A 54,884-nucleotide genomic window follows, 5' to 3' on the forward strand; every position below is an offset into this window, starting at 1 on the left:
ACCGCCTGGTTTACGGTGTCGAAGCCGACGCCAACGCCACCGCTCTGGAGCTGGAAGGCCATGACGTCGAAAGCCTGAGCCACATCAAGGCGAAACTGGGCTATGATCTCGGCCGTTCGATGATCTACGCAACCGGCGGCGCCGCCAACACCGAGATCAAGGACCTCGGCAATTCCTGGGGCTGGACCGGCGGTGTCGGCTACGACTACATGCTGACCGACGACCTCTCGGTCGGTGCCGAAATCCAGTACCAGTCCTTCGATGACTTCGATGACGGCGACACCGATGTCGACGGCACCAGCGCGGTCGTCAAAGTGTCCTACCACTTCTGATCCCACGCTCCCTGTTGGAGAGAAGGGGCATCGCGCAAGCGGTGCCCCTTTTTCTTTGCGCCCGCATTCCGGGCAGCCGCGCCGCTGATTTTCGCAAAGTCATGCTGCAGCGCCGCAAAGTTTCGCGGGATTTAACGCTCCGCACCGGACCGGAACCCGGCAATGATAGGATGCATGGCAGGGAGGATGGCCAAGACAGGAGCCATGCCATGCGGATCTGCATGATCCTTTCCCTTCCCCTGGCGCTTGCCGCCGCCCCCGCGGCCGCCGCCTGCAGCCAAGGCAGCGCGGGACAGGCCTACGAACTGGGCGAGACGCTGGCGCGCCAGGGCGTGCCCACCAGCGCGCGCCAGGAGGTTGCCCCGCCCTTCGCCACCCGGTCAGTTCGGCGGCAAGCCGCTCCGCCTTGGCCGGATCGCGCGCCCAGATCACGGCTTCGGTGACGGGCCGCACGAGGCAGAGCGCTTGCAGCTGCATCCGCGCCTGCAGTCCGGCCCCGAAGATCGCGGCCTTCGAGGCGTCCCGACGGGCGAGATACCGCGCCGCCACGCCGCCGGCAGCAGCCGTGCGCACATCGGTGAGATAGCCGTTGTCGAGAAGCACCGCCCGCACCCGGCCGGTCTCGGTGGAGAGCACCACCATCAGCCCCGAGGTCGAGGGCAGCCCCCTGGCGGGATTGTCGAAGAACCCCGGGGAAATCTTTACCGCGAAGCCCGGCAGGCCCGGCACATAGGCGGTCTTCACGTCCACCTCGCCGTTCACGTCGGGCATGTGCATCGACATCACCGGCGGCATCTCGACCCCGCCCTCGGCCAGCCGGGCGAAGGCCTGCTCCACCACGTCCACGGCCTCGCCGTCCAGTCTGATCCGGGCGCGCAGGTCGGCCTCGTGCAGGATGCGGATATCGCTCATCTATCTCCCTCCATGACGGCGCGGTGCAATTCCGGGTCGATGTTCTTCCCCGAAAGCAGCAGCACCAGCGGCCCAAGTTCAGCGCGCAGCTTGCCCGCCAGCACCGCCGCCGGGCCGACCGCGGCGGCGCCCTCCACGGTCTCGCCCTCCTCCGCCGCGAGGAAGCGGATGCCTTCCGCGATCTCCTCCTCGGTCAGCAGGATCAGCTCGTCCATCAGGTCGCGGCAGACGGCAAAGGTGAGGCGGTTCTCCAGCCCGATGCCGCCGCCGAGACTGTCGGCCAAGGTCTCCAGTTCCTCGACCTCCACGGGATGCCCGGCGGCCAGGCTCGCCGCCATCGCCGCGCCGCGCTCCATCGAGATGCCTATGATGCGGATCTCCGGCTTCAGTGCCTTGGCTGCCAGCGCGACCCCCGCCAGCAGCCCGCCGCCCGAGAGCGGAATGGCGATGGCCGCCGCACCGGGCAGCTGCCCGAGGATTTCCAGTCCCAGCGTCCCTTGGCCTGCCACCACCTCCGGATGGTCGAAGGGCGGGATCAGCGCGAAGCCCTCCTCGCGTTCGAGCCGCCGCGCCTCCTCGAAGGCCTCGTCCTGGCTGGCCCCGATCACCCGCGCCTCCGCCCCCAGCGCCTCGATCGCCGCGATCTTGTTTTTCGGCACCAGCCGCGACACGCAGATGACCGCCGGGATGCCCAGTTCCCGCGCCGCATGCGCCAGCGCGCGGCCATGGTTGCCGGTCGAGGCCGTGGTCACGCCTGCCGCCTGGCCGAGCTGCGCCGCCGCGTTCGAAGCGCCGCGCAGCTTGAAGGCGCCGGTTTCCTGCTCATGCTCGCATTTCAGCCAGACCGGCCCGCCCGCGATCTCCGACAGGCCCGGCGAGCCCCGCATCGGCGTCTCGCGGACCATGCCGCGGATGCGCGACTGCGCCGCGCGGATGTCGTCAAGCGTCACCATGACCGCCACTCCTCCCTCAGGCGATAGAGCGATCCCGGGCCCGTGGCCGGAATGCCCGCAATGTCGAGCGCCGCCCAGAAGGCGGCCTGGTTGGAGCTGACCACCGGCTTGCCCAGCCTTTCCTCGATCTCGCCGATCGCCTGCAGCGCGGGCAAGGCAGTGCAGGACAGGAAGACCGCCCCCGCCTCGGGATGGTCGGCGCGCATCGCGGCCGAGACCAGCTCCTCCTGCGGCAAGAGCGCCATCTCCCGGTCGTCGTCATGGCCCAGCGACAGCTCCGAGACGACCTCGATCCCCTGCCCGGCAAACCAGCCCGCGACCAGATCGGCGGTCTGCGGCAGATAGGGCGTCATCAGCGCGATCCGCCCGATCCCCAACCCCGCGAAGGCCCGCAGCGCGCCCGAGAGCGGCGTCACCACCGGCGCCCGCCCGCCGATTGCCGCCGCGACCCCGTCCCCCCAGCCGGTGGCGACGAAGGCCAGCACCGCGCCCGCGAAAGTGTCGGGGCGCAGCTCGGGATGGTGGACCGCGCGGCCGCTGGCCGCCAGCCCCGCCAGTTCGGGGTCGAGATCGCGGCCGAGGATCACGATCTCGGCCTCGGTCTTGAGGACCAGCCGTGCCTTGCGGGCTGCTTCGGCGCCGGAGCCGCAGATCACCACGCGGCGCCCGTCCATGCGCAGGAACATCGGGAAGTTCTTCATGTCGCATCCTTGAAAACGAAAAAAGCCGCCGACTGCCGCGGAAACGCAGCATGTCAGGCAGCTTTGCCATTGGGGCCCGGTCATCGGGGGGGGAGTCGCGGCGCCGTTGCCACTGTTTCCCTTTTTTCTCCGGATCGCGCATCCGTTCAAGGAAAACTGCGCGCGGAGCGCCGCTTTTCCGCATTGCGGCGACGGCAGGGGCGGCGGCTGCGCAGATAGCGGGCAGGACGGGTCTCCATGTCGCGCCCCGGAGGCCAAGGGCCGCGTTGAAACCTCCGGACATTCGATGTTTGATGGCCGGCGCGATGATTGCTTCGACCAGAATACTGATTGCGTGAAGACCATAATGAACGACTCCCGACTGATCCGCTGGGTCGAGAAATCCATGTTCGACCGGCGGGCCGATGCTGTCATCTCCGGTCTTCCGGGGGCGCTTGGCCGGGATGACAACAACGTCTTCTCGCTGCACGAGCTCGAGGGCTTCGCCGATGTCGATGTGGTCAGCTTCGATTTCTTCGACACGCTGGTCTTCCGCGAGCATCTCTGCATGGAGCAGGTCTTCGCCAAGACCGCGCAGCTCGGCGCCGCGCTGGTCGATGCGCCGCAGGACGACGTGTTCCGCGCGCTCTTCGCCGCCCGCGGCTACGGCTCCTTCCAGCTGAAGCGGACCATGGTGGCGCAGGGCAAGGGCGACGAGCCGAAGCTCGGGGACATCTTCGAGCGTGCGCTGCGGCCGTTCTGCGGCGATCCGGCCGAGCGGGCGCGGATGGCGGAGCGGCTGGTCGAGCTGGAGACCGGCATCGAGCTGCGCAACCTGGTGCCGAACCACGAGGCCCGCGCCGTGCTGCGCAACCTCAAGCTGCTCGGCCGCAAGGTGATCGTGGTCTCCGACATGTACCTGCCGGCGGCCTCGCTGCAGAAGGTGCTGGACGCGCACGGGTTGGGCGAGTTCGTCGACGACCTGATCGTGTCCTCGGAATTCGGCATCACCAAGAATTCGGGCGAGCTGTTCGAGGTCGTGGCCAAGCGCTGCGGCGTGCCGCGCCAGCGCGTGCTGCATGTCGGCGACAACTGGAACAACGACTGCGTGCGCCCGCGCCAGCGCGGCTTCCGCTCGGTGCACTACTATAACCACAACCAGGAGAACGAGGTTCGCCGCGCCCAGCGGATGCACGCCCTGCCGCGTCCCGGCACGGTGCGCGCCGACGAGCTGCGCCGCGATTTCGGCCTGGCCGCGCCGCGGCCGCTGGCCTCGCTAGATGCCGTGGTCGGGCAGGTGATCGCGCCCGCCGCCGCGCTTTTCGTGCATGACGTGCTGAGCCGCGCGCTGAAGAAGCGGAGCTCGCACATCTTTTTCCTGACCCGCGACGGCACGATTTTCCGCGAGATCGCCGAGGCGATGGTCGCTGCCGCGCCGGAACTCTATCCGGTCGAGGCGCAGTTCCGCACGCTGGCCACCAGCCGGGCGACCGGCGCGCTTCTGGGCTTCGCGCCCGAGGATGCCGACTATCTCTATGTCACCACCGAATACCTGTCGGAGGTGAGCTTCAGCTTCGCCCGGTTCCGCCGGATCTTCGGCATCTCCGACGAGGCGTTCCACGCGCTCGACGCGGGCACGCGTGCCCATGTCGACCGGCTCGGCGACGGCATGGCGATCGAGAGCTTCCGCAGCCTCTACTGGGACTGGGACGATTTCCGCCGCCTGGTGCAGTCCTCTGTCCACCGCAAGACTGCGCTGGTGACGGACTACCTGGAGCAGGAGGGCCTGTTTTCGGCGCGCAACCCGCTGCTCGTCGACATCGGCTATTCCGGCACCTGGGGCAAGCAGCTCTCGCCCGCGCTGGAAAAGCGCGAGCGGCTGGGCCTGCCGGTGCCCGACGATATCGGCTTCGAGTTCTTCGCGACCAACCGCTTCTATGTCGGCAACGTGCAGCGGATGCATCCGGCGATCACCATGGGGCCGGGGCGCATCCTCGACCACCGCCGCACCGACCTGGCGCTGACCTGCCTGAACTACGCCTGGCTGGAGCCGTTCTTCCTCGACCCGGCCCTGGGCAAGCTCGACGGCTTCGTCCGCGAGGGCGGCCGGGTCCGCGCCGAGTTCCGCGATCCGGCCTTCTCGGTGGCCGAACGCGCCCGGATCGAAGGGCTGCGCCACGCGATGGTCGGGCGCTGCGCGCAATTCGCCGCCGATCTCCTGCGCAAGGAAGGCACGGTCGAGGAGCTGCGCCGCCTGGTGCAGGACCGCCTGGTCGGGCTGGTCGCGCACCCGCGGCGCTCCGAAGTCGCGGCAATCAACAGCCTGGCGCATGAGCGCGGCATGGAGACGGTCAAGGCGCAGGAGATCGCGCCGCATTTCTGGCCGAACAAGTTCCGCGCCAAGATCGATTACCTGATGATGAACGACCACTGGATCCAGGGCAGCCTGTCGCGCAGCCGGATGGGGCCGCTGAACCATGCGCTGGCATGGTATTTCGCGCGCACGCGGTCGCAGTTCGAGGACTGGAAACCATGAGCGGCGCACGGCGCATCCTGCATTACAATTGGGCGCAGTTCGACGACCCCGAATTCCGCGGCGGCGGCGTCTCGGTCTATCTGCGCAACCTGCTGCACAAACTGGCGGGCAATCCGGGCTACGAGTTCACCGTGCTCAGCGCAGGGCACCACTATACCTACACCAACCGCAAGACCCGCTACGAGCCGATCTCGAACATCCTCGAGGGGCAGGGGGTCCGGAGCTTCCGCATCCTCAATTCGCCGGTCAAGGCGCCGGCGCATGACATGTTCTACGATATCGGCATCTGGCGGTCGGATCCGGAGATCGCCGAGGTCTTCGCCGAGGTTCTGACCGCGCAGGGGCCGTTCGACGACGTGGTGCTGCATTCGATGGAGGGCATCTCCTCGGAGGTTCTGGCGCTGAAGGAGCGGTTCCCGCAGACCCGGTTCCACTACATGTGGCACAACTACATGCCGCTCTGCCCGCAGATCGAGCTCTTGCACCAAAACCGCACCGACTGCACCGATTACGAGGGCGGGCGGAAATGCCAGGGCTGCATCGCGGGCTTCCATTCGCGCGACCAGCTGATCGTGCCGCAGCGCTTCGGTTCGTCGCTGGAATTCGCGCGGCTCTCGGGCCGTCCGCTCGGGAATTTCCTGTTCGGTGCCGGGCTCGGCAGCTGGAAGGTGGGGCAGGCCTGCCGCTTCTTCCTCAAGGACCTGCGCCGCTCGCTGCGCGGCGCCTTCTCGAAGAATGACGGCGCGGCTCCGCGCGGCCGCGGCTTCCAGCCGGTCGACACCGCAGCCAAGGGGCCGGGGCCCGCGGGCCGCTCGCTGGAGGTCGCCCGCGGCCACCTCGTCGAGCGGCACGTCCTCCTCGCCCGAATCCGTCACGCGGCGCGCGGTCTTCGGCGCCAGATCGAGGAGCGCGCGGATCGCGTCGCCGGTGCGCTCGCGCGCCGCCAGCTCCATCACCTGGCCGACCAGCACGAGGACGAGGATCACGGCCGCGGCCTCGAAATAGACCGGGGCCATGCCCATGCCGTCGCGCATCGCCGCCGGGAACAGGCCCGGCGCGATCAGCGAGACCACCGAGAAGAGATACGCCGCGCCGGTGCCGAGCGCGATCAGCGTCCACATGTTGGGCGAGCGGTTGACGACCGAGGCCCAGCCCCGCTTGAAGAACGGCCGGCAGATCCAGACGACCGGCGTGGCCAGCAGGAACTGCACCCAGCCGAAGGCGCTGTGGCCGATCCAATCGGCGAAGGGAATGCCCAGATGGGCGCCCATCTCGAGCACGAAGACCGCTGCCGCGAGCGGCGCGGTGATCGCCAGCCGACGCCGGAAATCGACATATTCGGGGTTGGGGCCGCTCTCGGCCGTAGGCGTCTCGGGCTCCAGCGCCATGCCGCATTTCGGGCAGTCGCCGGGATGGTCCTGGCGGATCTCGGGATGCATCGGGCAGGTGTATACCGTGCCTGCCGGCATCGGCTCGGGCGCGGGTCGGCCGCCCAGATATGCCTCCGGATCGGCCTCGAATTTCGAGCGGCAGTTTTCCGAGCAGAAATAGTGCCGCTGGCCCCCGTGCTTCAGCATGTGCTGCGCCGCCGAGCGGTCGACCTCCATGCCGCAGACCGGGTCTGCCGCCGTCAGGTAGTCCTGCGGGGCCGCCATGAATTTCTCCCGGCAGCCCGCGGAGCAGAAGTGGTAGCGATGCCCGCCATGCTCCGCCGAGGGCTTGCCCGCGGAGGGATCGACGGTCATCCCGCAAACGGGATCGCGGATGACCGCGGGCGCATCGGAGTGATCATGTGGCATGGCAGCCTCCTGCGGACCTGAACTTGAGTCCCGACAGAGATGGGAGTTCCAGCCGCTGGAAGGTCAAGCCGGTTCCGGATTATTCCCGGTAGATGCTGTGGCAGGACTTGCAGGCGCCGCCGAGATCGCGCAGCGCCGGACCCAGCCCGGCCTCGTCGGCGATCTCGAGCGCGGCCGCGGTCTGCCGCAGGGCTTCGGCCTTTGCGGAGAAATCCTCCCAGTGCTCCCAGATGGCGGGACGCGCTTCCGACTGGGGGACGGAGACGTTGGCCTGGAACTGTCCGGGGATGCGGCCGGCCTCGTCCGCGACCATCGCCAGCGCCTGCCGCGCGGCTTCGGCATCGAAAGGCTGTTCGCCCTTGGCCATCGCGCCCAGCGTCTTCAGCTGCACGCCCAGCGTCATCATGCCGTGCATCCGCGCCATTACGACGGGATCGGTCACGCCGTTATGGGCCGCCGCCGCCGCCGCCGCTGCCGTGATCCCGGCAGCGAGTCCAAAAGCCTTCATATGTCATCCTTCCGTTTGCGTCCGGCCGTTCAGGCCACTTCGACCCAGTTGGTCATGCCTGATGCCGCATGGCCCAGCATGTGGCAATGCAGAAGCCACTTGCCGGGATTGTCCGCAACGAAGGCGATCTCGGTGCTCTCGCCCGGCAGGACCAGCACCGTGTCGCGCATCGGCCCCTGCCGGCCCTCTGCCGCGACCTCGCGGAAATGCATCCCGTGCAGGTGCATCGCATGCGGGAAGACCGTGTCGTTGCCGAAGCGCAGCCGCACCGTTTCGCCAAGGGAGAGCCGCGCGAAGGGCGCCGCATCCCGGCCTGCCTGGCCGGCCAGCGCCCAGAACTGGCCGCGCTCGGCGAGCGCCCGGAAACCCAACTCCTCGCCTTCGAACCGCGCCGCCTCCATGCCGCGCACGGGACCGGCGGCGGCGCTCGCGGCGTCTCCGACGACAACGGCATCGAGCGCTACCTGGCCGGCGAGGTCTCGCTGCGCGACGCGCTCCTGCAGCAGGCCGCGATGGCCTTCCGCGCCCCCGCCGACATCGCCATTGCCACCGACATCATCGACTCGCTCGACGAGGCGGGCTACCTGACCCGCAAGACCAAGATGATCGCCCGCCGCCTGGCCTGCACGCCCGAGCGCGTCGAGGACGTGCTGGCGGTGATCCAGGGCTTCGAGCCCGCCGGGATCGGCGCCCGCAGCCTTTCGGAATGCCTGGCGATCCAGCTGCGCGAGCGCAACCGCTACGACCCGGCGATGGCCTGCCTGCTCGACAACCTGCCGCTGCTGGCGAAATACGACCTGAAGAAGCTGGCGAAGCTCTGCGGCGTCGACATGGAGGACATCACCGCGATGGCCGCCGAAATCCGCGAGCTCGACCCGCGTCCGGGCCGCCGCTTCGACACCGCGCCGGTGCCGCCGGCGCTGCCCGACGTGCTGGTGCGCCGCGGCCGCGACGGCAGCTGGCGGGTGGAGCTGAATTCCGAGCTGCTGCCGCGGGTGCTGGTCAACCGCCAGTACTATTCCGAGATCACCGCGGGCAAGCTCGGCGCCGAGGACAAGCTCTTCGTCGTCGACTGCATGCGCGACGCGACCTGGCTGGCGCGCAATGTCGACCAGCGCGCCCAGACCATCCTGAAGGTCTCCACCGAGATCGTCGCCCAGCAGCAGGCCTTCCTCGACCGCGGGGTGGAGCATCTGCGCCCGCTGAACCTCGCCGACGTGGCCGAGAAGGTCGGCGTGCATGTCTCGACCGTCTGCCGCGCGATTTCCGGCAAGTACCTGATGACCGACCGCGGGCTTTTCGAGCTGAAGTTCTTCTTCTCGAATTCCGTCGGCGCGACCGAGGGCGAGGAGGAAAGCTCCTCGGAGACCGTGCGCCACCGCATCCAGGCGATGGTCGCTGCCGAGACCGCCGCGACGGTGCTGTCGGACGAGGCCATCGTGCAGGAGCTGCGCAAGGGCGGCATCGACATCGCGCGGCGCACCGTCGCCAAGTATCGCGACATCCTCTCCATTCCGTCCTCGCTGCAGCGGCGGCGGATGAAGAAGGCCGAAGCCTACGCCTGAGCGCCCCGGCGTGGCATGCGGTTTGCTTCTTGACCGGGGCAGGCCGCCACGCAGAGGAGGAGCGACAGCATGACCGAGATGACCCAGGTGAACAGCTACGCCAACGGCGACAGCGCCCCCTATTGGGCCGGGATCGCCGAGGGACGGCTCCTTTTCCAGAAATGCGGCGCCTGCGGCTCGGTCCAGTTCCCGCCGCGCCACCACTGCGCCTCGTGCTGGGCGGCCGATCCGGACTGGACCGAGAGCGCAGGCACCGGCGAGGTGGAAAGCTTCACCATCGTGCGGCGCGCGCCGCTGCCCGCCTTCCGGGACAAGGTGCCCTATGTGGTCGTCTCGGTGACGATGGCAGAAGGGCCTCGGATGATCGCCGCGCTCGAGGGCGAGGACGCGCTGTCTGTCGCGATCGGCGATGCGGTCCGGGTGGCCTATGCGAAGGATGCCGAGGGCAACATGCTGCCGGTCTTCCGCCGGGCCTGAGCGCCAGAAGGAGGACGGCCATGCTGAGCCGGCTGCCCCGCAGCGAGGCGGGGATCGCGACTTATGCCGGCACGGTCCGGCCTTGGGAATGCGACCGCAACAACCACTGGAACGTGCAGTTCTACCTGCGCGCCTTCCAGATGGCCTCGGAAATCCTCGCGGCTGCCGGGCTGGGGCGCAATCCCGGCGCGGCCAGCACCGCCTTCCGGCATTTCCGCTTCCACGGCGAGCTGTTCGCAACCGAGACCATGAAGGTCGTCTCGGGCCGCATCGCCGAGGGCCCCATGGAGGGCCATGTGCTGCACCGCATGGTGACCGGCCCCGACGACCGCCTGTCGGCCACCGCGATCGAGGCGCCGGCCTATGCGGTCGGCGGCCTGCCCGTGATCGGCGGCGAGCTGCTGCGCAAGGCGCTGCCAGGCGCCGAGTGCCACGAAGAGCGGCGAGGCGAAGCCGATCGCCGTCACGGTCGCCAGAGGCGCGCGCTGCAGCGCCGCGAAGAGCAGCACCAGCGACAGAAGCTTCAGCCCCGCGCGCAGCACATGGCTCCAGCGCGCGCTGGTGCGCAGGATCGCCGGGCGCCGCAGGATCAGCGGCAGCAGCGCCAGCACCCCGAAGAGCGCCCGGGTGAAGCCGATCTGCATCGCCGGGATCTCGCCCGCCAGCAGCCGGACGATGACCGAATCCGCCGCGCCGCCGATGGTGACCAGCACCATGATCAGAAGGCCGGTCCGCGCCGGGGACTGCAGCATTCATGTCTCCTCCCCGGACCATGGCCGCCTCACGCCGGTTCCGCCGCGCGCGCCGCAGCAAGGCGGCCGGCATAGCCGAGCGCGGCCAGCATGTTGACATGGTTGGCCTGTCCGGTCCCGGCGATGTCGAAGGCGGTGCCGTGATCGACCGAGCAGCGGTCGATCGGCAGGCCGAGCGAGACATTCACCGCCGTGTCGAAGGCGATCAGCTTGATCGGGATATGCCCCTGGTCGTGATACTGCGCGATCACCAGGTCGAAGGCGCCCTTGTGCGCGCGGTAATAGACGGTGTCGGCCGGCACGGGCCCGGCCACGTCGATGCCCTCGGCCTTCGCCTGCGCCACGGCGGGCGCGATCCGGGTGTCGTCCTCGTCGCCGAACAGACCGTTCTCGCCGCAATGCGGGTTGATCCCGGCCACCGCGATCCGAGGATGCTCGACACCCATGCGCCGGAAGTGCCGGTGGCCCATGCGGATCGTCTCCAGCACGCGCTCGGTCGTCGCCCGCTCGATCGCCTCGCGCAGGCTGACATGGGTGGAGACATGCAGCACGTTCAGCGTCGGCGAGGCCAGCAGCATCCACGACGATTTCCGGCCGGTCAGATGCGCCAGCATCCCGGTATGGCCGTCGTAATGGTGCCCGGCCGCGTTCAGCGCCGCCTTGTTGATCGGCGCCGTCACGATCATCGCCGCATCGCCCGCCATCGTCAGCTCGACCGCGCGCTCGATATAGCGGAAGGACGCCTCGCCGCAGGCCGGGCTGAGCACGCCGAATTTCCCCGGCAGCCCCTCGACCGGCACGTCGATCACGCCGAGCGACCCGGGCGCGGCAGCGGCGCCATGGTCATGCAGGCCGATCGCGGCGCCGGTCGAGGCCAGGGCGCGCTCCAGCGTGGCGCGGTCGCCGATCACCGCATATCCGGCACGCTGGGACGGGGGCAGCTCGGCCATCGCCTTGACCGTCACCTCGGCGCCGACGCCGGAGGGATCGCCCATGGTGATCACGATCGGGGATTGGGTCATCGGCTCAGGCCTCCGCCATCAGGTCGTATTTGCGCAGCACCGCCTCGATGGCACGGTCCTGCGCCGGATCGGGCAGCAGCGCGGGCTGGCGCGAGGCGCCGACCGAGCGGTCCATCACCCAGAGCGCGCGCTTGACCAGCGCGGGCGGATAGCCGAGCCCGTAGAGGTCGCGCCGGAACGCGCCGTAGATCTCCTGGGCTGCCGCCGCGCCTGCCGCATCGCCCGCATTGAAGCAGCCGACGATCCGCGCCAGAACGTCCGGCATCACGTTGCCGAGTCCCGAGATGCAGCCTGCCGCGCCGTTTTCCAGCGCCCAGTGCACCAGGTGGTCCGGTCCGGACCAGACCCCGAAATCCTCCGCCTCGCGCGACACCTGCAGATAGGCCTCCAGCGTTTCCTGCGCCCCGCCCGAGTCCTTGATCCCCTTGATGTTGCCATGCGCCGCCAGGCGGCGGGCGGTTTGCGGCTCGACATGGTTCTGGGTCCGCGCCGGGATGTCGTAGAGATAGACCGGCCGGTCGACCGCATCGGCCACCGAAGCGAAATGGCGGTAGAGCCCGTCCTGCGTGCAGTCGATGAAGAAGGGCGTGATCACCGCGATGCCGTCGACCCCGGTCCGCGCGAATTCGCGCGCCAGGAGCTTGGTCTCGAACGTCGCGGGCATGCCCGCATTGACGAAGACCTTGGCCCGGCCGGCGACCTCCTCGACCACCTCGGCGGTCAGGCGGACCTTTTCGTCGTAGGTCAGCGCGGTGAAGTCGCCATTGGTGCCGGCGCACATGATGTTGTTGCCCGCCTCGACCTGGCGGCGCACCTGCGCGCGGGTCGCCGCATAGTTCAGGCTTTCATCCTCGTGAAAGCACGTCACCACCGCGACGAAGGCCTCTTTCTGGGTCATGCGATCCTCCCGCTCCGTTCCCTCTGAGCATCGGAAATAGTTGCAAACCTGTCAACATGCATTATTCGGGAAATCAACTTTGACGTGATTTTCAGTTTTACCGTTTTATTTCGGATCGTTAAACAAAAACCGTCGGCCATTCATCCGGAATGACGGCCGAAATATGCGCGAGTCGCCGCATGACCAGTTGACAACTTTTCGGTACCACCTCTACCTTGGACGCAAAACAGCCCAAGCCGCGACAGACCGGGAGGACCGCCATGCTCACCCTGACCGACCCCATCGAGATGCAGCGCCCGCCGGTGCTGCGCTTCGGCGACGGCACGCTTGAGGGACTCGCGGCCTGGGCGGAGGCGCAGGGCTGCCGCCGCCCCTTCGTGGTCGCCGATCCGGTCAATGCCGCGCGGCTCGGCGCGCTCGGTGCAGCAGCGCCGTGCCCAGCCGGTCCTCGAGCTCCGCCACCCGGCGGCTGACCGTCGCCAGCGGCAGGCCCATCTGCCGCGCCCCGGCCGACAGCTGCCGGCATCGACGCAGGCCACCAGCATCGCCATCGAATCCAGACGGTCCGCCATGCTTCCATTCTCCGGGAGGTTGCTTCCCGATTTTAGCCTCTGCCGCCAATTTCCGGAAGGTCTATTTCACGGACACCGGAACACGGAAATCGAAACGCAGAAAAGGAGACCGACATGTCCCGCATCGCCATTCCCGCCTCTGCCGAGGCCGCGCCCGAAGCCTCCCGCCCGCTGCTGGCCCAAGTGAAATCGCTGCTCGGCAGCGTGCCGAACCTGTTCCGCCTGGTGGCGCACAGCCCCGCCGCGCTCGAAGGCTATCTGGGCCTCTTCGGCGCGCTCGGAAAGGGCCGCCTGCCCGCCGCCACCCGCGAGCGCATCGCGCTCGCGATCGCCGAATTCAACGGCTGCGGCTACTGCCTGTCGGCACATAGCTATCTGGCGGCCAACCTCGCCAAGCTGCCGCCCGAAGAGATCGCCGCGAACCGCCGCGGCCGGTCCGCCGACCCGAAGGCCAACGCCGCCGTGGTCTTCGCCCTGAAGGTCGCCGAGGCGCGCGGCCATGTCTCGGATGCCGATCTGCACGCCGTCCGCGACGCGGGCTTCGGCGATGCCGAGGTGATCGAGATCGTCCAGAACGTCGCGCTGAACATCTGGACCAACTACGTCAACGAGGTCGCCCGCACCGAGATCGACTTCCCCGTGGCCGACGGCGCCGCCGCCTGAGCCCCCCGGCGGCAGGCCCCGTGCCTGCCGCCCGCCAGACCGAGAAAGGACCGGCCATGACCCGCCCCCCGCTTCCGCCCTTCACCGCCGAGACCGCCCGGCAGAAAGTCCGCCTGGCCGAGGACGCCTGGAACAGCCGCGACCCCGAAGCCGTGTCGCGCGCCTACACGCCGGACAGCCGCTGGCGCAACCGCAGCACCTTCCTTGCCGGCCGGGCCGAGATCGTCCGCTTCCTTGCCGCGAAATGGCGGACCGAACGGGAATACCGCCTGATCAAGGAGCTCTGGGCCTTCGAGGCCAACCGCATCGCCGTGCGCTTCGCCTATGAATGGCAGGACGCGGAGGGCCGCTGGACTCGCTCCTACGGCAACGAGAACTGGGAATTCGACGCCGGGGGGCTGATGGCGCTGCGCCATGCCAGCATCAACGACCTGCCCATCGCCGACGCGGACCGCCTGTTCCGCTGGCCGCAGGGACGCCGCCCGGACGGCCATCCCTCGCTGAGCGATCTGGGGCTCTAGCCATGCCGCTTCCGTCCGACATCGCCTTCACCCGCGCCGTCAAGGCGGAGCAGGCGGCCCGCGGTTCGCGCGGGCTCTACGAGCGCGCCGAGACCGCCCGTCCCTGGCCCGAGGAGGTCACGCCCGAACTCGAGCACTTCGTCGCGGCGCAGACCAGCGTGTTCCTCGGCACGGCCAGCGCCGCCGGACAGCCCTATGTCCAGCATCGAGGCGGCCCGCCGGGCTTCCTGAAAGTGCTGGGCCCGCGCTGTCTCGGCTTCGCCGATCTCGAGGGCAACCGGCAGTATGTCACGCTCGGCAACCTGTCGGAGAACCCGCGCGCCTTCCTATTCCTGATCGACTTCGCGCGGCGGCGGCGGATCAAGCTCTGGGGGCGCGCGCGGGTGGCCGAGGCCGATGCGGAGCTGTCCGCGGCGCTCGGCGACGCGCGCAACCTCGGCCGTGAAGGCCGCGTCGAAGAAGGCGCGCTCGAGCGCCACCGCCTCGCGGAACATCGCCGCGGCCGCCTCCTGCTCTGCTGCGCCGAGCCCCGGCCAGGCGGCGTCGAGCTGGCCCTTCAGCCAGGCGACCACGCCTTCGAAGCCCGGGCCGCTATGAAGGTCGATCCATTCCGCGAACCAGAAGGGCAGCGCCGGATCGTAGCCGACATAGCGCTCGCCCCAGCTCAGATAGCTCCATTCCGCGACCAGAAGCACCGCGATCATCTGCTCGTAGCGCCCCGAATTCCGCGCCCGCGCCATCAGCGCGCGGAAGGACGCGGCAGGCGCGGAAGGCTCCGGCGCGCGCTCGGCCGGGGTCATGTCCAGCGCCTCGAAGCTGCGCTGGAAATAGTCATTCTCGGGGCCCGCGATCAGCCCGAGGAAGCGCGCGCCGGGCAGCCCGTCGGCGAGGCTCGGCGCATGGGACACCGCGGCGGCCAGCAGCCGGACGAATTCCTCGACGAAGAGGTAATCCTGCCCGAGATACCAGGCCATCTTGTCCCGCGGCAGGCTTCCATCGGCCAGCGCACGGCAGAAATCGTGATCCGTGGCCGCATCCCAATCGGCGCGGCAGCTTTCGGCGAGCATCTCGCAGGGGCGCATCGCACCCTCCCTTTTCCGTATCGTTTTCCGTTGGCGCGCCGCAGCGGCGCGCCGCTTCACCAGGAGACCGAGGCCGCGATCACGTCGCCGAGCCAGGGCAGCTCTCTCGAGACCCGGTCCCACTGCACCGTGGACCCGACCGCCGCCGCGATGAACAGCAGCGCCCAGAGCCCCTGCACCCAGGCCTGCCTCCGTTCCAGCGCCCGCACCGCGAGCCCGAGGAAGCATAGCAGCGCCACCCCTTCGATCAGCGTCAGCCGGTCCCGCATCCAGACATTGTGCAGCACCAGCGCCGGTCCGACGACCACCGCCAGCACAAGTTCCAGCGCTTCCCAGAAGGAGGAGCGGAAGAATTGGCTCATTCGGACATCTCCTTTGCGGGCTTTCCATCGCCGCCGAGAAGGGCAAATCCCTGTGTCGCTCCGATCCCGAAGCCGAGAAGCAGCAGGAGGTCGAACAGGAGGATCACGGCCATCATCCGGGCAACGAAGAACCATTTCGCCCATGCGCCGCCCGAGACCCGCCGGTCGGCGAACCGGCTGCAGGTGCAGATGCCGATCCAGAACAGCGCGGCGAGGATGGCGAAGCAGGCGGCAATGGCCAGCGCCAGGAGCCGCCATTGGCCCCCTCCCCCTTCGGGCAGGAGGCCCCAGAACACCGCCAGCATGGCGCTGAACGGAATCGCCAGCGCACAGATCTCGATCAGCTTCAGCAGGAACTCGTCCCAGGCCATGCCCGGCTGCGCCGCCTTCACGGCCCCTGCCAGCACGTCCTGCGAGGCGACGAACCGGCCGCGGACGACGCCGATCTCGACCTCGTCCTGCATCACCGGACCTTGAGCGTCGCCAGACCGATCAACGCCAGGATCAGCGAGATGATCCAGAAACGGATGACGATCTGCGGCTCCTGCCAGCCCTTCTTCTCGAAATGGTGGTGGATCGGCGCCATCAGGAAGACCCGCTTGCCGGTGCGCTTGAAATAGCCGACCTGGATGATCACCGACAGCGCCTCGACCACGAAGAGCCCGCCGACGATGCCCAGCACGATCTCGTGCTTCGTGGCCACCGCGATCGCGCCGAGCGCGCCGCCCAAGGCCAGCGAGCCGGTATCGCCCATGAAGACCGCCGCAGGCGGCGCGTTGTACCACAGGAAGCCCAGGCCGCCGCCGATCAGCGCGGCGCAGAAGATCAGCAGCTCGCCGGTGCCCTCGACGTAATGCACGTCGAGATAGGCGGAAAAGTCCGCGCGGCCAACCACATAGGCGATGATGCCGAGCGTCGCGGCGGCGATCATCACCGGCATCACGGCCAGGCCGTCAAGCCCGTCGGTCAGGTTCACGGCATTCGCCGCGCCGACGATCACCAGCATCGAGAACGGGACGTAGAACCAGCCGAGATGCATCAGGAAAGTCTTGAAGATCGGGAAGGCCAGGTTGCCGGTCAGCTCCGGCGGATGGACATACATCATCCAGACCGAAGCCACCGCCGCGATCGCGAAGCCGATCCCCAGCCGCACTTTGCCGGACACGCCCGAGACGTTCTGCTTGGACACCTTGGCATAGTCGTCGGCAAAACCGATCAGGCCGAAGCCCGCTGTCACCATCAGGCACATCCAGACGAAGGGATTGTCGAGCCGCGCCCAGAGCAGCGTCGAGACCACCAGCGCGCCGAGGATCAGCACGCCCCCCATGGTCGGCGTGCCGGCCTTGGAGAAATGCGTCTCGGGCCCGTCGGTGCGGATCGGCTGGCCCTTGCCCTGGGTGCGGCGCAGCAGGTTGATCAGCGGGCGCCCGAACAGGAAGCCGAAGATCAGCGCCGTGGCAAAGGCCATGCCCGCCCGGAAGGTGATGTAGCGGAAGAGGTTGAAGACATCGCCGCCATCCGAGAGCGCCGTCAGCCAGTAGAGCATTTCCGTCAGGTTCCTTGCTTGGCCGCGTCGCGCAGCGCGGAGACGGCCTGAGAGACTTTCGATCCGAGCGACCCCTTGACCATCACGACGTCGCCGGCCCTGAGCAGCCCGGGCAGCGCGGCGGCCGCCTCGGCGGCGCCGGCAAAGGCGGCAAGGCGCTTCGCTCCGGGAAGGGCTGCATCGAGCGCCGCGGCGCGGGCGTCGACGCGCTGGCGCGGCGGCAAGGCGGTGGCGGGGGCAGTCTGGTCGAGCATGGGGGTCCTTCGCGGTTCGCGGCCACACTAGCGGCTGATCCGGGACAGGCAACAGTCGCGCATCTCGCCGCAGGCCCCGGCGGCGCCCCGCGCCCGATTAATGTGCAGCCCCTTCCCTAAGCCCGCGCGCCCGGCTAAGAGCAGCCCATGACCGACACGCTCACGCTCCGCCGCCCCGACGACTGGCACCTGCATCTGCGCGATGGCGCCATGCTCAAGGCCGTCCTTCCCGAGACCACGCGCCATTTCGGCCGTGCGATCATCATGCCAAACCTCGTGCCGCCGGTGGTCACCCCGGCGGATGCCGCGGAATACCGCGACCGCATTCTCGCGGCGAAGCCCGACGGCTCGAAGTTCCAGCCGCTGATGACGCTCTACCTGACCGAGACGACCGAGCCGCGCGACATCCGCGCCGCCGCCGAGATCGGGCTGATCACCGCGGTGAAGCTCTATCCCGCCGGCGCCACCACCAACTCGGCCTCGGGCGTGCGCGACCTCTCGAAGGTCCGCCGCGTGCTGGAGACCATGGCGCAGGTCGGCATTCCGCTGTGCTGCCACGGCGAAGTCACCGATCCCTCGATCGACATCTTCGACCGCGAGGCGGTGTTCATCGACACCGTGCTCGATCCGCTGCGCCGCGACATCCCCGAGCTGCGCGTCGTGATGGAGCACATCACCACCTCGGACGCGGTGCAGTATGTCAGCGAGTCGACCGGCAATCTCGGCGCGACGATCACCACGCATCACCTGATCATCGACCGCAACCACATCCTCGTGGGCGGGATCAAGCCGCATTACTACTGCCTGCCGGTGGCCAAGCGCGCGACCCATCGCGACGCGCTGATCGAGGCGGCCACCTCGGGCGATCCGCGCTTCTTCCTGGGCACGGACTCTGCGCCGCACCTGACCAAGGACAAGGAAAGCGCATGCGGCTGCGCGGGCGTGTTCTCCTCGACCAACACCATGTCCTGCCTGGCGCAGGTCTTCGAGAATGCGGGCGCGCTCGACAAGCTCGAAGGCTTCGCCTCGGTGAACGGCCCGAAATTCTACCGCCTGCCGCCGAACGAAGATACGATCACCCTGAAGAAGGGCGCCCCGGTCGCGTACCCGGCGGCGATCGAGACCGAGAATGGCCCGGTGACGGTCTTCGACCCGGGGTTCCCGCTCTACTGGCACGTCGAGGCCTGAGCCCCGCGGCGCCTCCTGTCTCCGCCTGCCGCCCGCGCAGGCGGAGAAAATTGAAGACCGGTTGAAAATATACGTTTTTCGAACCGTCAAGCTTTGTTAACCGTTCTTGTGACCTGCCGTTTCCGGGAGTTTTCCGGACGGCGGAAGATTTTATTGTGCGGAGCAAACGATGACGACCTACACCTATTCGGCAAGCTATCTGGAGTTCTCGGGCAGCTCGGAAGAAATCGGTGCCATCTCCTACGAGCTCGAGGTGGTCATCACCGCCTTCGACAGCTTCTTCACCTATATCCCCGATCCCGACTCCGAAGAGCTGATCGTCACTGAAATCCTGGCCACCTACCTGCCGCTCTACGGCTTTGAGGTCGGCAGCTACAATGTGTTCGACTCGGTCTCCGCCAATATCGCCGAAGTGGACTGGGGCGAGGGCTACACCTCGACCGTGCTGCGGCTGCATTCCGATGCGGCCGAGGGCGATCCGGACCATTTCGCCGGCGAAGTCATCCTGCTTCTGGAAGGCGACGCCCTGCCTGACTTCACCGACCTGAACGCGGCGCTGAACTTCTATGTCCAAAGCTTCGGTGCCACCCTGCCGGAAGGCGCGTGGGGGCCGGGCGAGGAAATCGCATTCGCCGATTTCGCCGCGCTGAGCGACGTGACCGAGAATGACGTGATCGAAGGCACCGACGCGGCCGAGACCCTGAGCGGCGGCCTCGGCGAAGACGCGATCAACGGCAAGGGCGGCGACGACCTGATCCAGGGCGGCGCCGGCTACGACTTTCTCGAGGGCGGCCAGGGCGCCGACACCCTCGATGGCGGCGCGGATGACGACCAGGTCAGCTTCCGCCATGATCCGGCAGGCGTGGTGATCGACCTGCGCGAAGGCTATGCCATCGACGGGTGGGGCGATACCGACGAGCTGTCCAGCATCGAGATGGCCCGCGGGTCGATGTTCGACGACACGATCTACGGCAATGGCGGGCACAACATGCTGCGCGGCCTCGCAGGCGACGACCTGATCGACGGCCGCATGGGCAAGGACACCGTGCTCTATGACCGCGATGCCGAGTTCGGCGGCACCGGCGGCGTTTTCGTGGACCTGCTGGCCGGAACCGCGACGGACGGGTTCGGCGACACCGACACGCTGGTCAACATCCTGAATGTCGTCGGCGGCGATGCCGATGACACGATCTACGGCGATACCGGCTTCAACGAGCTGACGGGCAATGTCGGCAGCGACCGCATCTACGGCAATGACGGCTGGGACACGATCGACGGCGGCAACGGCCATGACCGGCTGTTCGGCGGCAAGGGGCGCGACCTGATCTTCGGCGGCAACGGCCATGACAAGCTGCGCGGTTCGCTGGGCTTCGACACGCTGGATGGCGGCAACGGCCATGACACGCTGATCGGTGCCAAGGGCGACGACCTGATGACCGGCGGCGCGGGCAACGACACCTTCATCTTCAAGTACAACTTCGACAATGACACGATCACCGATTTCGGCGACGGCGACGATATTCTGGATTTCTCGGAAATCGGCCCGATCGCCGATTTCGCGGATCTGGTGGCGAACCACCTTGCCGACGGCGCGACCGGGGCGGTGATCGCCGACGGCAACGGCAACAGCGTGACGCTGACCGGCGTCTGGTCCGCCGATCTGGGCGAGGCGGACTTCCTGTTCTGAGCCAGCCTGCCCTGTCCGGACCCTCTCCGGGCGGGGCTTTTCCGCGGTCGAGGAATGGTCTAGAGCAGCCCGAGTTTTTCAGCGACGGAGCCGCCCCCGATTTCCGGGAAGATGCCGTAGGAGAAGATCACCGAGGTATGCGTGCAGGTGGCGCCGGTGTCGCGGATCGCGTCGACGAAGCTCAGCTTCGAACCGCCATCGGTGGTCAGATCCTCGACCAGCAGGACGCGCTGGCCTTCGGTCATCGCGCCTTCGATCCGGGCGTTGCGGCCGTACCCCTTGGGCTTCTTGCGTACATAGGTCATCGGCAGCGCCAGGCGTTCGGCGATGAAGGCCGCGAAGGGAATGCCCGCGGTCTCGCCGCCTGCGACGTTGTCGAAGGCCTCGAACCCCGCCTCGCGCATCGTCTTGCAGGCCAGGAAATCCATCAGCGCCGAACGGATCCGCGGGTAGCTGATCAGCTTGCGGCAGTCGATATAGGTCGGGGAGGGCAGGCCGGAGGCGAGGGTGAAGGGCTCCTCGGGGCGGAAATCCACCGCGCCGATCTCCAGCAGCGCGCGCGCGGTCAGGCGCGCCATCTCTTCGTTGGAGGGGAAGGAGGTGGGGATCATCCGTCGCAGGCCCGATCGCCAGCGGCGCCGAAATGGCGATCTCGGAAGTCTCGGAGAGCGGCCTGCTGCTGGGCGGCGAAACCGCCACCCCGGTGCGCGGCGACAGCACCTGCGTCGATGCCTCCGCCGCGACCGCCGCGGGCGAACGGCTGGTGACCGCCCGCCTCCGGGCGCGTCCCGCCTCCGGCCTCCGGCAGCTTGCCGCTGCGCATCGCCTCCAGCGCTCTGCGCAGCCCGGCGGCGATCTTCCATAGAGTGGCGGCGATGTTCAGCAGCAGGAAGGCCGCGACGGCCAGCAGGATCGCGCGTTCGGCGAAGACGGTGTCTTCCAGCATCGCCAGCGCGCCGCGCAGCCCCATGCTGTTGGCGACGAGCGTGCGCAGCAGCTCCTGCAGGGACCAGGCAAGCGCGCCGAAGAACAGCAGCGCGGGCAGGCCGGCCGCCTCCAGGCGCGCGGCGAAGGCGCTGTTGCGCAGGAGCCCATTCCCGCCCAGCAGCGCATGGGTTGCCAGGATCACCGCAAGGCAGAGGGTTAGGACCGTGCCCGCGACCTCGGAGCCGAACTCGCCCTCCAGCAGATAGCCATAGCCTGCGAGGATGACCGCCAGCGAGAACGCGGCCCACCCGGCCTGCAGCCGCGGCGCCGCTTCGCCGGAGGAGTGGCAGCGCCACAGCCGCCCGCAATGGCCGATGAGGAAGGGCAGGACCAGCGCCGCGGCGTCGATGCTGACATGGTGTTCCAGTTCGAACAGGATGGCGAGCACCGCCGCCAGCGCCAGGACTGCCGCGCCCCAGAGGCCCATCAGGAAGCCCGCCAGGAATGCGGTCGCGGCGAAGGCGGGCCAAGGCAGGTAAAGGTCGAAGACCGGGACCGGCGGCCAAGGATGCCCGAGCGGCGCCAGGCTGCCGCCTGCGGCGAGGCCGAGAAGCAGGATCAGACCCAGCGCGGGCCAGGTGCCGGGCAGCCGGCCGGGTCAGCCGCGCCAGCTCCGCCTCGTCGCAGGGCGGCGGCGGGGTGCCTTCCTTCAGCGTGCCGGTGACGGCCATGCGGCCGCGCGGCAGGCCGAGATTGCGCAGATGCGCCGCGGTGGCATCGTCCTGCACCTGCACGGCGGCGAAGCGCTCCATCAGGCATTTCGCGGATTTGCCGATCGCGTACCAGCGCCGCGCGCTGCGTTCCGAGATGCGCGCGTTCAGCAGCAGGATCGGCGTGCCGCGGGCATCGGTCTCGGTGATCAGCGCGGGCCAGAATTCGCTTTCGGTCCAGACCGCGAGGTCGGGCTGCCAATGCGCCAGGAAGCGGCGCACGAAGGGCACGACATCGAGCGGGATGAACTGGTGCACCGTGCGCGGCGGCATCCGCGCGGCGAGAAGCTCGGCCGAGGTGACGGTGCCGGTGGTGACGAGGAAATTCAGCGCCGGGTCATGCATCCCGAGCCGCTTGATCACCTCGAGGATCGACAGGCTCTCGCCGACCGAGGCGGCGTGGAACCAGATCAGCGGGCCGTCGGGGCGCGGCAGCGAGGCATGGCCTTCGCGTTCGGCAAGGCGGGCAGGGTCCTCCTTGCCGCGGGCCAGCCGCTTCTGCAGCTGGCGGCGGCCCCAGCCCTCGGCATTGCGCGAAAACGCAAGATAGGCGGAGAGGGCGAGGGGCTTCATCCGGGAAGGGGAGCTCAGCCGAGCTCTTCGGTCGCGGAGGCGGCGGTTTCCTCGTCGCGCAGGCGGTGGATATGGGCGATGAAATAGCGCATGTGGGCATTGTCCACGGTGCGCTGCGCGGCATCTTTCCACGCGGAATGGGCGGAGTCGTAGTCGGGGAACATGCCGACGATGTCGATTGCCTCGACATCCTTGAACTCGTTCTTGGAAGGATCGACGAGCTCGCCGCCGAAGACAAGGTGCAGTCGCTTGGCCATTCTGGGAACCTCCATGGCACTGTCCGGTCGCCCGCCTTGTGCTGCAATCGCAGCAAAGGGTCAAGATCGGGTAAAGCCGCGGGGGCGCGCCCGGATGCGGGAACCGGGGCCGCGGCGGAAGATAATTCCGCGCCTTCACCGGGGCTTGCGCCGCGGCGGCCCGCGATGCCGCCTATTCTGCTCGCAATTCGCTGCCGGAACGCTTATGTCCTCCTTGCAGATCCTTGTCTCGGACCCTGTTCCTTCCGGCTCAGCTTCGAACTCCAGCTTTGCCCTGCCGCCGCATTCTGCGGGCGGCACCGTCGGAAAGGACCTGACATCTGCGGAAATCATCCCGAGAAGCCCGCAACCGGGCAACGGCCAGGACAGCGCCCCGCCCGGCATCCGCAGGGCGACCGGCCCCGCGCTTGCGCGGAGGGGGCCATCCGCGCAAGCGCGGCGCCGGGCGTCGAGCTGCGCCTGCACCTCGAGCACCAGCCGCCCGCCGCCCGGGCGCGCCGCTTCCAGCGCGTCATTGACCGCCGGCAGGCAGCCCTCGGGAAAGCCGACATCGACCACCGCGCCGCGGATGGCGGCGATCCTGCCGTCGGGGATCGGATCCTGGGTCATGCTCGCAGCTCCGGTTGAGCCAGATGCCCCTTCCTAGCAAGCCCGCCGCCCGCCGGAATAGATCCAAGTCAAGTTTCCGAATGTTTTCGCTCACGGCAGCCCCTTTCCCTTGCCCCGCGGGAGCGGCGGAGGGGCATGGCAGCCTCGGCCGGGAGATGCAGCGCCGATGCCCGGCGCTGCCCGCGGCCGCCGACTTGGCCCTCGCGCCGCTGCCGGGCTGGGCTGGGCTGGGCTGGGAGGCGCGCCATGGCTTGCGGTCAGGACATCAACCATCGATCATCTCCATGCCGGCAGCTTCGGCTTCGGCGCGCATCAGCTGCCGGAGCTCGGCCCGGCGCGCTGCGAGTTGAGCGGAGGCAAGGTGCCTCTCCTGCAGCGGGGCAGTGATCTCGACCACCTTGCAGATGCGCGGGGACCGCGCCGCCGCCCGGCGGATTTGCCAACCGCCCCGCACTCCGCCGATACCTCCGGCCGGCGGTCCGCCCCGGCATCGGCGCGGACTGCCAAGTGTCCGGCCAGTCTCCGATGCAGGTCCGGACGTCCGCCCGGTCCCGATCCGGAGAGGCCCGGCGCGGACCGTGCCGCGCCGGGAGGCCGTACCAGGCGTTCAGGCGAGGTGGCTGCCGAAGAACGCCTGCAGCTTGTCGAAGGGAATGATGTCCTTCTGGTCGTAGAGGTCGACGTGATCGGCGCCGTCGATGATCACTCCACGCCGCCGAGGCTGTGGATGCGCGTCCAGGCGGTGTTGCGGGTGTCCTGCCGGTCGCCGAGGCTCTCGCGGACGGTCTCGACCGCGGATTTCTCCGGCGTCACGAAGGAAAACCCGTCGCCGCCGATCGCCGCGCCCGGCTGCAGGATCACCCGGTCGCCCAGGCGCACCCGGCGGCCGACGCGGACCCCGGCGCAAAGCAGCACGTCATCGCCGATCACCGTGTCCTCGGCGACCGACACATGCGGGCAGATCACCGCGCGGGCGCCGATGCGGACCCGGGCGCCGAGCCCGCTCACGGCGCAAGATCCACCTTGGAATTGATGAGAAACGCTGGAAATCCGGGCCGTCGAGCTCACCTCCGGCAATGTCGGCGATGCCGAGCCGGTGAGCGCCACCGGTCCGGGCGAACCGGCGAGGGATGCTGCAGGACCTGCTCGCCCAGTTCCCGGCGGACGAGGAGATCGCCACCGTCACGGCCGGGTTGCCAGCGGATGCGCCGTCGCCCATCGGGCTCGAACCGGTGGCGCCACGATGGGCAACTTCGAGCACCGCTGGCGACGCCTATGACACGCGCGGCTGCCATGATGCCGTTGCGGCCCGTGGCGCGGCCGCGGTTCGCCGGGCAAAAGGCCACCGGTCCGGGCGAAGCGGCGAGGGATGCTGCCCGATCTGCTTGCGCAGATCCCAGCGGAAGAGAAGATCGCCACGGTGACGGCCGAGTTGCCAGCGGATGCGCCGTCGCCCATCGGGCTCGAACCGGTGGCGCCACGATGGGCAACTTCGAGCACCGCTGGCGACGCCTGCGACACGCGCGGCTGCCATGATGCCATCGCGGGCCGCGGAGCAGCTGCGGTTCGCCGGGCAAAAGGTCCCCCGGAGCTTTTGCTGAACCTCCTCACTTCCGCCGCGCCGAAACGCCAGGCCTTGGAAGCCGGACACCGCAGGGGCCCGCGCACGCAACGAGATCCTGAGGGCATCGAAGCACCTGGGCCGGGCGCTCTGGCGGAACTGGAGCGGGCACCACCGCCGCAGCACGGTGGAGATATGACGTGGACCGGGCAAAGGTCCGGGGGACCTTTTCCCCGGCGATTGAATGAGGACCCCAGGAACAGGAGGACCGCGTCGCACGAGGCCAGTTCCCGGCCCAGGTCCTCGATCCAATAGGCGCCGACGGCGTTGCGTGACGGGGCGAAATAGAGCTCCCAGGAAGGCTGGAGCTGGGCGATCCGCTCGACCACGGGCCGGACGCGCGGCAGGTCTCGTGAATTGTAGCTGACAAACGTACGCAAGGGACCGCCTCGCTTGGAATGTTCCCAATGTGTAACCAATTCCGATCTATTGCAACCGTCCCGGAAGTCGGCTTTCCCCGGTTTCTGCCGCTCAGAAATTGCAATCCAACGAGCGCTTTGTGCGCACCTCCGTCGGCCAGCACGCCGAGAATGCTGCAGGCCGGGCCGAGCGGCCGCTCCAGGGGAAGCTGCAGCGCGGCGGCGCTGGACTTTGAATGACCGGACAGGGGAGCGGCCGCTCGTACCTTAGCCTCGCAGCGCCTGCGCGCCACCGGCTGCAAACTGCGCTCCTCGGTCGTCCATTGCTCTCGGGGTGAAGGTCCGCTCCACCAGACTTGCAACTCGGGGCGAAGGGCTCGTTTGGGCTGGCTCAGGGCGCCGCCGCACCAGAGAACGAACGGCCGCCAAAGACTGTCTCTGATCGGCCCTCCGCCCGGTACGGATCTCAAAATTGGGCTGCGCGGAACCCACCACTTGGCAAGGTCGCGCAGCAGGTTCCTTTTCATCCAAGATCACCTCCACTTCCGCGAAACGGTCTTAACTACACTTAACGCATTGATATAAGGTCATTCATGGACGAAAGAGCGGAGCGCGGCGCAGAACTTCCTGCGCCACGTTGACGGAATTCCCGCACCCGCAGATCGCTGATGCCCTGCTATTGCATCGCCTCCTCCCGCGCCCGGATGGTCACGACGACGAGGAACGCGGCCAGACGGATCGTCGACATATGCCCCACGCCCGCACGCAGTCCCGTCCGCAGACCGCGCTTCCGCCCCGGGTCGCCGATAACCGTCAACTTCAGCGGAGGCTTGCGCGCCTGCAAGTCCCGTTCGGCCCCCGGGAGCTCATCCGCGGGCACCTGCACCGCGAAGAGCCCCGCGAGCTGCGGCACCAGCTCCAGCCAGCCCGCCACCGCCCGCCAGCTGCGGAACGCCAGATCCGGGCGGTCCGGCCGTGACAAGTCGAGGAGCCTCAGGCTCCAGTCCCCGGCCCGGTCCGGCGGGTTCTGCGGCATCCTCGGCCGCGCCGATGGCGGCGCCTCCTGGGTGAACGCCATGCGGCCGGGGCTGGAGCGCGGCTACGCCACCGCGACCTCGGACAGCGGCCATCTCGGCCTCTCGGTGACGGATGCGAGCTGGGCCGAGGCCAATCCCGGCGCCGAGCGCGACTGGGGCTGGCGCTCGATCGACGAGACCAACCGCGTCGCCAACATCCTGGTCGAGGCCTTCTACGGCGCGCCGGAAACCCGCGCGATCTTCCAGGGCTGCTCGACCGGCGGGCGGATGGCCCATGTCGCCGCCGAGCGCTATCCCGGGATGTTCGACGGCATCATCTCCGGCGCGCCCGCGATGGACTATCCGGGCCTCGTCGGCACCGCGATGTCCTGGCTGCTGCAGGCCAACACCGCGCCCGACGGCAGCCGCATCCTCGGCCCGGAGGAGGCCAGGCTGATCGGCGACGCGGTGATCGAACAATGCGATGCCGCCGACGGCACCGAGGACGGACGGATCGAAGACCCGCGCGCCTGCGAGGTCGACTATTCCGGCCTAGGGCTCAGCGAGGCGCAGCTCGCCACGCTCTCCAAGTGGCGGCAGGGACCCAGGAATGCGGCCGGAGAGCAGCTCTATCCCGGCGGCATCCCCGAAGGGTCGGAGCCGTTCTGGTGGCTCTGGCTCACCGGCAAGGACGGCGCGGCCAGCCTGGCCGAGGGCTTCGCCACCGGCTTCACCCGGCACATGGCCTTCGATCCGGACCCGGGCGCGGGCTATTCGCCGCTCGATTTCGACTTCGAGACCGACCCGGCGCGGATGGCGGCGGCGGCCGCGACCTATAACGGCGACAGCGCGGACCTCGCGGCCTTCCGCGCGGCGGGCGGCAAGATGATCGTCTATCACGGCTGGGCCGATGCGATCGTGACGCCCTACAAGACGGTCGACTGGTACCGGAAGGCGGCCGGGAAGGCGGGGACCGAGGCGGCGCTGAACGAAAACGTGAAGCTCTTCATGATCCCGGGGCTCGACCATTGCGGCATCCTGCCGGGGCCCGATGGCGTGAACTGGTCCTCCCTCGACCCGATGACCCCGCTGGAGGCCTGGCTCGACGGCGGCCCTGCGCCAGAGACCATCATGGCCGAGTAACGCCGCGTCCTGCCCGCCGGCATCGACCCGCCGGCGGGCCTTCCTTGCCCATGATCCTGGCAAGGGTCCATGGTCCGCTTCTGCGCCGAAGCGTTGCCGCTGCCGGGCGTGCAAGCCAGGCGGCCGCGAGATCGGCAGCTGTTTCGGATGGGCGCCCGGCTAGGGCGGTGCTCCAGCGCGGACGGCCTTGACCTCGGGCGCCACGCCGCATCCGCGGCAGCTCCGGCAGCGGCCAAGCCACTCGGCCGCGGAACGGTCCCTGCGCGTCGCGAGCCGGTCCGCGGCCAACGGCAACATGAGCCAGACGTCATGGCAGAAGCCCGGCGGCCGCTTGATCCGGCCCGGGCAAAGGGCAAACCTGCTTTCCCGGGTCTGCGCAGAAGAGGACGGCTTCCCTCTCCGTCCGCCCCGCCCGGTCCTTTCCGGGTCACCTTGGCACAAGTGCCCTCAGCCCCGGCTTCCTGTCCCATCATCAATGCCTCGCCGCATTTTGCCTGGCCGCCGCTGCGACCGGAAAAATTCGCGCGGTCCGGACTGCAGCGGCCGACGCGCAGCATGGCCGCATGTGCAAAGAGCATAAAGTTTGCACATTTCAATCAAGAACAGAGTATTTTCCGGGCATCACGACGGCCGGCATCGCGAAACTTGCCGACGGAAGCCATTCGGTGTTGAGAACGACGTTCTCTCCGCAGAATGATGATCCCTATCAAGAACAGGGATCTTACAGAATGCACCCGCTGAACATGAACCGCCGCACCATGCTCCGCAGTCTCGCCGCCGCAGGCGCCGCGACGGCCTTCCCGGCCCTCGGCCACGCAAAGGACGGGCCGCTCGAGGTCCGGTCGGTCGAAGTCATCAGTGTCCGGGACCCCCAGCATTCCGGGCAGCTCGCGCTGGCGCTGGAGAACGGCTTCTTTGCGGACGAGGGGCTCGACGTGACGCCGAACTACACGGTCAACGGGCCGGACCTGCCGAGCCTCGCCGCGAGCGGCCGCATCCAGGTCCTGTTTTCCGCCATGGAGCAGGTCGCGTCGCTGCGCCTGCGCGGCCTCGATTTCCGCTGGATCATGAAGCTGTCCGACATCTCGAATACCCAGGGCGTGGTCATCGGGAACAAGTCCGGCATCGCAAGCCCGTCCGACCTGGCCGGCAAGCGGGTGGGCATGTACGCGGGCGCCTCCGTGGAGCTGGCCATCGAAAACATGTGCAAGGCGCATGGCGTGGATTTCGCCTCTCTCGACTTCATCAACATGGAGCCGCCGGAACAGGCGATTGCCCTGATGCAGGGCGACATCGACGTCATGGCCTGCTGGGAGCCCTATGTCTCCAACGCGGCGCGCAGCGGCGGGCGCCTCTACTTCACCGGCAGCAAGTCCTACATCGAGGACGCCGGGACGGCCCGGGACGTGAACTGGCTGTACCTGGCGACCGGCCTGACGACCTCCGGCGCGTTCCTCGACGAGGCGCCCAACACGCTCAAGGCGATCATGCGGGCGATGATGCGCGCCAACGAGATCATCATCAACGACCCGGCCGCTGCCGTGGACCCGATTGCTCGGGGCCTCGGAATTCCGTCAGACGGGCTCGAAGCCATCCTGAAGGCCAACGATTACCGTCCCGATCTCGACCAGCGGCTCGCCGCAGGCTACCCGGATTACATCAACTGGGCGGTCGATCGCGGTTTCCTCGGCGATTTCGTGCCGCTCAACGACATCGTCGACACGGCCCTCCTGTCCGAGATCGCACCCGGCGCGGTGAAGATCTGAGGCGGTCATGACGGCACAGATCTGCATCGAGGACGTGACCAAGGCCTTTCCGGGGCGGAACGGGAGCGCGGCCTTCACCGCGCTCTCGGGCATTTCCCTCGACATCCCCGCAAACGAGTTCGTCTGCCTGCTGGGGCCGAGCGGCTGCGGCAAGTCCACCCTGCTCGGGCTGGTCGCCGGCCACGAAAAGGCGACGTCGGGCGGCATCGCCGTCGGCGGCCGCCCGGTCAACGGCCCCGCAGCCGAGCGCGGCATGGTGTTCCAGCAATACGCGCTCTTTCCCTGGTATACCGTGGAGCAGAACGTCCGGCTCGGGCTGAAGGTCAAGGGGCTGTCCAGAGCCGAACAGGCCGGGCAGGCCGAGCGGATGCTGCGCGCGGTGAACCTGTGGGAGCATCGCGGCAAGTTCCCGCGCGAGCTGTCGGGCGGCATGAAGCAGAGGGCCGCCATCGCGCGCACGCTGGCCATCGATCCGGACGTGCTGCTGATGGACGAACCCTTCGGCGCGCTCGACGAACAGACGCGCAACCGGCTCCAGGACGAGCTGCTGTCGATCTGGCAGCGCAGCCGCAGGACGGTCGTCTTCGTGACCCACAGCGTGCAGGAGGCCGTCACCCTGGCTGACCGCGTCGTGGTCATGGGCCGCGACAAAGGCAGGATCGTGGCCGATCTGCGCATTGCGCTGGACCGCCCACGCGACCGGATGGGCGCGGAGTTCGTCGAGGCCGAGCGCGAGGTCAGCGCCGCCCTCGAACGGGCGGAAGCCTCTGTTCCGGCCGGCAGGGCCGCATGACCAGGAGGGCTGACATGGCATCGCATACCGACATTCCCGGCACCGGGCGCCCGCTCGTGCCGCTTGCCCGCCTGCGCGGCCTGCGCATCCCGCCCAAGGCCGCGACGCTGATCGCGGTGATCGCCGCCTGGCAGGCACTGGCCATCCTCAACGGGCACTGGCAGTTCTACAACGCGACCCTGGTGCCATCGCCCGGCGGCATCGTCGCGGCCACCATCGAGCTGTGGCGCGAAGGCACGCTCTGGACCCACCTCTCGGCCTCCTGCCTCCGGGTTCTGCGCGGCATGGCGCTGGCGGTTCCGATGGCCGTGATCATGGCCTATCTCGTGGCGACGCTGAAATGGGCCGAGATCGTGTTCGACCCGATCATCGAGTTCATCCGACCGGTGCCCAGCCTTGCCCTGCTGCCGATCTTCATCGTGTGGTTCGGCATCGGCGAGCTGACCAAGACGATCTTCATCACCTACAGCGCCTTCTTCATCATCTTCGTCGCCACGCTCGAGGCGATACGCGACGTCGATCCCGTGCTCAGGCGCGCGGCCGGCAGCATGGGCATGTCGTCCCGGCAGATGGCCTATCACGTGACCTTCAAGTCGGTGCTGCCGCAGATCATGGTCTCGATCCGGCTGGCACTGGCGACCTCGTGGTTCGTGATCGTCGGGGCGGAGTTCCTCGCCGCCAACGAGGGGCTCGGATATCTCATCAACTTCTCCCGGGTCTGGTTCAAGATCGACACGATGATGGCCGCCGCGGCGATGATCGGGCTTCTGGGCCTGGCCAGCAACTACCTGCTTCTCGCACTCGAACGCCGCCTCTTCGCATGGCGCGAACGCTGACACCTTTCAGGACAAACTTCATGACTTTCGACTACACGCCCTACATCCCCCCCGAGCATGTCGGACCGGGTCCGCGCCGCAACTACACGGGCTATGGCCGCAAGGGCCTCAAGGTCAGCTGGCCCGGCGGCAAGAAGGTCGCTCTGGCGCTGGTGGTGAACTACGAGACCGGGGCCGAGCGCTCCTGGGCCAACGGCGACCGCCGCAACGACCGGATCTTCGAATTCCCCTACGATCTGGATCCGCAGTACCGCGACCTGGCAACCGAGGCGGTGTCGGAATACGGCGGCCGCGCGGGCATCTGGCGCATCCAGCGGATGCTCGACAGCCTCGGCGTGAAATGCACGTTCTCGGCCTGTGCCCTCGCGCTCTACCGCAACCCCGAGGTCGGCGCCTATATCCGGGAGGCCGGCCATGAAGGATCGTCCCACGGCTTCCGCTGGGAAGAAGTCTGGACCATGTCCCGCACCGAGGAAATGGCGCGCATCCGCGCCGCGGTCGAGATCATCCGCGAGACCTGCGGCGAACGCCCCATCGGCTGGCAGACGCGGCACAGCGGCTCGCTCGCGACGCGGGAACTTCTGGTCGAGGAGGGCGGCTTTCTCTACGACTGCGACTCCACCGCGGACGACCTGCCCTTCTATGTCGACGTGAACGGCAGCAATCACCTCGTGCTGCCCTATTCCAGCACCTACAACGACCACCGGTTCATCATCAGCCAGGGCTATTCCAAGCCGCAGGATTTCTTCGATTACTGCAGGGACGGGATCGACTACCTCCGGATGGAAGGCGAGACCCGCCCCAAGATGATGACCATCGGCATTCACGCGCATTGGATGGGCCAGGCGGCGCGGACGGCGGCGCTGCACCGTTTCCTGGAATACTGCCTCGGCTGCGGGGATGTCTGGATCGCCCGGCGGCGCGACATCGCGGAATGGTTCGACAGCCATCATGACGACTTCGTGGCCGCCACCCGGGACGAGCAGGCCGCATGACGGGACGGACGGAACGCCGCCCGGTCGCGCTTGTCACCGGGCATGACGGCTTCATCGGCGCGGCGCTGATGGCGGCGCTGCCCGGGCTCGGCTGGCAGCCGCAGGGTCTGACGGAGCCGGACGGCGCGCCGGTGGACCTGCGCGACGCGCAGGCCGTGACCGGCGCGGTCCTGCGCATCGATCCCGAGATGATCTTCCACATGGGCGGAGTCTCCGGGCCGATGCAGTTCGTGCAGGACGCGCGCACCGTCCTGCGCGTGAACATCGAAGGGACGCAGACCCTGCTCGAAGCGGCCCGCCGCACGCGGGTGCGGCGGATCGTTCTGGCAGGATCGGTTGCGGGCTATGCCACGCCGGGGCCGTCGGGCCCGGAGCCGGACAACGTCTACGGCATCACCAAGCGCGTGGCGGAGCTGCAGGCGCATCTCTGGGCGCGGCAGACCGGGCGCGAGGCAACCGTCCTGCGGATCGGCTCCGTCTACGGCCCCGGACGGCTCTCGGCCAATCCGATGCACGAGATGGTATCGCAGGCGCAGCGCTCCGGGCGGATCCGGGTCGCGCCGCATCTCATGGAGCCCTGCATCGACATCCGCAGCTGCGCCGCGCTGATCGCCCGCCTGGCCAATGTGCCGGTTCTGCGGCCGCGCTATGACGTGGTGGCGGACCGTCCAGCGGCCGAACAGGTGGCCTCCATCATTGCGGAGCTGACCGGCGCGCAGGTCGAGATTTGCCCTGGCCCCGGCCCCGGGGCTCCCGCCTTCCCCGAGGCTTTCGATGCGGCTCCGCTGGTGCAAGATACGGAAATGTCCGCCGTGCTGTCGCTGCGGGACGGGCTGAAGGCGCTGACAGATGCGGCCGAGCTGGCCGGCTAGAAGGAATTGCATCCATGCAGATCGAAGGAAAGCGTGCCGTCATCACCGGCGCGGCAGGCGGCATCGGCCGCGCCATTGCCGCGCTCTACCTGCGCGAGGGCGCGCAGGTGTTCCTTGTGGACCGCGACGCGGCACGGCTCGAGGCGGCCGTCTCGGAACTCGGCGGCGGCCGGAGCGGCAAGGTGCAGGGCCTCGCGATCGACGTCACCCAGGAGCAGGCCGTCGCCGACATGGCGGCGGCGGCGGAGACGGCGTTCGGCGGCATCGACATATTGGTGACCTGTTCCGGCGCGATCTCCGAAACCGAGATCGAAAAGATGTCCCTCGCGGAATGGCGGGACATCATGAGCGCCAATCTGGACTCGGTGTTCCTCGCCTGCCGGGCGGTCCTGCCGGTGATGAAGCGGCAGGGCGCAGGCCGCATCGTCACGGTTTCGAGCCAGATCGGCCAGCGCGGCGCCCCGCGCTTCACCCATTACGCCGCTTCGAAGGCCGGCGTCATCGGCTTCACCAAGGCGCTCGCGCGCGAGGCCGCGCCACATGGCATCCTGGTGAACTCGGTCGCGCCGGGACCGGTCCTGACCGCCTTCAACAGGGACCTGCGCCCGGAGACGCTCGACGGAACGGAGGCGGCGCTTCCGCTCGGCCGAGCCGCGCAGCCCGAAGAGATCGCCGGCGCGGCGCTTCTGCTGGCGTCGTCACCTCATGGCGATGTCTTTGTCGGCCAGACGCTCGGCCCCAACTGCGGCGACGTCATGCCGTAGCGCTTTCGGCAAGGCTTGCCCTCGGAAAGTCCGGGGGCAGGATGCTGCCGAACAGGTCGTGGATCCGCGTGACGCAGTCCACGAGCGCCCGTGCGATCTGCTCCTCCCGCGGCGCGACGGTCTCCGTCCGGCCAACGCAGTCGAAGATGAAGCGCACGCGTCCGTCCGTCCCGAAGATCGGCAGCGCCATGGCCATGATCCCGTCGGTGAACTCGCCGACGCTCCGGGCGTAGCCGCGCTCGCGGGTGGCCCGTATTGCCATGCGCGCGTCGTTGGCGCCGGTTGCCGTGCTCGCGGTATAGGACTTCAGCGTCGCAATGCTGAACCAGGAGTCGATCTCGTACTCCCGCTGCCACCCGAGATAGGCGCGCATGTGCGCGGTCGCGTCCGGCGGCAGGCGGTAGCCCGAGGGATAGGAAATCCTGAGGTCATCGGCGGCGCTGATCTGGTCGAGAACCAGAAAGGAGTGATCGGCCAGAGGCTCCGACAGCACGCAGGAAACGCCTGCGCGCAGGGTGAACTCCTCCATGAACGGGCGGATCGCCGAATGATCCAGGCGCTGCTGCATCATCGACGACAGGTCGCGGCCGATGCCGTGATGCAGCTCGTAGGTATGCGAAGTCTGGTCGAAGCGCAGCCAGTCGAAATGGGTCAGCGTCTTGAGAAGGCCGTGGCAGTGGCTCTTGCTGATGTCCAGCCGCTGCGCCAGCTCCGCGAGGGTCAGCGGGGACTGGGCGGCATTCAGGCACCGCAGCAGGCGGATGCCTTTCTGCAATGCGGGCACCAGAGATTTCTCCGCGCTGGAGACAGGCTCCTGCAGGTGCCCCTGCAAGCGGTGCTGTCCGGTTGCTTCCCTTTCGAGACTCTCGAATTTTTCTCCGCTCGGAGCGCGGTTCGTCATGCAGGAAACCTAAACCATACTTGGGACACCGCGTTCACTCTAGAGAACTCCGGTCTTCATGGAAAGCGGCAACGGCTCCCGGCCAAGGCGGGTGAGAACGGCGGTGCAAAAATTAGTCCACGGTGGCGCCGGGACAGTCCTGCTGCGGGCGGCGCAAAAACCGGCCACTTTGCTCTTCTTGCGGCGGTAGGGAGGGCGTGGAGATCTATACCGTGGAGTTATATCGAAACGTCCGTCTGGCCTGCGCCGACGGCGTGAGCAAGCGGGCGGCAGCAGCCCCTTTCAACATCTCTCATGATACGGTGGAGAAGGCCTTGGCCTTCTCGGTGCCGCCTGGCTATCGGCGAACGGCGCCGATCAAGCGGCCGAAGCTGGATGGGTATCGATGCGTGGCGAGATGGCGACAAGACGGTGCATCGCAAGCAGCGGCAGGTGCTGTTGCACAAATCAGCTAAGGGCCAGCGTTCCCCGTTCCCCCGACACACTTGTCCCAGGGCCACAGTGACCGGGATGCCGAGGGCCGTGAAGCGGTTGAGTACGGCCGCACGGATCTGAACTTCGGCAGCCTGGCGATCGAAGTCCCGCTACGTCAGCCGCTGGCCAAGCAGCTTCACGCAGGTCATTCAATCGCCGGGGAAAAGGTCCCCCGGACCTTTTCCGGTTCCGGCTCATATCTCCACCCTGCTGCGGCGGTGGTAGCCGCTCCAGTTCCGCCAGAGTGCCCGGCCCAGGTGCTTCGATGCCCGCAGGATCTCGTTGCGCGCCCGGGCGCCTGCGGTGTCCGGCTTCCAAGGCCTGGCGTTTCGGCGGGGCGGAAGTGAGGAGGCTCAGCAAAAGGTCCGGGGGACCTTTTGCCCGACGAACCGCAGCCGCTCCTCGGCCCGCGATGGCGTCATGGCAGGCGCGCGTGTCGCAGGCGCCGCCGGCGGTGCTCGAACCGGTGGCGCAGCCGCTGGCAACCCGGCCGTGACCGCGGCGATCTCCTGATCCGGGCCGATCTGCTTCAGGAGTTCCGGCAGCAGCATCCCTCGCCCGAACCGGGCGCGGTCGAGGAGGCCTATGACGCTGCGCTGAAGGAGATGCTCGCGGCGCGGCTGGAGGGCTGCGTGCCCGACGCCTCCGCGATCGCGCGGCTCTGGGCGGAGAACCTGGCCTACCGGATCGGCGTGACCTGCGGGCGCGGGGACCGGCTGTCGCAGCTCCAGATCACCTTCGCCCGGATCTGGCATGCCTGCGGCTGGAGCGAAGAGAAGATAGCGGCGAAGCTCGACGGCGTCGACCGCCGCCGCGCCAGCCCGAAGCAGGTCCGCCGCCTCCTCGCGGGAAAGACCTATGCCGATGTCCCGACCCTGATGCCCGGCAGTGCGGGACATGCCGGCCGCTGATCCGGGCAGCCAAATCCAGTCACATCGGCCTTGCCGATGCCGCGGACAGCGAGCGCGGCGCAGAAGATCCGGCACCGCCCTGGACGCGTGCCGCGCCGATCAAGGTGAAGGGGCCTGCGTGTCCGGGAGCGCGCCATCCGGCATCATGTCCCTGATTTTCTGCAGCTCCCGGCCATCCAGGACAGGCGCGGCGCAGAACCTTCGCCGCCGCCATGACGGAATTCCCGCAGCATCGGCTCGGACAGATCATGATCCGGATCCAGCCATGGAAGACTGCCCCCGAGGAAGCCGGAGAAGGCATCTGCGTAGCCGGAACCGCTCCGAAGCACCGCAACCCTTTGAAAAGCATCGATTGACCGCGCGGCCAAACGAGCGCGGCGCAGAACTTCCTGCGCCGCGGCGACGGGACTCCGGCAGCCGGAACCGCGGGCCACACCGCCGAACGCGGCTCCGCCCTCCAATTCCGGCCGGCATGTGCCGCCGATCCGTCGGGGATCCCGTGACGCAGAGAGGGAGCGGCACGGCCCGAGGGCCGGAACGGATCACCGACGAGGCAAAAAGGCGGCTGCATGCCCAAGCGCGCGGAGCAGCTGAAATCCAGCAGCATCCGTCACGGCCCCCTCGCCCGTGACGGGAACGGGGCAGCATGGCATCGCGACAATGACGGATGGCAGGCGGCAGCCATCTTCTCCGGAACCTTCAGGCTGGCGGCATCGGCACGGTTCCCTGTATCGCCGTCTCGAGACGGACCTCCACCTTCCTTCCAGCGCAGCCGGCCCCCCAGGACGTGCCGTTCCCGATCCGCTCGCGGCGGTCCGGGAACCGGGGCTGCTGCCGATCCTCGAGCACGGCGAGATCTTCCGCCAGGAGCCCGACCCCGGCCGCAGCCGCATCGCGCTGCCGGACATCACGGATGCGCGCAGATCGTCCGCCGCATCCAGCGCCATCCCGGCGGAAACGGGTGCCCCGGGAGAAGGAAACTTGCCACCTTCGGCGTCAGGCTCTCTGTCTGGCGTCCCGCTTGCGCGCATCGAAGCGCGCGCAGCCAGGGACCGGGCGGGAAACGGCGTCAACCCGATCGCCATCCACAGTCCTCTCCGCAATTGCGGGCCACCAGCGAGAGGGGCAAGAAGGCGTCCGCATGGCCGGAACCGCTCGGAAAAGCCGTAACACTTTGACAAACATTGATAGCCTGCACGAGCAGACGGGCGCGGCGCAGAACTTCCTGCGCCGCGGTGACGGCCAAGGACGATGCATGATATACCAAGCAAGATGAAGACTCCGGAAACGCGCCGCCAAGCCTGCGGGCTTTCCTGGAGCAGCCGCTCGACCCTCGTCGCAGCATTTTCAGTCCGGTGGCCGGCAGGTGGCGCACGGAAGAGACCTTCCGCCAAGTGCCGGCCAACCGGCAACATCGGCGTTTGCCAGCCGGCCTGCCATGCTCAATGCTGCCGCGCGGCGGGCGTCAGAAGTCCCGCTGTCCTTGGTGCGGCTTCGGACCGTTCGGTCGGGCGTGGCAGCAGCGATGGAATTCCTGACTCCTTGTGCTTGCTTTGCCGGACCGGCCCGGGGACGGGATGTCAGCGGAGGACCATCAAACGTTTCGGGCCAAAGGGGAATAGTTACGATTCTCCGCAACCCAGCCGACAGAAATCGGCGATTAATCCTTCGGGCATAGCCAATGGCCGAGACATGCAGCTCTTCAGACATGTCTGTCCAGGAGGCTTCTTGATGTCCACACTCAAATCTTTACGGAACAAAGCCATTTTACCATTTGCTTTTGGCTTGGCCGGACTCCCTGCGTTCACCGGAGCGGCTTCGCCCGATGCCGAGCGGGTCGAAATCCAGATCGCCTCGACATTTCCGACCGCCATGCCGATCCTCGGGAAGGCAGCCACGCGGCTTTCGGAACTCGTGGAAACCATGTCAGGCGGCGATCTCCTTCTCGTGCCGCACGAACCGAACACGCTGGTGCCTGCCGCGGAAACGGTGAACGCGGTCGCCGATGGCCGCGTCGGCGGGGCTTGGGCCGGAGCCGGCTGGTTTGCGGGCCGCGATGGCGCGTTCAACATGTTCTCGAGCTTCCCCTTCGGTCCCGGCATGGGCGAGTACCTCGCCTGGATGTATCATGGAGGCGGGCTGGAAATGGCGCGCGAGATGTTCGCCGAATACGGGGTCTACAACATTCCCTGCGGCATGATTCCACCCGAAGCCTCCGGTTGGTTCCAGCGGGAAATTCAATCGGTCGAAGATCTCGACGGGCTGAGGATGCGCTTCTTCGGCCTCGGCGCGCAGGTCATGCAGCGGTTCGGCGTCGAGACCAGGCAGATCGCGCCTGGCGACATCCTGACGGAGATCCGGGAGGGCCGCCTCGATGCCACCGAGTTCTCGCTTCCGGCCATGGACCGCCCGCTGGGGTTCCAGAGCGAGTTGAAGTACTATTACTTCCCGGGCTGGCACCAGCAGGCGACCTTGTTCGATCTGTACTTCTCGCTGCCCGTCTGGAACGGGCTTTCGCCCGCGCATCAGGAAATGGTCGAAACCGCCTGCAGTGACATGATCCGGGGCATGATCGCCGAAGGCGAGGCGCTGCAATGGCAGGCCATGCAGGAGATGCGGGCCGAAGGCGTCGAACTGCGCCGCTGGCCGGCCGAGATCCTCGTCGCCTTCGAAGATGCCTGGCTCGACATCGTCGACGAGCAGGCGGCAGCAAACCCGAATTTCGCCCGGGTCTGGGAATCCTACGACAATTTCCGGCAGAATTACGAGATCTGGAAGCATTTCAGCTTCCTTCAGTGACGCATGGGCAAAGGCGGGCATCATCGGGAAAGCGAGGCCCCGCCGATCGGCGGCTCCGGCGGATTCGGGCCCGCCAGCATCCGGACACGGCTGGGCCTCGCCTTCGCGCTCTTCCTCCTGCTGCTTGGCAGTTCCGGCCTGTTCAGCCTGCGCCAGATCGGAATGATCGGAGACGCCGCGCGGGACTTGCATGATGTTGCGCTTCCCCGGGTCCTGGCAGTCAACGACATCTCCAGCGCGCTGACCACGCATTCTCTTCTGGCGAAGCGTCGCGTGCAGACGACGGATTTCCGCCAGGTGGCTTCGATGGCAGCCACGATGCGCACGGCCGAGGAAGCGTTTGATTCAAAGCTCGGCTTGCTGAAGGCCGATCTGTCAGGCGGTACCGACATCAGCCTGATTGCAGACATCGAGACGCAATGGCAGAGCTACCTCGATAGCTTCTCCAGCGTACTGGAGCTGACCGAACAGGGCAGCCTGCGGCGCGCCCAGTCGAAGCTGGACGGCGAAACCAGGGAGTTGGTCGAGACCCTGTTCCGATCGCTGGAACAGCTCGTCGCGGCCACCCGCGGAGAGACCGACCGCATGGCGATGGCCGTCACTGCCGAACATGCACGGGCCCGGCGGCTCACGCTCGCCGTGCTGGCAACCGGGCTGGCCGCGACCGCCCTGGCCATTGCATGGACCTCCCGTTCGGTCAGCCAGCCGCTCCTCAGAATCAGCGCGGCGATGCGCCAGCTCACCCGCGGCCTGGACGAAACCCGCATTCCCGATCTTTCTGGCCGACGCGACGAGATCGGCGTTCTCGCCCAGGCAGCCGAGGCCTTCCGTGACACCATGATGGAAACCCGGCAGCTGGCGGCCGATCTCGACCAAGAACGCGATCGGCTCAGTTCAACGGTCCGGAACATGCCCTTGGGCCTGTGCATGTTCGACAGCGCAGCGGAACTGGTCATTTGGAACCGGGCCTTCGAGAAGATCTGGCACTGTCCCGCAGGACTGCTGCGCGAAGGGTCGCCGAAGACCAGCGTTCTCGGCGCGATCGCCGAGTTGAACATGGCAGGAGAGGCCCAGACTTTCGCCGACACGATCTTGGGCATGATCGATGCAGGCAAGCCCGCCGCGTCTATCGTCCGGCTGCCCGACGGGCGCAGCGTCTCGGTCATGCTGGAACCGACGCCCGGCGGCTGGATGATGATTTGCGAAGACGTTACCGACCGGGTGGATGCCGAGGACCGCATACGCCGCCTTGCACGGCACGATCCGCTGACCGGGCTGCCCAACCGCCTGTGCTTCCGCGAAACAATCGAGAGCGCTCTGGAAGCAGCCAGCCCGGACCTTCCGGTCGCGATCATGTTCATCGACCTCGACCGGTTCAAGCATGTCAACGACACGCTTGGCCATCCTGTCGGGGACGGCCTCCTGCGCCAGGTGGCCAATCGCCTGACCTGGGCTGCCGGGGAAGGCGACGTGGTGGCACGCCTCGGCGGCGACGAGTTCGCGGTCATCAACCGGGGCCGGAGCCAGCCGGCAGATGCCCTGGCTCTCGGCGACCGCATCATCGAGCAGCTGGTCAGCCCCTTCGACATCGACGGCCATCACGTGCAGATCGGCGGCAGCGTCGGAATAGCCGTGGCGCCGCTTCAAGGCGACACGGCGGATGAGATACAGCGCAATGCCGATCTGGCGCTCTACGCGGTCAAGGAGGCAGGCAAAGGACATTGCCGGGTGTTCGATCCGTCGATGAACGACCGGCAACAGGCTCTTCACGAACTTGAACAAGCATTGCGGGCAGCTCTGGAAGCCGACGCCTTCACTGTAGCCTACCAGCCGCTCTGCGACCTTGCGACAGGCCACATCTGCGGAGCGGAAGCCCTCCTGCGCTGGCATCACCCGCTTCGGGGCGAGATGCCGCCGGCCGAGTTCATTCCGCTGGCCGAAGAGCTTCGCCTCATCAGGCCGATCGGTGCCAAGGTCCTCGGCATGGCCTGCCGGGCTGCTGCGGAGTGGCCCGGTGACATCAAGGTCTCGGTCAACTTGTCGCCGCAGCAGATTCATGACGGCGACATTGCTGCCGAGGTCATGGCGGCGATCGCCGAATCCGGGCTGGACCCGCACAGGCTGGAACTCGAAATCACGGAGGGCGTCCTGCTCCAGGACACCGGCAAGACCCTTTCCTCGCTCCATGCCCTGCGCGATCACGGCATCAGCATCGCGCTGGACGATTTCGGCACGGGCTACTCATCTCTGCGCTATCTGCGCGCCTTTCCGTTCGACCGCGTCAAAATCGACGCAGCCTTTGTCCGGGGCCTCCCCTCGGATACCAGCGCGGCGACCATCATCGAGGCAATCTGCACGCTTTGCAGCAGCTTCGGCATCGCCGTAACCGCGGAAGGGATCGAAACTCCGGATCAGCTCGAATTCGTCCGTGATGCCGGATGCATGATCGGACAGGGCTTCCACTTCGCAAGACCTATGCCGGATACCGATTTCCGGGAATTCCTGCGCCAAAGCACTGGTCCCGTCGGCGGTGACGACTGGCGGCAGCGTGCCTGAAGGACCGAAGCGATCCGGAATGGATCGTGTCCCATCGCTTGGTGTAAGAGGCCGGCCCGCTTGGCCCACCCACAGGGGCGCACTCCAGACCCCTGTCGCTTGTCGAAAAATTCCTAGCGCTTTTCGCCCCCAACTGCAGACAATATTTAAATTGTATGCATTCATTTATCTTGAATGATGAGACAAAATAATTTACGGAAGCCTCAAATGCATGGCAACGGCAACCGCGCCAGCCCATGAAAGGCGTGACACAGGCGGGGCATCATGGTGCGCAACGATGATAGCTTTCGGACCTTGCTTTCCAAGCCGAAGTCGGCGACCGCTGCAAGGCCTTCGCGGAGCTTGAGCCTATCGTGCAGAAATCCGTTTTCCTCGGGCTCGGGTGCCCCTGGCCGCAATTGCATGACAGAAGAGCTCTGCCGGTCTGCGCTCGGCCACGTCATCTACCGGCACAATGATGCCAGTCATCTTGAAGAGCTGATGGCAAGTGCCGGTCCTGACCGGCCGGGGACCGCCGACCTGAAAGGAACTTGCTGCATGGATGGCAGAATTGCGGCGATCGCCGGGACAGGCAACATCTCTGAACGCAAGGGGCGCACCTACACGTTGGCAATCATGGAAAACACGCTTGCCAAGGAAGTCTGGGCGATTGTCATCTTCTTGTTCAAGCCTGCGCGTATTGTCGTTTCGATCCACCGCATAGCGGATGCCATCATCTTCATGTCAGCGCCTTACCTCCGTCCGGCCGGTGGTGTCCTGGCGGCGGCACGCCACGTCCGGGCGCATCCGGAGGGCGCAGCCGCCAAGCGGACAATGCGGCGAAGCTCGAAACCATGTTTCTCTCAAGTGGCCCGCATGTTCCTGCATGCCAAATCAAAACCAGTATGCAATCGCGGAGGAAGGGTGACACGCAAAGGCGTCGCGAGTTCAGCATGCGACTTCTCGAGGTGCACTGAACCCATGCCTAGCCGCGCAGTTATACGAGCTTGTCCGCGAAGTGGAGAAACTCAGGATCACACCGACACGGTTACGTAGCCAGCACCCGACGCGCATTGATGGCGGTGCTTGAAGAAACCGCGCGCACGGTTGGCTGGCTCGCGCGCTCCCACCGCTGCCGCGCATAAGGCAGCGCTTCCCTCGACGGGCGCTGAAACAAGAAGTAAGGAAGCAAACAATGATCTGGGTTCCCATAGTCCTCGGCCTGTTCAAGTTTACCGTTCTAGCCGCGACCATTTTCGTCTCTCTCAAGTCGCACCGCGATGGAGAAAGAGAACAAAAAAGACTGAACGAAGCACGAGGTCAGCATCCCCACGGCGAGCACGTCCCCCATGCCTCCCAGCCCGACCTCAAGAAGGCATCTGCGTGACCGGAACCGCTCCGAAGCACCGCAACCCTTTGAAAAGCATCGATTGCCCGCGCGGCCAAACGAGCGCGGCGCAGAACTTCCTGCGCCGCGGCGACGGGACTCCGGCAGCCGGAACCGCGGGCCACACCGCCAAACGCGGCTCCGCCCTCCAATTCCGGTCGACATGTGCCGCCGATCCGTCGGGGATCCCGTGACGCAGGTAAGCGGTGCATCGGTTCCCCGGATGCGAAGTTGGAGCCTTTCGGCATTGCTTTAAGATCCGCGGCGGACAGCTCAGGCGATCCGGCAGGCTGCGCCGGGCCTGCGGCCGCCGGCCCCGCCCGCGCCGTGTTAGATCCCCGTGGCGCGCCCATTGCCCAGGCGGTCCGCGAAACCCCCGACCTGCTGGCAAATTTCGACAGCGGATACACCAGCTTCGGCATCGCCAGCCTCGGCGGCTATGCCGAAGCGGAAATCTCCCCGGTCGCCACCTCGCCAACCTCGATCTCCGACGCAAGCATGTGGAACGCGCCGTCCCGGATCCAGGCATTCGGCGAGGCCTGGGATCCCTGCGAGCTGCCCGAAGCCGCCACGGCCGAAACCGATGCTTTGGCGGAGGGCTACAGCTTCCTCGCCGAGCCAGACCTGTTCTTCCCGTCATCCTACCGGGAGGGCGACGCCGTCGACGTGCCCGGCTACTTCCTGCGCAGGATCGCGTCGGGACCGGTCGCCCAGGTCTCGGCGCCCGCGGGATGGGGAGGCCTGGCCGCGGCCGGGACCTCGGCGATCCTGTCCCCGGCCTCCCCCTATCTTTGGAACTACGGGACACCGGGCTACTACCTGCAGGGGTCCAGCGCTCCGGCAATGGCGCTCGGCAGCCAGATCCCCTTCGAATCTGTCGGCGGCGCCATCGTGTCCCGCAGGGCCGTCGCAGCGACGACCAGCCTGGGGACCAGCACCGGCTCGGCAAACATCTTCCGGATCGCCTCGATCCGCAGCGTCATCGCGCCATTCGACCTCGACCCTGAAGATCCTCCGCCGGATCCCGAAATTTTCCCCTTCGCGGACGACGCGGCCCTGGCCGGCTACATGCTTGATTTCGGGGGCCCCTTCTCCAGCGGCGGCAGCCGGGAAAGGGACAGCTTCATGCTGATCGAAGCAGGCATTGCCGACCCGGCCGGATCCGGAACCTACGGCACCGATCCCGATCGGGTCTTCACGCTGTTCGGGACATACAACAATTTCGAGACGAACTCCGACAGCGAGGCCATCATCGTGCCGCATACGCTGGAGCAGTTCATCCTTCCGGCTGCGGGCGACCGCCTTGTCTATGCCGCGGGCGATCTCGACGGGCTGGTCTCGGGAACGCCGGACGGGGGCTTCGCGATCGGCTTCCAGCCCGGGGCCAGCCTCGTCGACATGTTCCATGTCGGCGCGGGCCTGCAAGCTGCCTTCACCTCGCCCGGCTTCACCGGCCAGCTGCCCCAGCTGGCCCGGCCGGGCGCGATCCGGTCCTTCCTGCCGGCAAGCTCCTGGACCGGCCTGTTCGAGGAAACGGCAGACCTTTCCGGCCTCACCGCATCACCGGTCATGGTGGTCCACCCGGCCGCACCGATGGTCGACATTTCCGGCCTCGGCACCGCCGCCCCCGGCACGATCACCGGCGATGGTGCCGACAGCCGGATCCTGCAGCTGGATTTCGGGCTCGCCACGGAAGGCGGACGGCAGATCTCCTCGATCTCGGCCACGGTCGGTGCGGTGGACTACAGGCTCTACCTGGAAGAGCAGGCCCGGGGAATATCCCTCGGCGAGCTGGCCTTTGGCGACGCGGCGAACGGGCTCCTGCCCTATTATAGCTACAGCATCGACGCGCTGGTCTCGGCGGGCACGGTCGGATCCTCCTCCGCCGGGGACGGAACCGGCTCGGTCCTGTGGCAGAGCAGCTGGGCCAGCGCGGCAGCAGGCGGCGGCAACCCGCAGCTCGGCAGCGAGGGCGGGCGGCTCGGCTTCTTCCTGATCCAGAACGACGGTACGCCCTCCGACGATATCGCGGCAGCGACCGGCACCGGCCCGGCAGTGCTGGAGGGCGGCCGGGCGCAGCCGCTCGGTCCCGGTGACGGAACAGCGGCGACATTGGCCAGCAGCGCCAGCTTGCCGTCGAAGAGCTCGGCGCGAGCGATCGCGGCTTCGTCGAGGCTCCAGCTGAACAGGTCCGCCTGCAGGTCGGGCTTGATGAAGCGGGTCAGCTCGGCTTCGGCAACCGCCTTGGCGAAACGGCTGTACGTCCCGCGATCAGAGGCACGGCGGCCGCGGGCCGTCCGCCCGGCATCTTGCTGGTCGAGCTTTCCGGCCAGCCGTTCGGCCATCTCCTCGAGTTCGCGGATGCGCGCGCGGCGGCGGTCCGACTGCTCGAGGGCGCGCGCCGGATCATGGGCGACGATCAGCCGGTGCCCGGCGAATTCCGCCTCGGCCAGGCCGTCAGCGTCGAAGGCAAGCGATTGGAATGTTTCGGCCAGCTCGGCGTCGCGCCGGGCGGGCACGGCCAGGATGAACTCCAGCTTGCGGCCGTCCCGGTCGGCCAGCGCGGTCAGCTCGCCGATGTTCTCCTGGCTCAGGAGGCCCCGGCCGGCGACCGGAACCACGCGCTGGACAGGAACGCGCTGGAGCACCGTCTGCAACATGCCCTGCAGCGTCTTCGTCTCCGCCATGTTGCCGGGGTGGACGGTGTGAAGCAGCGGCAGGCCCTCGGCCGGCTGCACGGCGCCGAGCACGAACTGCCGGGCAATCCCGCCGGTTTCCTTGTTCATTCCGAACCCGCGCAGGTCGTCCCCGGCGCGCCCCTCGCCGTGGATGCGGACGGTGGTCAGGTCATGGAAGACGACCGCCAGGTCACGATCGACCAGCGGCCGCATCTGCTTTGCCAGGGCGTCCTCGACGGCGTCAGCATGGTCGATCAGCGCATCCATGGCCCGCAGGAGGTGCTGGCGGAAGCGCGGGCGAAGGGCAAGCTGCTGCCCGAGGCAGACGCCCATGTCGAAGGCTTGACTCTTAGAAGGGCATCAACGGAAGCCCGATGAAAGGCGCGACGATGAAGGCGACGATGGACCGGCTCGGGATAACGGCCTCCTTCAGCCGGCCGCGGGTGAGCAATGACAATCCCTTCTCCGAGGCGCTGTTCCGGACCTGCAAGTACCGGCCCGGCTGGCCGCCGCGCGGCTTTGCCGACATCGAGGCCGCGCGGACCTGGGTCCAGAGCTTCGTCGCCTGGTACAACCGCGAGCACCGCCACAGCGCGATCCGTTTCGTGACGCCCGAACAGCGTCACCGTGGCGAAGAACGAGCTCTCCTGCAAAAGCGCCGCCAAGTCTACGAGCTGGCCCGGGCGGCGCGGCCCGAGCGCTGGTCAGGCGGCACGCGCTGCTGGACCCCGATCGGCTCCGTCTGGCTCAACCCCGAACAGCCCGATGAGATGCCGCGAGGCCATGGGGCTGCCGACGCGCTCGCCAGGGAAGCAGGCGGCGGTGGCCCCGACCGGGAGAATGCGCAGCCTGAAAATAGACAGCGGTGACAACCCCATTGAAAACCACCGCCGGGCCCGGCTGCATAGAATCGACAGAGTAATTTTGTATATATTGGAATGATCTTCCCGCATTCCAATACGAGAGTAAGGATCAGGACCATGGCGGCTTCCCCGCGACGCGTTGTCTACACATGTCTCACCAATGGCTATGACAGGCTCATTCCGCCGGTCGATCCCGTGCCGGGTGTCGACTACGTTCTGTTCACGGATCGCCCGGAGGAAGGACGCGTGAAGGGCTGGACGACCCGGCCGCTCATGGCGCCCGAGGGACTCTCGCCGACGCTGCTCGCCCGGTTTCACAAGTCCATGCCGCACAAGGTGATTCCTGAATATGACGAAGCCCTCTGGGTCGACTCGAACATCTCTCTTACCAGTTCGCTGACACCGTTCTTCGAGGATGTGTTCGGCGGCCCCGAGAACATGATCGTCTTTGCCCATTCGGATCGAGATACCGTGGCCGCAGAGGCGAAGACCATTCTGGCGTCCGGGCGCGCAAAGGCGCTGAACAAGGTCGAAGGCGAGGTTGCGGGCTATTTCGCCGACGGGTTTCCCGATGACCGGGGGTTGATTCATACCGCCGTTCTTGCGCGCCGTCACATGCAGCCCGACGTGATTACAGCAATGGAACTGTGGTGGAAGCTGATGTCAGAAGGCAGCGGTCGCGACCAGCTGTCATTGCCCTACGTGTTCTGGAAGCAGGATCTGACAGTGCGGATGCTGCCGCAGGACTTCACCCTGGGCAGCCCCTATTTCCTGCGCTACCCGCATTGGGCGACATCCGGTCGCCGGGGCCGTGCGCTGGTCTGGGCGGCGCAGCGGCGGCAGCAGGGTCCGCACTGGCGGCTGCTGCATGAGCTGATCACCAGAAGCTACGGCGATAAATCCCCCCATTACTGAGATTCCCCGGGACGACGGTCGCGTCGCGTTTGAGCTTGCCCCCGGATCCCGGACTGGGGCGGTATTCACTATGCGGCCATTGCGGCGGTCATGTCGATCCTTACCCGCGTCCATAACGGAGCCGACCAAGAAACTCGGCCCCTCGTGCAGGGTTTTTGTCACCGTCCTTCGATCTGAAACTATGCAGCGAGGCGGGCAGGACAGGATGACGAGTGGCGTACTCACCGGAACGAAAGGCGGCGGTTCTCGCGAAGATGCTGCCGCCGAACAATGAGCCATGTCGCGCCACTGGTCCGAGCGAGCATGGCGAATGCCTTGAACCGGCTGGCGGTTGAAGAGGGGATCTCGCGGGCGACGCTCGCGAAATGGCGCGCGGAGGCGCGGGCGAAGGGCAAGCTGATGCCCGAAGCCGACGCAAATGTCGAAGGCTGGACGTCGGACGACAGTCGCCGAGGAACGCCATTGGTCCGAGTGACGAGGCGACGGCGGCGCTGAACGAGGCGGAACTGGGCGATTACCAGATCGTCAGCGTTGAAAGTCTTTTAACAACGAAAGTGCCCGGGCACGCCTCGCAACGGCCGCGCATATCCGAGAAGCACACGTGACAACTGTCGCCAGTCAGCGCAAGAATCAACCGGAAGGAGAAAACTCCATGACGCCATATCTCACCGGTCGTATCCGTTTGCGCAGTCACAAGCGGTTGTTCCGTGCCTCTCTCGTTGTTCTGCAAGTCGAAGAGAGCATTCCGCAGAGTCCCGCTTGGCTCATCGACGATCCTGCCGGTACGGTACAACACTGGAGGGATGCACGGCCCGGTGAATTTTACACATTGGTATGTGTTGATGCGCTCAACAAAATCCGGACATCCGACTAAGCTTGCCGACAACGAGTACGCGGACTGACAGCGTGGCTGGCAAACGGAAGAACTACAGCGCCGAGTTCAATGCTAAAGTGGTCTTGGTGGCGATCAGAGGAGATACGACGGTCGCCGAGCTGGTGGCCAAATACTGCGTGCAGGAGCTATGGCTGAAAATGGGTGATGGGGCCTGAGAAGGCGGCGTATCGTGGCGGGTGCTGAAGCCTGCCAGAACTTCCAAAAGGAACGATACGCCTAGGACCGAAGATACCACGATCACCGCGCTCCGCCAGCCCGGAACCATCCTCGATCCGCTGACCGAAATTGCCCGCGAGGGAGCGCGCCAGATGCTCGCGGCCGCCCTGAAGGCTGAGGCGGCGAGTTTCGTCGCCCAGTTTGCCGGAGAGCGGCTGCCCGACGGCCGCCAGCGCGTGGTGCGCCATGGCGTCGGCCCCGAACGCGACATCCAGACCGGGAGCGGTCCGAGCGCGGTGCAACGCCAGAAGGTCCGCGATCGGGCGTGCGGCGTGCCCGACGAGAAGAAGATCCGCTTCACCTCGAACATCCTGCCGCGATGGGCGCGGCGGTCGCGCAGCCTGGATGCTCTGCTGCCGGTGCTCTACCTGCGCGGCGTTTCCACCGGCGTTCGGACATTCCTTCGAACCAATGGCAGTCCTGTCCTCACTTCAGGAGGCGCTCGGCGCGCTGCCCGGGACGGATGCGCCGAACCTGTCGCCGGGCGCGGTCACGCGGCTCGCGGCGGGCGGGCAGGAGGCGCATGACCGCTGGCAGCGGCGGGACCTGTCCGCCCGGCGCCATGTCTGCATCTGGGCGGACGGCATCTACCTACAGGCCAGAATGGAGCCGGTGGCCGAATGCATGCTGGTCGTTCTCGGCGCGACGCCTGAGGGAAAGAAGGAACTGGTGGGCTTCCAGGTCGGGGTCCGGGAAAGCGCCCAGAGCCCCCTCCCGGGGTTTGCAGGCAAACCCCTGCCGGTCAGCGGGACGCGAACTGCTGGTCGCTCTCAAGGCCCGGGGCTTGGCGGCCGCTCCGGAACTGGCCGTGGGAGACGGTGCCTTGGGGTTCTGGAAAGCGATGGACGAAGTCTTTCCCGGCACCCGTCATCAACGCTGCTGGTTTCACAATATATCGAACGTGCTCAATCACTTCCCCAAATCCGGGCAGCCCGCCGCGGCCGCAGATCTGCGCAACATCTCGCATGCGGGCGACGACATCGCGAGGGATGGCGATCATTTGAGCAGCCCCCGGGCCAGCGCGCCGAGCTTCTCGCGCACAGGCAGCGAGGTGGCGGCGGTCAGCAGCGCGCCCTGCACCTCGGCGTCGGCCAGCCGGATCGCGCGCTTCGGATTGGCCCGCTCGCGCAGGGCGAGACCGGCCAGGATGACCGAGACGCCCTGCGCGGCCAGGTCGGCATAGTCGGCGTCGATTTCGAGGCCGAAGGCGGAGGACAGGGCAGCGCAAAGCAGCAGCCAGCTGCTCCGCGCCTTCCAGAAGGCGAGAGGTTCAAGCATCGGAATTCTCCGTTTGGATATGGGTCAGTTGCCGTCCGAGAGGCCTTTGCGGACCTCGCGCAGCTCGATCAGGATGGCGGCCAGGGTCTGGTCCATGCCGTCGAGCCGCTGGGTGACGCGGGCAATCGTCAGCTGCCCGGCCTGCAGCCCGGCCCGCAGCTCGCGGACATCGGTGTTCGTGACCGCGATCGCCAGCTCGAGCCGCTCGATGTCGGCCGCATTGCGCGCGGTCTGCTCGCTGGTCTGCACCGCGAAGACGATGCCCGCCGCCAGCATGCCAACCAGTGTCAGGATCGGCACCGTGCCGTTCAGCCGGAGCCCGCCCTCGTCGTTGCGTTCGATCATGGCCAAGAGATCAGGCCTCCGTGGTTCAGGTGGTCAGAAAAACGGCCGGATCCGGATGAAGCCGTCGGCCCCGTGGCCGCCGCGCCAGTCGCTGTCGGAGCTGGCCGCCACCGCCCCGGCGCCGCCAGCGCCCGGGCTGTAGGCATCCCAGCCGTCCTGCTCCAGGAAGCGGAACGAAGTGCCAGGGAACAGGCCGCCGGGCGCGCCGCCATAGCCGGTCGGCGCTCGGGCTGCGCGGCGTCGACCAGGTCGCGCCAGCCCGGATGCACCGCGCCCATGACGATGCCGATGGCGTGCTCAGTCCGTGCCCCCCACCAGCCGTCCACTGGCCCCGGGTCGCGCCCGGCATCGCGCGCCTCGGCCTGCAGGAAGCAGGCCATCAACCGTTCGGCCGGCAGGTCGGGCCAGAAGTCCGGCAGGTCCGCCTCGCGGCCATAGGCCCAGCCCATCAGCGCGCCATGGGTGTCCGGGCCGATCATCCCATCATCGGTCTCGCCGAGCTGGCGCTGCGCCCAGGCGACGACTTCGCGGGGGATCGGGATCATTTCAGCAGCCCCCGCGCCAGCGCGCCGAGCTTCTCGCGCACCGGCAGCGAGGTGGCGGCGGTCAGCAGCGCGCCCTGCACCTCGGCGTCGGTCAGCCGGATCGCGCGCTTCGGATTGGCCCGCTCGCGCAGGGCGAGACCGGCCAGGATGACCGAGACGCCCTGCGCGGCCAGGTCGGCATAGGCGGCGTCGATTTCGAGGCCGAAGGCGGAGGAAAGGGCAGCGAAAAGCAGCAGCCAGCTGCTCCGCGCCTTCCAGAAGGCGAGAGGTTCAAGCATCGGAAATCTCCGTTGGATGTGGGTCAGTTGCCGTCCGAGAGGCCTTTGCGGACCTCGCGCAGCTCGATCAGGATGGCGGCCAGGGTCTGGTCCATGCCGTCGAGCCGCTGGGTTACGCGGGCAATCGTCAGCTGCCCGGCCTGGAGGGCCGCCCGCAGCTCGCGGACATCGGTGTTCGTGACCGCGATCGCCAGCTCCAGCCGCTCGATATCGGCGGCATTGCGCGCAGTCTGCTCGCTGGTCTGCACCGCGAAGACGATGCCCGCCGCCAGCATGCCGACCAGGGTCAGGATCGGCAGCGTGCCGTTCAGCCGGAGCCCGCCCTCGTCGTTGCGTTCGATCATGGCCATGGCTCAGACCACGTCGACCAGGAACGTCCCGAGCGGGTTGCCCGCCCAGTCGTGGAACTCGTCGCGGTTGTAGTCCCGGATCCAGAGCCCGCCGCGCGCGCCCGGCGCCCAGCCATAGGGGCCGCCGATCTGGCACCCGGCCAGGTCGGTCTCGCTGGTCACATAGAGCAGACCGCCATCCAGGTAGCAGGAGGTCAGCGGGATCGGCTCGGCCGCCGGATCAGCGCCCCCCGCCAGCGCGTAGAGACCGCAGGGCTGCGGCCCATGGACGACCGGCAGCGGGCAGTAGACCGGCCCGCCGGAGACGGAGAGGCGCACCGTCGTCGCGTCGATGCGCGTCGCCGCCGTGACCACCGGGCCGGTTGCATTGGACTGCCCCAGCGCCGCATTGGCCCAGATCAGCGCCTGGCGCGCGCCGCGGATCGCATAGGCCTTGCCCATCCAATGGATGTCCTGCTGGCGGCGCGGCAGGTCATAGGCCTCGGCGCCGCGGTGGCAGTAGCTCTCGGACTCGACAACGCGAAGATAGGCCACCCGCGCCGCATTGATGCCTGCCTGGCTCGTGACGTCGTGCGACCCGACGAAATTGCAGATGAACTGCATCGCCGGATAGGTGGCCCGGATGTAGCCGAACACCGCCAGGATCGTCGCCTGCATCTCGGCCGTGGTCAGCGCGCCGCTGTCGAGCGCCCCGGCGTCGCTTTCGCCCTGCGTCCAGAAGGTCCAGTCCGGCGCAAGCCCGGAGGCCGCCGCGGCGGCCGCGACCTCCGCCATGTAGGTGTCGAGCACCGGGCCGGGCCCGCCCGTCCCTCCATTGGCCCCGACATCCCACCAATATGCCGTCGAGCCGCCTGTGACCGAGCGGCGGTCGATGGCCGTTCCGCCGGTCGCGCCGTTGACGAATTGCACGCTGATGTCCTGGTTCGACGCCAGCTCCTTGGCCAGCCCGTAGCTGAAGCCGCCGATGCCGTATTCCTCCTCGTCGCGGAAGCCGTTCGACTGGCCGCCCAGGATGAACATCCGGTCATGGCCAATCGTTTCCGCGCCATAGCTCGGCGCCGGACCAGCCTCCTGCACGAGGAAGCGATTGCCCGAGAAGTCCACCACCTTGAACAGGCTGTTGCCGCCCGCCCCGGCGGTGACGCTGCCGGATTGCACCCCGGCCGCCTCGCTGCGGCCGGCGAAATTGCGGCCTGCCCCGGCCAGGATCCTGTCGCCCGGATTTGCCAGGATGTAGCCCTCGGTGCCCGGCCGGACGTGCGACAGGTCCACGACGCCCGGCGCACCCGACAGGACCAGAGACGCCGGGCGCCATAGCGGCTGCCACTGGAACGGGCGCAGATTGCCGACCGCGAGCGGCGCATCGCTCTCCTGGTTGCCGGGCACCGGCAGGCCGACCTGCGCGATCTTACCGAGATCCGGATTCACCAGCGTCTCTGCCGACGCACCGCCCGTCTGCAGCGCCGCGACCGCACCTTGCAGCGCCTCGATATCGTCGAGCACCGCGTCCTCGGTGTCGTTGATCAGGCGGGAGACGCCGGTCCCCCAGCGCAGCGCGTAGATCCGACCCGCCTTCAGCGGGACGCGCAGCGGGGTGCCGTCGCGCGCGCCGATGCTGGTCGGATAGGCCGTGCCGCCGACCGTGACGGTCAGGGTCGGGTAGCTGGCGGAGCTGTCCGCATGCGGGATGAAGAAGACGAGCTGGTTGCCCTCCGGCGCAAGCGTCGACGTCAGGGTGTAGGCAGACGAGGTGCCGCCGGTCGTGGCCGAGTAGGACAGGACGGAGCGGCGGGCGAGATCGTTCACGGCCGCCTGGCGCGCGGAGGTTTCCGCAGCCACCGCGGCCTGCACCCCGTCGATCGCGGACCGCGCGCCGTTGCCCGGCTCGTAAACCCGGCTGGTGCCGGTGCCGAGGTCGATCTCGTAGCGCACATTCGCCAGGATGCCGAAGGGAATCTGGCCGCCGTTCGGACCGATCAGCTGCGTCGTGATCGTGCCGGCGCCATCGGTGATGACCAGAACGGGCACGGAGACGGTGCTGGCCGCATGGAACACCAGCGAGACGAGCTGCGTCCCCTGCGGCATCTTCGAGACCGTGATGCCGTAGCGCTCGCCCGAGGCATAGCCCGGCACGTCGGCGGTCGTGCCGAGGCGGATCCGGCCCTCGACACCCCGCGCGAACAGCACGCTTTTCGCGTCGGAGACCCGGCTCCAGCGCCCCATCGAAGAGATCCAGCGGTACTGCCCGGCATTCGGCACGGACGCGCCGTCATAACCGGTTCCCGAGGCCTGCTGGTGCGAGCCGGTGTCGGTCGGCTCGACCGAGGCCGCCTCGCCGTCGACGGTTCCGGCCAGCGTCAGCAGGTTCGCCCAGCTCGGTGCGATGCGGGACACGTCCTGCGCATTGAGCGCATAGCCCTCCGCCTGGCCGCGGGCCGCCTCGGCAGCCCCCTGCGCGGCTTCTGCCGCGCCCCTGGCCGTCTCGGCCCCGGCAAGGATGCCCTGCGCCTCCTCCGTCAGCGCTGGATTGACGATCTGCTCGTAGAGCTCGTCATCGGTGATTCCGGGCAGCCCCTTGGCTGCCCGCTTGACGTTCACCAGCTCGGTGACGCCCTGCCCCGGGTCACCCTTCTGCCCGCCGCCGAAGCGCATGTCGGTCATGCCGCATCCCTCACGAAGAAATGGATTGGATCGGCCAGGGCCACCGAGGCCCCGTCCGTGGAGGTGACGACCGAGATCATCACCCCGAGCGGCCACCCTGCGGTGACCTCGGGCGCGAAGCGGAACTCCCAGAGATCAGACACGCTGTCCGTCACCTCTGCAGTCCAGCTCCGGCCGGACCGCGGATCGGTGACGCTGCAGCTCGCCGTCCAGCCGGTCGGCACTTTCACGTCCGACAGCAGCCAGTCCGTGCCGCGGTACTGCGTCGGCATGCCCGCCATCGGCCCGCCTCAGGCTGCCGGGCCGCGCGCGGTGATGTGGATCACCGGCGTCGACGGCGTGGCGCTCGCATTGAGGCGCACCGAGCGAAGGCCGGTATAGCCCGTCGCCGTCACGCTGGAGACCTGGGCGCCATGCGGAATGTCAGAGGCGTCGGCGACGGCAAACGAAATCGTCGGCGGCTCCGCGAAGGGCCGCGCCCAGGACGCCCCCTGCGGCGCCGAGCGGTAGGGGTTCGCGTGGTCGCCGATCCCCGCTGCCAGAGGGTTGCCGATCACCACCTGCCTGGTGCAGACCAGCATGCCATCCTCGAAGAGATGCCAGGAACTGCTCTCGTTGAACTGGCTCGAGATGTCCGTCTTCTTGAGCGTGGCCGCGTCGAGGGCATCGAACTGCGCTTCGGTCAGCAGGACATGGGGGCCGGTATTGGGCGGCAGCTGGCCGACGAGCATCACGTCGATCGTCGCGGCGCCAGAGGACGGCACCAGCAGCGCGCCGATGGTTTCCCAGGCCTGCTTGCCGGTCGACCTGGTCTGGAATTCCTGCACCTCGTAATAGGTCGGGGCGCTGCCCTCGTCATTCGGCCAGAGCTCGACCTCGACCAGCCCGGAGGCCGAGCTGGTGCCGGTGACATAGCCCGGCGGGTTGGTCACCAGGTTGCCGTCGCCGGTCAGGCCGAGCCCGCGCAGGATGAAGCGGTACGCGACGCCCTCGAGCGCGCCCGCGGGGCCGTTGACGGTGACCGTCACGGCGCGTGGCGTGATTGGCATGGATGCCTCCTGTTCAGAAATAGGGGATGAGGATGATCAGCCCGGCCGCGCCATGGCCGCCGCGGTAATCGCTGTCGGAATTGATGGAGGATCCGCCCGCGCCGCCCGCGCCGGGGCTTTCGGCATCCCAGCCGTCCTGGTTCACGAAGCGGAACATCGTGCCCGGGAACTCGGCCCCCGGCGCACCGCCATGG

The 54,884-nt window shown here is 67.7% G+C and carries 51 protein-coding genes and 15 pseudogenes (1 of these 66 running past the window's edge); 30 read left to right on the forward strand and 36 right to left on the reverse strand.

What is annotated here, in order from left to right; genetic code table 11:
- On the forward strand, positions 1–332 hold a 332-nt coding region (locus C7T91_RS14110; RefSeq protein WP_145962883.1), incomplete at its 5' end, for an outer membrane protein.
- Between the two features lie 99 nt (positions 333–431).
- Here the strand turns inward: C7T91_RS14110 and C7T91_RS14115 are convergent.
- Genes C7T91_RS14115 through C7T91_RS14125 form a run of 3 tightly spaced genes read right to left on the reverse strand, consistent with a single transcriptional unit; the run spans position 432 to position 2,898 of the window.
- A complete protein-coding gene (locus C7T91_RS14115) occupies positions 432–1,244 on the reverse strand; it encodes a hypothetical protein (protein WP_236638237.1) in 813 nt (270 codons plus the stop codon).
- Complete coding sequence (gene eutB, locus C7T91_RS14120) at positions 1,241–2,197, reverse strand: hydroxyectoine utilization dehydratase EutB (RefSeq protein WP_108259811.1); 957 nt, start codon at positions 2,195–2,197, stop codon at positions 1,241–1,243. The genes C7T91_RS14115 and eutB overlap by 4 nt, the downstream gene beginning before the upstream one ends.
- Entirely contained in the window at positions 2,191–2,898 is a 708-nt protein-coding gene (locus C7T91_RS14125) for an aspartate racemase/maleate isomerase family protein (RefSeq protein ID WP_108259812.1), read from the reverse strand. The genes eutB and C7T91_RS14125 overlap by 7 nt, the downstream gene beginning before the upstream one ends.
- A gap of 346 nt (positions 2,899–3,244) precedes the next feature.
- Between C7T91_RS14125 and C7T91_RS35740 the strand changes: the two genes are divergently transcribed.
- A complete protein-coding gene (locus C7T91_RS35740) occupies positions 3,245–5,413 on the forward strand; it encodes an HAD-IA family hydrolase (RefSeq protein WP_161555900.1) in 2,169 nt (722 codons plus the stop codon).
- A 1,409-nt stretch (positions 5,414–6,822) separates the two neighbouring features.
- Here C7T91_RS35740 and C7T91_RS37895 read toward each other — a convergent pair.
- From C7T91_RS37895 to C7T91_RS35750, 3 genes and pseudogenes are all read right to left on the reverse strand, one after another.
- Positions 6,823–7,212: pseudogene (locus tag C7T91_RS37895) on the reverse strand (YHS domain-containing protein); the annotation flags it as partial.
- A 79-nt stretch (positions 7,213–7,291) separates the two neighbouring features.
- Entirely contained in the window at positions 7,292–7,720 is a 429-nt protein-coding gene (locus C7T91_RS14140) for a c-type cytochrome (protein ID WP_108259815.1), read from the reverse strand.
- Between the two features lie 29 nt (positions 7,721–7,749).
- Positions 7,750–8,049, reverse strand: coding sequence for a multicopper oxidase domain-containing protein (locus C7T91_RS35750; protein ID WP_407943302.1), 300 nt, complete (start codon positions 8,047–8,049; stop codon positions 7,750–7,752).
- On the opposite strand from C7T91_RS35750, the gene rpoN reads away from it, so the two are divergent.
- The 3 genes and pseudogenes from rpoN to C7T91_RS39485 form a co-directional block, all read left to right on the forward strand.
- A complete protein-coding gene (rpoN, locus tag C7T91_RS14145; RefSeq protein ID WP_161555902.1) occupies positions 7,951–9,285 on the forward strand; it encodes an RNA polymerase factor sigma-54 in 1,335 nt (444 codons plus the stop codon). The two genes, C7T91_RS35750 and rpoN, sit on opposite strands and share 99 nt — an antisense overlap.
- Before the next feature lie 69 nt (positions 9,286–9,354).
- Positions 9,355–9,762 carry a Zn-ribbon domain-containing OB-fold protein gene (locus C7T91_RS14150; RefSeq protein WP_236638238.1) on the forward strand — a complete coding sequence of 136 codons (408 nt, stop codon included), beginning with the start codon at positions 9,355–9,357 and terminating at the stop codon, positions 9,760–9,762.
- Positions 9,763–9,782: 20 nt separating this feature from the next.
- Positions 9,783–10,055, forward strand: a pseudogene (locus C7T91_RS39485) (hypothetical protein); the annotation flags it as partial.
- Positions 10,056–10,169: 114 nt separating this feature from the next.
- Here C7T91_RS39485 and C7T91_RS39490 read toward each other — a convergent pair.
- From C7T91_RS39490 to C7T91_RS39495, 4 genes and pseudogenes are all read right to left on the reverse strand, one after another.
- Positions 10,170–10,514: pseudogene (locus tag C7T91_RS39490) on the reverse strand (EamA family transporter); the annotation flags it as partial.
- Positions 10,515–10,543: 29 nt separating this feature from the next.
- A complete protein-coding gene (gene pdxA, locus C7T91_RS14160; RefSeq protein WP_108259818.1) occupies positions 10,544–11,536 on the reverse strand; it encodes a 4-hydroxythreonine-4-phosphate dehydrogenase PdxA in 993 nt (330 codons plus the stop codon).
- A 4-nt stretch (positions 11,537–11,540) separates the two neighbouring features.
- Positions 11,541–12,434, reverse strand: a complete 894-nt coding sequence (locus C7T91_RS14165) for a dihydrodipicolinate synthase family protein (RefSeq protein ID WP_108259819.1) — start codon at positions 12,432–12,434, stop codon at positions 11,541–11,543.
- 393 nt (positions 12,435–12,827) lie between these two features.
- On the reverse strand, positions 12,828–12,929 hold the full coding sequence (locus C7T91_RS39495; protein WP_201742106.1) for a helix-turn-helix domain-containing protein: 102 nt from the start codon (positions 12,927–12,929) through the stop codon (positions 12,828–12,830).
- A gap of 191 nt (positions 12,930–13,120) precedes the next feature.
- On the opposite strand from C7T91_RS39495, the gene C7T91_RS14175 reads away from it, so the two are divergent.
- From C7T91_RS14175 to C7T91_RS35760, 3 genes and pseudogenes are all read left to right on the forward strand, one after another.
- Positions 13,121–13,669 (forward strand): carboxymuconolactone decarboxylase family protein, encoded by a 549-nt coding sequence (locus tag C7T91_RS14175; protein ID WP_108259820.1) that lies wholly within the window; start codon positions 13,121–13,123, stop codon positions 13,667–13,669.
- Between the two features lie 56 nt (positions 13,670–13,725).
- Positions 13,726–14,190, forward strand: a complete 465-nt coding sequence (locus C7T91_RS14180; RefSeq protein ID WP_108259821.1) for a nuclear transport factor 2 family protein — start codon at positions 13,726–13,728, stop codon at positions 14,188–14,190.
- 158 nt (positions 14,191–14,348) lie between these two features.
- Positions 14,349–14,546, forward strand: a pseudogene (locus C7T91_RS35760) (pyridoxamine 5'-phosphate oxidase family protein); the annotation flags it as partial.
- Here C7T91_RS35760 and C7T91_RS14190 read toward each other — a convergent pair.
- From C7T91_RS14190 to C7T91_RS14210, 5 genes are read right to left on the reverse strand one after another with little or no spacing between them, the layout of a single operon-like run.
- Entirely contained in the window at positions 14,517–15,272 is a 756-nt protein-coding gene (locus C7T91_RS14190) for a TenA family protein (RefSeq protein WP_108259822.1), read from the reverse strand. The pseudogene C7T91_RS35760 and the gene C7T91_RS14190 sit on opposite strands and share 30 nt — an antisense overlap.
- Before the next feature lie 56 nt (positions 15,273–15,328).
- Positions 15,329–15,634, reverse strand: a complete 306-nt coding sequence (locus C7T91_RS14195) for a hypothetical protein (RefSeq protein WP_108259823.1) — start codon at positions 15,632–15,634, stop codon at positions 15,329–15,331.
- The gene (locus C7T91_RS14200; RefSeq protein ID WP_108259824.1) at positions 15,631–16,098 is read right to left on the reverse strand and encodes a hypothetical protein; all 468 of its coding nucleotides are present in this window, start codon (positions 16,096–16,098) and stop codon (positions 15,631–15,633) included. The genes C7T91_RS14195 and C7T91_RS14200 overlap by 4 nt, the downstream gene beginning before the upstream one ends.
- A complete protein-coding gene (gene mraY / locus C7T91_RS14205) occupies positions 16,098–17,180 on the reverse strand; it encodes a phospho-N-acetylmuramoyl-pentapeptide-transferase (protein ID WP_108259825.1) in 1,083 nt (360 codons plus the stop codon). The genes C7T91_RS14200 and mraY overlap by 1 nt, the downstream gene beginning before the upstream one ends.
- Positions 17,181–17,185: 5 nt before the next feature.
- Positions 17,186–17,434 (reverse strand): hypothetical protein, encoded by a 249-nt coding sequence (locus C7T91_RS14210; protein WP_108259826.1) that lies wholly within the window; start codon positions 17,432–17,434, stop codon positions 17,186–17,188.
- A 147-nt stretch (positions 17,435–17,581) separates the two neighbouring features.
- Between C7T91_RS14210 and pyrC the strand changes: the two genes are divergently transcribed.
- Both pyrC and C7T91_RS14220 read left to right on the forward strand, forming a co-directional pair.
- A complete protein-coding gene (gene pyrC / locus C7T91_RS14215) occupies positions 17,582–18,622 on the forward strand; it encodes a dihydroorotase (protein WP_108259827.1) in 1,041 nt (346 codons plus the stop codon).
- A 169-nt stretch (positions 18,623–18,791) separates the two neighbouring features.
- Positions 18,792–20,309, forward strand: a complete 1,518-nt coding sequence (locus tag C7T91_RS14220) for a calcium-binding protein (RefSeq protein WP_108259828.1) — start codon at positions 18,792–18,794, stop codon at positions 20,307–20,309.
- A gap of 92 nt (positions 20,310–20,401) precedes the next feature.
- On the opposite strand, the pseudogene C7T91_RS35765 reads toward C7T91_RS14220, so the two are convergent.
- Positions 20,402–20,920, reverse strand: a pseudogene (locus C7T91_RS35765) (orotate phosphoribosyltransferase); the annotation flags it as partial.
- 14 nt (positions 20,921–20,934) lie between these two features.
- Between C7T91_RS35765 and C7T91_RS35770 the strand changes: the two are divergent.
- Positions 20,935–21,081: pseudogene (locus C7T91_RS35770) on the forward strand (ABC transporter substrate-binding protein); the annotation flags it as partial.
- Between the two features lie 922 nt (positions 21,082–22,003).
- On the opposite strand, the pseudogene C7T91_RS39500 reads toward C7T91_RS35770, so the two are convergent.
- From C7T91_RS39500 to C7T91_RS14270, 5 genes and pseudogenes are all read right to left on the reverse strand, one after another.
- A pseudogene (locus C7T91_RS39500) lies at positions 22,004–22,579 on the reverse strand (3-deoxy-D-manno-octulosonic acid transferase); the annotation flags it as partial.
- 14 nt (positions 22,580–22,593) lie between these two features.
- Positions 22,594–22,836: a DUF4170 domain-containing protein gene (locus C7T91_RS14250; RefSeq protein WP_108259831.1), complete on the reverse strand. Its 243-nt coding sequence runs from the start codon at positions 22,834–22,836 to the stop codon at positions 22,594–22,596.
- 135 nt (positions 22,837–22,971) lie between these two features.
- Positions 22,972–23,445: a hypothetical protein gene (locus C7T91_RS14255; protein WP_108259832.1), complete on the reverse strand. Its 474-nt coding sequence runs from the start codon at positions 23,443–23,445 to the stop codon at positions 22,972–22,974.
- Between the two features lie 265 nt (positions 23,446–23,710).
- Complete coding sequence (locus tag C7T91_RS37900) at positions 23,711–23,842, reverse strand: hypothetical protein (RefSeq protein WP_269101531.1); 132 nt, start codon at positions 23,840–23,842, stop codon at positions 23,711–23,713.
- A 305-nt stretch (positions 23,843–24,147) separates the two neighbouring features.
- A complete protein-coding gene (locus C7T91_RS14270; protein ID WP_407943298.1) occupies positions 24,148–24,453 on the reverse strand; it encodes a hypothetical protein in 306 nt (101 codons plus the stop codon).
- Between C7T91_RS14270 and C7T91_RS39505 the strand changes: the two are divergent.
- Positions 24,435–24,773: pseudogene (locus C7T91_RS39505) on the forward strand (hypothetical protein); the annotation flags it as partial. The gene C7T91_RS14270 and the pseudogene C7T91_RS39505 overlap by 19 nt on opposite strands.
- A gap of 182 nt (positions 24,774–24,955) precedes the next feature.
- A pseudogene (locus tag C7T91_RS39510) lies at positions 24,956–25,199 on the forward strand (hypothetical protein); the annotation flags it as partial.
- 902 nt (positions 25,200–26,101) lie between these two features.
- Here the strand turns inward: C7T91_RS39510 and C7T91_RS35790 are convergent.
- The gene (locus C7T91_RS35790; protein ID WP_236638241.1) at positions 26,102–26,503 is read right to left on the reverse strand and encodes a hypothetical protein; all 402 of its coding nucleotides are present in this window, start codon (positions 26,501–26,503) and stop codon (positions 26,102–26,104) included.
- Here C7T91_RS35790 and C7T91_RS14280 point away from each other — a divergent pair.
- The 7 genes from C7T91_RS14280 (at position 26,502) to C7T91_RS14310 (ending at position 33,610) form a co-directional block, all read left to right on the forward strand.
- Positions 26,502–27,584 carry a tannase/feruloyl esterase family alpha/beta hydrolase gene (locus tag C7T91_RS14280; protein ID WP_236638242.1) on the forward strand — a complete coding sequence of 361 codons (1,083 nt, stop codon included), beginning with the start codon at positions 26,502–26,504 and terminating at the stop codon, positions 27,582–27,584. The genes C7T91_RS35790 and C7T91_RS14280 overlap by 2 nt on opposite strands.
- Positions 27,585–28,312: 728 nt before the next feature.
- Positions 28,313–29,350: an ABC transporter substrate-binding protein gene (locus tag C7T91_RS14285; protein WP_161555904.1), complete on the forward strand. Its 1,038-nt coding sequence runs from the start codon at positions 28,313–28,315 to the stop codon at positions 29,348–29,350.
- Between the two features lie 7 nt (positions 29,351–29,357).
- Entirely contained in the window at positions 29,358–30,143 is a 786-nt protein-coding gene (locus tag C7T91_RS14290; RefSeq protein ID WP_108259837.1) for an ABC transporter ATP-binding protein, read from the forward strand.
- A 14-nt stretch (positions 30,144–30,157) separates the two neighbouring features.
- The gene (locus tag C7T91_RS14295; protein WP_161555905.1) at positions 30,158–30,979 is read left to right on the forward strand and encodes an ABC transporter permease; all 822 of its coding nucleotides are present in this window, start codon (positions 30,158–30,160) and stop codon (positions 30,977–30,979) included.
- Positions 30,980–30,999: 20 nt separating this feature from the next.
- Positions 31,000–31,974, forward strand: a complete 975-nt coding sequence (locus C7T91_RS14300; protein ID WP_108259839.1) for a polysaccharide deacetylase family protein — start codon at positions 31,000–31,002, stop codon at positions 31,972–31,974.
- Positions 31,971–32,846 (forward strand): NAD-dependent epimerase/dehydratase family protein, encoded by an 876-nt coding sequence (locus C7T91_RS14305; RefSeq protein ID WP_108259840.1) that lies wholly within the window; start codon positions 31,971–31,973, stop codon positions 32,844–32,846. Before C7T91_RS14300 ends, C7T91_RS14305 begins: the two co-directional genes overlap by 4 nt.
- A 14-nt stretch (positions 32,847–32,860) precedes the next feature.
- Entirely contained in the window at positions 32,861–33,610 is a 750-nt protein-coding gene (locus C7T91_RS14310; RefSeq protein WP_108259841.1) for an SDR family NAD(P)-dependent oxidoreductase, read from the forward strand.
- On the opposite strand, the gene C7T91_RS14315 is transcribed toward C7T91_RS14310, so the two are convergent.
- The gene (locus C7T91_RS14315; RefSeq protein ID WP_161555906.1) at positions 33,600–34,394 is read right to left on the reverse strand and encodes an IclR family transcriptional regulator; all 795 of its coding nucleotides are present in this window, start codon (positions 34,392–34,394) and stop codon (positions 33,600–33,602) included. The two genes, C7T91_RS14310 and C7T91_RS14315, sit on opposite strands and share 11 nt — an antisense overlap.
- A gap of 329 nt (positions 34,395–34,723) precedes the next feature.
- On the opposite strand from C7T91_RS14315, the pseudogene C7T91_RS33560 reads away from it, so the two are divergent.
- A pseudogene (locus C7T91_RS33560) lies at positions 34,724–34,940 on the forward strand (IS21 family transposase); the annotation flags it as partial.
- Between the two features lie 59 nt (positions 34,941–34,999).
- On the opposite strand, the pseudogene C7T91_RS14320 reads toward C7T91_RS33560, so the two are convergent.
- Positions 35,000–35,545 (reverse strand): annotated as a pseudogene (locus tag C7T91_RS14320) (hypothetical protein); the annotation flags it as partial.
- 1,623 nt (positions 35,546–37,168) lie between these two features.
- On the opposite strand from C7T91_RS14320, the gene C7T91_RS14330 reads away from it, so the two are divergent.
- The 4 genes from C7T91_RS14330 (at position 37,169) to C7T91_RS14340 (ending at position 42,617) form a co-directional block, all read left to right on the forward strand.
- Positions 37,169–38,695: a TRAP transporter substrate-binding protein gene (locus C7T91_RS14330; RefSeq protein WP_161555908.1), complete on the forward strand. Its 1,527-nt coding sequence runs from the start codon at positions 37,169–37,171 to the stop codon at positions 38,693–38,695.
- A 3-nt stretch (positions 38,696–38,698) separates the two neighbouring features.
- Positions 38,699–41,251, forward strand: coding sequence for an EAL domain-containing protein (locus C7T91_RS14335; RefSeq protein ID WP_108259845.1), 2,553 nt, complete (start codon positions 38,699–38,701; stop codon positions 41,249–41,251).
- A gap of 402 nt (positions 41,252–41,653) precedes the next feature.
- Positions 41,654–42,286 carry a PLP-dependent aminotransferase family protein gene (locus tag C7T91_RS31625; protein ID WP_145962885.1) on the forward strand — a complete coding sequence of 211 codons (633 nt, stop codon included), beginning with the start codon at positions 41,654–41,656 and terminating at the stop codon, positions 42,284–42,286.
- A 139-nt stretch (positions 42,287–42,425) separates the two neighbouring features.
- Positions 42,426–42,617 carry a hypothetical protein gene (locus tag C7T91_RS14340; RefSeq protein WP_108259846.1) on the forward strand — a complete coding sequence of 64 codons (192 nt, stop codon included), beginning with the start codon at positions 42,426–42,428 and terminating at the stop codon, positions 42,615–42,617.
- 815 nt (positions 42,618–43,432) lie between these two features.
- Here C7T91_RS14340 and C7T91_RS32595 read toward each other — a convergent pair.
- The 3 genes and pseudogenes from C7T91_RS32595 to C7T91_RS14350 all read right to left on the reverse strand — a co-directional run.
- Positions 43,433–43,600, reverse strand: a complete 168-nt coding sequence (locus C7T91_RS32595) for a hypothetical protein (RefSeq protein WP_161555909.1) — start codon at positions 43,598–43,600, stop codon at positions 43,433–43,435.
- Positions 43,601–43,924: 324 nt separating this feature from the next.
- The gene (locus C7T91_RS14345; RefSeq protein WP_108259847.1) at positions 43,925–44,344 is read right to left on the reverse strand and encodes a PH domain-containing protein; all 420 of its coding nucleotides are present in this window, start codon (positions 44,342–44,344) and stop codon (positions 43,925–43,927) included.
- Positions 44,345–44,728: 384 nt separating this feature from the next.
- Positions 44,729–45,580, reverse strand: a pseudogene (locus C7T91_RS14350) (IS1634 family transposase); the annotation flags it as partial.
- 77 nt (positions 45,581–45,657) lie between these two features.
- On the opposite strand from C7T91_RS14350, the pseudogene C7T91_RS14355 reads away from it, so the two are divergent.
- From C7T91_RS14355 to C7T91_RS14365, 5 genes and pseudogenes are all read left to right on the forward strand, one after another.
- A pseudogene (locus C7T91_RS14355) lies at positions 45,658–46,065 on the forward strand (integrase core domain-containing protein); the annotation flags it as partial.
- A gap of 210 nt (positions 46,066–46,275) precedes the next feature.
- The gene (locus tag C7T91_RS14360; RefSeq protein WP_161555910.1) at positions 46,276–47,073 is read left to right on the forward strand and encodes a glycosyltransferase domain-containing protein; all 798 of its coding nucleotides are present in this window, start codon (positions 46,276–46,278) and stop codon (positions 47,071–47,073) included.
- 303 nt (positions 47,074–47,376) lie between these two features.
- A complete protein-coding gene (locus tag C7T91_RS35795) occupies positions 47,377–47,568 on the forward strand; it encodes a hypothetical protein (RefSeq protein WP_145962886.1) in 192 nt (63 codons plus the stop codon).
- A 411-nt stretch (positions 47,569–47,979) separates the two neighbouring features.
- A pseudogene (locus C7T91_RS32600) lies at positions 47,980–48,093 on the forward strand (IS3 family transposase); the annotation flags it as partial.
- 54 nt (positions 48,094–48,147) lie between these two features.
- A pseudogene (locus C7T91_RS14365) lies at positions 48,148–49,154 on the forward strand (IS256 family transposase); the annotation flags it as partial.
- Between the two features lie 26 nt (positions 49,155–49,180).
- Here C7T91_RS14365 and C7T91_RS33565 read toward each other — a convergent pair.
- The 9 genes in view from C7T91_RS33565 to C7T91_RS14405 are tightly spaced (at most 24 nt apart) and all read right to left on the reverse strand, a layout consistent with a single transcriptional unit that may run on beyond the window.
- Positions 49,181–49,462 (reverse strand): hypothetical protein, encoded by a 282-nt coding sequence (locus C7T91_RS33565; protein ID WP_201742129.1) that lies wholly within the window; start codon positions 49,460–49,462, stop codon positions 49,181–49,183.
- Positions 49,463–49,486: 24 nt separating this feature from the next.
- A complete protein-coding gene (locus tag C7T91_RS14370; protein ID WP_108259850.1) occupies positions 49,487–49,807 on the reverse strand; it encodes a hypothetical protein in 321 nt (106 codons plus the stop codon).
- Positions 49,804–50,352, reverse strand: a complete 549-nt coding sequence (locus tag C7T91_RS14375) for a hypothetical protein (protein ID WP_108259851.1) — start codon at positions 50,350–50,352, stop codon at positions 49,804–49,806. The genes C7T91_RS14370 and C7T91_RS14375 overlap by 4 nt, the downstream gene beginning before the upstream one ends.
- On the reverse strand, positions 50,349–50,630 hold the full coding sequence (locus C7T91_RS14380; protein WP_108259852.1) for a hypothetical protein: 282 nt from the start codon (positions 50,628–50,630) through the stop codon (positions 50,349–50,351). The genes C7T91_RS14375 and C7T91_RS14380 overlap by 4 nt, the downstream gene beginning before the upstream one ends.
- Before the next feature lie 23 nt (positions 50,631–50,653).
- Complete coding sequence (locus C7T91_RS14385) at positions 50,654–50,974, reverse strand: hypothetical protein (protein WP_145962887.1); 321 nt, start codon at positions 50,972–50,974, stop codon at positions 50,654–50,656.
- Between the two features lie 9 nt (positions 50,975–50,983).
- Positions 50,984–53,641, reverse strand: a complete 2,658-nt coding sequence (locus C7T91_RS14390; RefSeq protein ID WP_108259854.1) for a hypothetical protein — start codon at positions 53,639–53,641, stop codon at positions 50,984–50,986.
- On the reverse strand, positions 53,638–53,922 hold the full coding sequence (locus tag C7T91_RS14395) for a hypothetical protein (RefSeq protein ID WP_108259855.1): 285 nt from the start codon (positions 53,920–53,922) through the stop codon (positions 53,638–53,640). Before C7T91_RS14395 ends, C7T91_RS14390 begins: the two co-directional genes overlap by 4 nt.
- 9 nt (positions 53,923–53,931) lie before the next feature.
- Positions 53,932–54,690, reverse strand: a complete 759-nt coding sequence (locus tag C7T91_RS14400) for a hypothetical protein (RefSeq protein ID WP_108259856.1) — start codon at positions 54,688–54,690, stop codon at positions 53,932–53,934.
- A gap of 13 nt (positions 54,691–54,703) precedes the next feature.
- Positions 54,704–54,884 carry the 3' portion of a hypothetical protein gene (locus C7T91_RS14405; RefSeq protein WP_108259857.1) on the reverse strand. It continues 164 nt past the right edge of the window, so 181 of the gene's 345 nt are visible here — the last part of the coding sequence; its start codon lies beyond the right edge, outside the window — the gene reads right to left on this strand; the stop codon is at positions 54,704–54,706.

Source organism: Mangrovicoccus ximenensis (assembly GCF_003056725.1).
In the GTDB taxonomy this organism is placed as follows: domain Bacteria; phylum Pseudomonadota; class Alphaproteobacteria; order Rhodobacterales; family Rhodobacteraceae; genus Mangrovicoccus; species Mangrovicoccus ximenensis.

Coding starts and splice junctions, on each gene's coding strand:
- C7T91_RS35790 (WP_236638241.1), bottom strand. CDS start 26,503: ATGGCGTTCACCCAGGAGGCGCCGCCATCGGCGCGGCCGAGGATGCCG.
- eutB (WP_108259811.1), bottom strand. CDS start 2,197: ATGGTGACGCTTGACGACATCCGCGCGGCGCAGTCGCGCATCCGCGGC.
- C7T91_RS14380 (WP_108259852.1), bottom strand. CDS start 50,630: ATGCTTGAACCTCTCGCCTTCTGGAAGGCGCGGAGCAGCTGGCTGCTG.
- C7T91_RS14310 (WP_108259841.1), top strand. CDS start 32,861: ATGCAGATCGAAGGAAAGCGTGCCGTCATCACCGGCGCGGCAGGCGGC.
- C7T91_RS14340 (WP_108259846.1), top strand. CDS start 42,426: ATGATCTGGGTTCCCATAGTCCTCGGCCTGTTCAAGTTTACCGTTCTA.
- C7T91_RS14385 (WP_145962887.1), bottom strand. CDS start 50,974: ATGATCGAACGCAACGACGAGGGCGGGCTCCGGCTGAACGGCACGCTG.
- C7T91_RS14220 (WP_108259828.1), top strand. CDS start 18,792: ATGACGACCTACACCTATTCGGCAAGCTATCTGGAGTTCTCGGGCAGC.
- C7T91_RS39495 (WP_201742106.1), bottom strand. CDS start 12,929: ATGGGCCTGCCGCTGGCGACGGTCAGCCGCCGGGTGGCGGAGCTCGAG.
- C7T91_RS14150 (WP_236638238.1), top strand. CDS start 9,355: ATGACCGAGATGACCCAGGTGAACAGCTACGCCAACGGCGACAGCGCC.
- pdxA (WP_108259818.1), bottom strand. CDS start 11,536: ATGACCCAATCCCCGATCGTGATCACCATGGGCGATCCCTCCGGCGTC.
- C7T91_RS14300 (WP_108259839.1), top strand. CDS start 31,000: ATGACTTTCGACTACACGCCCTACATCCCCCCCGAGCATGTCGGACCG.
- C7T91_RS14330 (WP_161555908.1), top strand. CDS start 37,169: ATGAAGACTCCGGAAACGCGCCGCCAAGCCTGCGGGCTTTCCTGGAGC.
- C7T91_RS14375 (WP_108259851.1), bottom strand. CDS start 50,352: ATGATCCCGATCCCCCGCGAAGTCGTCGCCTGGGCGCAGCGCCAGCTC.
- C7T91_RS14115 (WP_236638237.1), bottom strand. CDS start 1,244: ATGAGCGATATCCGCATCCTGCACGAGGCCGACCTGCGCGCCCGGATC.
- C7T91_RS14195 (WP_108259823.1), bottom strand. CDS start 15,634: ATGAGCCAATTCTTCCGCTCCTCCTTCTGGGAAGCGCTGGAACTTGTG.
- C7T91_RS14290 (WP_108259837.1), top strand. CDS start 29,358: ATGACGGCACAGATCTGCATCGAGGACGTGACCAAGGCCTTTCCGGGG.
- C7T91_RS14400 (WP_108259856.1), bottom strand. CDS start 54,690: ATGCCAATCACGCCACGCGCCGTGACGGTCACCGTCAACGGCCCCGCG.
- mraY (WP_108259825.1), bottom strand. CDS start 17,180: ATGCTCTACTGGCTGACGGCGCTCTCGGATGGCGGCGATGTCTTCAAC.
- pyrC (WP_108259827.1), top strand. CDS start 17,582: ATGACCGACACGCTCACGCTCCGCCGCCCCGACGACTGGCACCTGCAT.
- C7T91_RS14305 (WP_108259840.1), top strand. CDS start 31,971: ATGACGGGACGGACGGAACGCCGCCCGGTCGCGCTTGTCACCGGGCAT.
- C7T91_RS14180 (WP_108259821.1), top strand. CDS start 13,726: ATGACCCGCCCCCCGCTTCCGCCCTTCACCGCCGAGACCGCCCGGCAG.
- C7T91_RS14370 (WP_108259850.1), bottom strand. CDS start 49,807: ATGATCGAACGCAACGACGAGGGCGGGCTCCGGCTGAACGGCACGGTG.
- C7T91_RS14295 (WP_161555905.1), top strand. CDS start 30,158: ATGGCATCGCATACCGACATTCCCGGCACCGGGCGCCCGCTCGTGCCG.
- C7T91_RS14200 (WP_108259824.1), bottom strand. CDS start 16,098: ATGCAGGACGAGGTCGAGATCGGCGTCGTCCGCGGCCGGTTCGTCGCC.
- C7T91_RS14140 (WP_108259815.1), bottom strand. CDS start 7,720: ATGAAGGCTTTTGGACTCGCTGCCGGGATCACGGCAGCGGCGGCGGCG.
- C7T91_RS14165 (WP_108259819.1), bottom strand. CDS start 12,434: ATGACCCAGAAAGAGGCCTTCGTCGCGGTGGTGACGTGCTTTCACGAG.
- C7T91_RS33565 (WP_201742129.1), bottom strand. CDS start 49,462: ATGCTTGAACCTCTCGCCTTCTGGAAGGCGCGGAGCAGCTGGCTGCTG.
- rpoN (WP_161555902.1), top strand. CDS start 7,951: ATGCGGGAAGACCGTGTCGTTGCCGAAGCGCAGCCGCACCGTTTCGCC.
- C7T91_RS35740 (WP_161555900.1), top strand. CDS start 3,245: ATGAACGACTCCCGACTGATCCGCTGGGTCGAGAAATCCATGTTCGAC.
- C7T91_RS14255 (WP_108259832.1), bottom strand. CDS start 23,445: ATGACCCAGGATCCGATCCCCGACGGCAGGATCGCCGCCATCCGCGGC.
- C7T91_RS35795 (WP_145962886.1), top strand. CDS start 47,377: ATGGCGAATGCCTTGAACCGGCTGGCGGTTGAAGAGGGGATCTCGCGG.
- C7T91_RS14285 (WP_161555904.1), top strand. CDS start 28,313: ATGCACCCGCTGAACATGAACCGCCGCACCATGCTCCGCAGTCTCGCC.
- C7T91_RS31625 (WP_145962885.1), top strand. CDS start 41,654: ATGACAGAAGAGCTCTGCCGGTCTGCGCTCGGCCACGTCATCTACCGG.
- C7T91_RS14210 (WP_108259826.1), bottom strand. CDS start 17,434: ATGCTCGACCAGACTGCCCCCGCCACCGCCTTGCCGCCGCGCCAGCGC.
- C7T91_RS14250 (WP_108259831.1), bottom strand. CDS start 22,836: ATGGCCAAGCGACTGCACCTTGTCTTCGGCGGCGAGCTCGTCGATCCT.
- C7T91_RS14335 (WP_108259845.1), top strand. CDS start 38,699: ATGGGCAAAGGCGGGCATCATCGGGAAAGCGAGGCCCCGCCGATCGGC.
- C7T91_RS14390 (WP_108259854.1), bottom strand. CDS start 53,641: ATGACCGACATGCGCTTCGGCGGCGGGCAGAAGGGTGACCCGGGGCAG.
- C7T91_RS14395 (WP_108259855.1), bottom strand. CDS start 53,922: ATGGCGGGCATGCCGACGCAGTACCGCGGCACGGACTGGCTGCTGTCG.
- C7T91_RS14280 (WP_236638242.1), top strand. CDS start 26,502: ATGCGGCCGGGGCTGGAGCGCGGCTACGCCACCGCGACCTCGGACAGC.
- C7T91_RS32595 (WP_161555909.1), bottom strand. CDS start 43,600: ATGACGCTGCGGATCGAGGCGATCCGGAAGATGTTTGCCGAGCCGGTG.
- C7T91_RS14175 (WP_108259820.1), top strand. CDS start 13,121: ATGTCCCGCATCGCCATTCCCGCCTCTGCCGAGGCCGCGCCCGAAGCC.
- C7T91_RS14125 (WP_108259812.1), bottom strand. CDS start 2,898: ATGAAGAACTTCCCGATGTTCCTGCGCATGGACGGGCGCCGCGTGGTG.
- C7T91_RS14190 (WP_108259822.1), bottom strand. CDS start 15,272: ATGCGCCCCTGCGAGATGCTCGCCGAAAGCTGCCGCGCCGATTGGGAT.
- C7T91_RS14360 (WP_161555910.1), top strand. CDS start 46,276: ATGGCGGCTTCCCCGCGACGCGTTGTCTACACATGTCTCACCAATGGC.